Genomic DNA, 55,254 nt, shown 5'->3' with positions numbered 1-55,254 from the left:
GTGTCAGCACGTCGACGATCAGGCTCGTTTCCCGATACGGATAGCTGTGCAGCACGAACGCCGGCTGCTCGGCGACGCGGAAATCGGACGTGCGAGACGTCGCGCGCCGCGCCTTGCGCGGCGGTTCGGGCGGTGCCGGCAACGGCGCGTCGTTCGCGCCGGCCGCCACCGCGTCTTCGGTCGACGTCAGCGCGTCATTCGTACCCATAGGCACGCAGCCCCGCCTCGTTGTCGGCCCAGCCGCTCTTCACCTTCACGAAGGTCTCGAGGTATACGGGGCCGTCGAACAGCTTTTCCATGTCCATCCGCGCCTCGGTGCTGATCTGCTTGAGCTTCTCGCCCTTCTTGCCGATCACCATCGCCTTGTGCGAATCGCGCTCGACGAGGATCGTCGCGAAGATGCGCTTCAGGCGCCCCTCCTCCTCGAACTTGTCGATCAGCACGGTGCTCGTGTACGGCAGCTCGTCGCCGGTCCAGCGGAACACCTTCTCGCGCAGGATTTCGGCCGCGAGAAAACGCGAGCTGCGGTCGGTCAGCTCGTCCTCGCCGTAGATCGGCTCGCCTTCCGGCAGGTACGGCTTGATCGTGTCCAGCAGGCGCTTGATGTCTTCCGGCTTCTGCGCCGACAGCGGCACGAGCTCGGTGAATTCGCGCAGTTCGCTCACCTTCTGCATGAACGGGAACAGCGACGCCTTGTCGTTCACGCGATCGATCTTGTTCGCGATCAGCAGCGTCGGCATGCCGGGCGGGATCAGGTCGAGCACCTTCTGGTCGTCGGGGCCGAAGCGGCCGGCCTCGATCACGAACAGGATCACGTCGACCGACGTCAGCGTCGACGTGACCGCGCGGTTCAGCGAACGGTTCAGCGCGGTGCTGTGACGGGTCTGAAAGCCCGGCGTGTCGACGAATACGAATTGCGCGTCGTCGAACGTGTTGATGCCGGTGATGCGGTGGCGGGTCGTCTGCGCCTTGCGCGACGTGATGCTGATCTTCTGGCCGACGAGTGCGTTCATCAACGTCGACTTGCCGACGTTCGGGCGGCCCACGATCGCGATCATGCCGCAACGGAAACCGGTAGGAGCGGGAGTGTTCATATCGTTTGGGAGACAGGTTCGGAAACGGCCGCGCGGCGCGCGGCACGATCGCTGGGCAATTCAGTGGTCGGCATCGGCCACGCGCGCCTGCGCGGCAGCAAGACTCGCGCCGCCGGGCGGCGTATCGGCGTCGGGCGCCGCGGCATCGCGTGCGCGCGCGGGCGTGCGCGCGGCGGAATCGGCACTCGCGGAGGGCTTGTCGGCCGACGAGGGCGCCGGATCGGTTGCCTGGCCGGCCGGCTTGTCGGCTGCGCGCGGCGCGGCCTCGGCGGACTTTTCCGCGGCCTTGTCGGGCCGCTCGGCCGGTTTGTCGGCCACCTTGTCGGTCGCCGGCTTCGCCGCCCGTTCGCCCTTGTCCGCCGCCGGCTCGACGTGCGCGGCCCGGATCGCGGCCATCGGCGCGACGGCCGGCTCAGCGCCCGCCGCTGCAGCCGCCGCGGCGGCCCCCGGCGCCGCGCCGGCCGCCCTGGCCTCGCGCGCCGCCGCACGTTCCTTCCGCTCGGGCGAGCGCAGGTCGAGCGCTTCCTGCACGCCCTTCACGCCCGGCACGATCTCGGGTTCGACATGCTTGGAGCCGCGCGCGTTTTTCGAGCGCTTCGGCTTCGCGGCCAGCATCGGTGCGGCCGCCATCACCTCGTCGAGCGCCTTCTTCGCGGCGGCCTGCTCGGCCGCGCGCCGGCTCGCGCCGGAGCCCGATACCTTCACGTCGAGCTTCGGCACCGTGCACTCGACCTCGAACTGCTGATTGTGCGCCGCACCATGGGTCGCGACGACCGTATAGGTCGGCAGCGCGATCTTGTGCCCCTGCAGGTATTCCTGCAGCAGCGTCTTCGCGTCCTTGCCGAGCGTGCGCGGATCGATGTGGTCGAGAATCGGGATATAGAGCCGCTTGATGACCCCTTGGGCGGCTTCGAAGCCCCCATCGAGGAACACGGCCCCGATGATGGCTTCGAACGCGTCCGCGAGGATCGACGGGCGACGGAACCCGCCGCTGCGCAGTTCGCCCTCGCCGAGCCGCAGGCCGTCCGAGATATTCAGGGCCTGAGCAATTTCGTACAGCGACTGCTGTTTGACGAGGTTGGCGCGTACGCGCGACAGGTCACCTTCGTCCAGCTTGCCGAAACGCTGGAACAAAAGAGCGGCCACCGCGCAATTCAGAACGGAATCGCCGAGAAACTCGAGCCGTTCGTTGTGCGTGGCACTGTGACTGCGATGGGTCAAAGCCTGGCGCAGCAATTCCGCATTGCGAAATTCGTAGCGCAGCCGGCTTTCCAACTGGGATAGGGGCATGTGCAGGAGTATAACGCGGGCGCCGGTCGGGCCGAAACGGCACGGCCGGACCCGAAAAGGCGTGACGAGGCGGTGTTACCGCCGGTTCTTAAAGTAGTTCGGCAATACGCGACGCGGCCCGTGCGTCGCGTATTGCGTGTGAGTCGAATGCGATCAGTTGAAGGAACCGATGCGCTTCAGGTCGCTGAAGTTCATCCAGATGAAGAACGCGCGGCCGACGATGTTCTGGTCCGGCACGAAACCCCAGTAGCGGCTGTCCGCGCTGTTGTCGCGGTTGTCGCCCATCATGAAGTAGTGGCCGGGCGGCACCTTGCAGATCACGCCGCGGCTGTTGTACGTGCAGTTGTCGCGATACGGATAGTCGTATGCGCCCATCACGAACGGCGGCACGGCCGGGTTGTTGAGGATCGCGTTCTTCTTGTTGCCGATCGTTTCCTCGAACTGCTTCGCGTAATTCTGGCGCTCGTCGTCGAAGAAATCGGGCAGCGGCGTTTCGGGCACCGGCTGGCCGTTGATCGTGAGCTGCTTGTCCTGGTACGCGACCGTGTCGCCCGGCAGGCCGATCACGCGCTTGATGTAGTCGACCGACTCGTCCTTCGGATAGCGGAACACGACGACGTCGCCGCGCGACAGCGGGCTGCCCTGCGTGATCTTCGTGTTGGTGACCGGCAGGCGCAGCCCGTACTCGAACTTGTTGACGAGGATGAAGTCGCCGACGAGCAGCGTCGGCACCATCGAGCCCGACGGAATCTTGAACGGCTCGACGACGAACGAACGCACGACGAACACGGCCAGGATCACCGGGAAGAAGCTCGCGGTGTACTCGAGCCACCACGGCTGGCGCAGCTTTTCGTCACGCAGCTTCGAACGCGTCTGCGCGGCGTTTTCGTCCGCGAAACGCTTGTCGATGCGCGACTGCTGGCGATCGAACTCCTCGATCGCCGAGTCGGCCGCCTTGCGACGCCGCGGCAGGAACACCAGTTTGTCCAGCACCCACGCTACGCCCGTCACGACGACGAGCACAAAAAGAATCAGCGCAAAATTCATAAAAGGATCAGTCCTGTTATTTGTCTTCGACGCGCAAGATCGCGAGGAACGCCTCCTGCGGGATCTCGACCGAACCCACCTGCTTCATGCGTTTCTTACCTTCTTTCTGCTTCTCGAGCAGCTTCTTCTTTCGCGTGATGTCGCCGCCGTAGCACTTCGCGAGCACGTTCTTGCGCAGCGCCTTGATGTTCTCGCGCGCGACGATGTGCGCGCCGATCGCGGCCTGGATCGCCACGTCGTACATCTGGCGCGGAATGATCTCGCGCATCTTCGCGGCGACTTCGCGGCCGCGGTATTGCGACTGCGACCGGTGCACGATGATCGACAGCGCATCGACCTTGTCGCCGTTGATCAGCATGTCGACCTTCACGACGTCCGACGAACGGTATTCCTTGAACTCGTAGTCCATCGACGCATAGCCGCGCGACACCGACTTCAGGCGATCGAAGAAGTCGAGCACGATCTCGGCCATCGGGATCTCGTACGTGAGCTGCACCTGGCGGCCGTGATACTGCATGTTGATCTGCGAGCCGCGCTTCTGCTCGCACAGCGTGATCACCGAGCCGACGTAATCCTGCGGCATGTACAGGTTCACGGTGACGATCGGTTCGCGGACTTCGGCGATGCGGCCGGGCTCCGGCATCTTCGCCGGGTTCTCGACCATGATCGTCGAGCCGTCGCTCTGCACGACCTCGTAGACGACCGTCGGCGCGGTCGTGATGAGATCCATGTCGAATTCGCGCTCGAGCCGCTCCTGCACGATTTCCATGTGCAGCAGCCCGAGGAAGCCGCAGCGGAAACCGAAGCCGAGCGCCTGCGACACTTCCGGCTCGTACTGCAGCGATGCGTCGTTCAGCTTCAGCTTCTCGAGCGATTCGCGCAGCGCGTCGTACTGGTTCGCCTCGACCGGATACAGCCCCGCGAACACCTGCGGCTTCACTTCCTTGAAGCCCGGCAGCGGCTCGGCAGCGGCCTTGGCCGCGTGCGTGACGGTATCGCCGACCTTCGCGGCCGTCAGTTCCTTGATGCCGGCGATGATGAAGCCCACCTGCCCGGCCGACAGCGACTCGAGATTGCGCGACTTCGGCGTGAACACGCCGACGTGCTCGACCGGATACTGCGCGCCGGTCGCCATCATCTTGATCTTGTCCTTCGGGCGCAGCGTGCCGTTGACGATACGCACGAGCATCACGACGCCGACGTAGTTGTCGAACCACGAATCGATGATCAGCGCCTGCAGCGGCGCGGTCGGATCGCCCTTCGGCGGCGGCACCTTCGCGATCAGCGACTCGAGCACGTCTTCGACGCCGAGGCCGGTCTTCGCGCTGCAGCGCGTCGCGTCGGTCGCGTCGATGCCGATCACGTCCTCGATCTCCTCGATCGCGTTCTCGGGGTTCGCGGCCGGCAGGTCGATCTTGTTCAGCACGGGCACGACCTCGACGCCGAGCTCGATCGCCGTGTAGCAGTTCGCGACCGTCTGCGCCTCGACGCCCTGGCTGGCGTCGACGACCAGCAGCGCGCCTTCGCACGCGGACAGCGAACGGCTGACCTCGTACGAGAAGTCGACGTGCCCCGGCGTGTCGATCAGGTTCAGGTTGTAGACCTTGCCGTCGCGTGCGCGATAGGTCAGCGCGGCTGTTTGCGCCTTGATCGTGATGCCGCGCTCGCGCTCGATGTCCATCGAGTCGAGCACCTGCGCTTCCATTTCACGGTCGGCGAGGCCGCCGCATACCTGGATGATGCGATCCGCGAGTGTCGACTTGCCATGGTCGATGTGGGCGATGATCGAGAAATTGCGAATATGATCCATTCAGTGCCGATCAAGCGAAAAAGGCGCGCTCACGACTGCGGAGCACGCCTTGTAAGTCGGTGAAAAAACGGCTTATTTTAGCCGAAAAGGCTTTTGCCGGGCGGGATTTCGGACGCCCTGCCACGCGGGGCGGGCGCCCGCCGGATCGAACCCCGTGCGAAAACGGCGTCGGCCGGCGGCGGGCCGGATTCAGCGCCGGGCCGCCAGCGCGTCGCGCACCCGCGCGTCGTCGAACCGGTGGCGGCACACTTCCGCGCCGTCCAGCAGCAGCACGGGCACGTCCTCGTCGTAACGCGCGACCAGCGCTGCATCGGTGTCGATGTCGATGTAGTCGACCGCGACACCGAATTCGGCCGCCACCGGCGCCAGTGCGTCGCGCATGTCGTCGCACAGGTGGCACCAGCCGCGGCCGTAGAGCGTGAACATCGACGCGTTACTTCTGGCGCGGCCGCACGGGCACGAACTGCGTGTTGTCGCCACGCCGCACGAGCACCGCGACCGCCTTCTGCGGATCGAGCTGCGCGGTCACGTCGGCGAACTGCTTCGCGCTCGTGATGTCGGTGTCGCCGACACGCAGCACGATGTCGCCGCGCTGCAGGCCCGCCCGGGCGGCCGGGCCGTCGACGCCGTCGATCTGCACGCCGTTCTTCAGCTTCAGCGTCTTCATCTGCTCCGCCGTCAGGTCGCTGACCGTCAGCCCGAGCGAATTGGTCTGGCGCGGCTTCTGCGGCGCGTTCTTGCGCTGCTCGGCCTTCGCCGTCGACTCGGCCGGCGTCTCGGCGATCGTGATCGGCAGATCGCGTGCCTGACCCTTGCGCCATACGCTGACCGTCGCCTTCGTGCCGGGCTTCGTGTCGCCGACCATGCGCGGCAGGTCCGACGCCGCATCGACCGGACGGCCATTGAACTTCAGGATAATGTCGCCCGGCTGGATGCCTGCCTTGTCGGCCGGGCCGCCCGGCTCGACGCTGCTGACGAGCGCGCCTTCGGCCTTCGGCAGCCCGATCGAATCGGCCACGTCCTTCGTCACCTCGCCGATCGCCACCGCGATCCGGCCGCGCGTGACCTTGCCGGTCGCCTTCAGCTGGTCGGCCACGCGCATCGCCTCGTCGATCGGAATCGCGAACGAAATGCCCATGAAGCCGCCGGTGCGGCTGTAGATCTGCGAGTTGATGCCGATCACCTCGCCCTGCATGTTGATCAGCGGGCCGCCCGAGTTGCCAGGGTTCACGGCCACGTCGGTCTGGATGAACGGCAGGTAGTCGCCCGTGTTGCGGCTCTTCGAGCTGACGATGCCGGCCGTGACCGTGTTGTCGAGGCCGAACGGCGAACCGATCGCGACGACCCACTCGCCGACGCGCACCTTGTTCGAATCGCCGATCGCGACGACCGGCAGGTTCGATGCCTGGATCTTGACGACCGCGACGTCCGTGCGGTCGTCGACGCCGATCAGCTTCGCCTTGAATTCACGCTTGTCGGTCAGCGTCACGTAGATGGTGTCCGCATCGTCGACGACGTGCGCATTGGTCATCACGTAACCGTCGGCCGACACGATGAAGCCCGAGCCGACGCCGCGGTTCTGCTCGGTATCGGGCGGATTGTCCGGCGCCGGCGCGTTCTTCGGGTTGCTGCCGTTGCCGGGCGCCTGCGGCAGCGGGATGCCGAAGAAGCGCCGGAAGAATTCCGACATGTCGCCGTTGTCGAAGCCGGGCGGGAGCATGCCGCGCGGGCCGCTCGTCGGCACGTTGGCGGTGGTCCGGATGTTCACGACGGCCGGCCCGACCTTTTCGACCAGATCGGCAAAGTCGGGCAGGCTTGCGGCGGGAGGCGTGACCGCGACCGCGGTTTGCGGGACGAGCGGCAGGCAGGCACACAGCGCCGCCGCCGCGAGCACTTTGCGCAGCGTGAGTTTCGTCATGTCGGAAGCCGTAGCGTTACTTGGAAGCCTTGTATTCTATGGCAGACGCGAACTGCTGCAACGTCGCCGGCGGCACTTCGCCGAGCACGGTGATCCAGTAGTCGCCGCGGCGCTTCACGAGAACGTGCGTCGCCCCGGTGCTGCCCGCGCCTTCCTTGCGCGTATTCTTTTCGGCCGGCTCGATGAAAACCGAGATCGTCGCGAGGCCGTCCGTGAAGACCGCCTGATCGACCGGGATCGGCGGATCGCCGGCATCGCGCGCGGCCATCGGCCGGCGCACTTCACGAATCTTCTGGAAGCCGGCGACGCTCGGCGCGAGCTGCCAGCCCTGCGCTTCCATGTCGACCGTCGCGACCGGCGGGCGCACGACCGTCCAGCCGCTCAGGTTGCGCATGCCGGCTGCGATCGCGGCCTTGTCGCCGCTTGCGCCGCCCGTCTGCAATTGCGAGAACGCGATCTGCTCGAGCACGTGATCGTTCGCGTCGAGCGTCTGCGAACGCAGCAGCAGCCCGGTGCGCGCGTCGGCCCACAGCTTGTACGTGAAACGGTACGCATCCTTCGGCACGAGCTCGACGACCTGCGCGTCGATCCCGGCCACGCGGTCCTTGCCGAGCGACTTCGCATCGTAGACGGACATCACGTGTTCGCCGCTCGCGCCGAGCAGCGCGGGAAACGAGTCGCGCGTCTGACGGCGCTCGACCACGCACAGCTTGCGCTCGGGCACGAACGTGTACAGCTCGTCGTTGTGCCGCAGCAGCTTGCGCGGCTTGCCGTCGAGCGTCTCGATCCGTTCGAACTCGCCGTCGCGCGACGCGACGTGCGCGATGCGCGACGACTGCACGTACCCGCCGCGCTGGTAGACGAACGTACCTTCGTAGCTCTGCTGCTGCGCCGCCTGCTGGACGCGGTCGAGCCAGTCCGCGGCGCCCTTGCGGGTCGCGACGGGATCGTCCGGTTGCTGGGCGCTGGCGGGAAGGGATTGAACGGACAACAGGGCGGCTGCGCAAAGCAGGAGGGCCGGCAGCCGCTTCCATCCGGAGATGGCGTGATTCAACTGCAATGTCCGCATCGGGTTTATTGGCCTGGCGTGGTGGTCACGGCAGCGCGGATCAGCGGCATCGAACCCGTGACGACGGGCTGCTGGGCGAATTGCTGGTGCGCTTCAAGGTATTGGTCGAGGCTGGCGTCGCGAATGATGTTGACGTCCTGCAGGCCGGGCTGGGCCGATGCCTGCGCAACCGTCACGCGCTGCAGGTTGCCGCCCTGCTGCGCGCCGATCGAGGCGACCTGGACGGCGCCCGGCGTACCGGCCGTCTGCATTTGCGGGACGACGACCCAGGTCAGCGTGGCCGCCGCGGCGGCCACCGCGAACGCGGGCACGACGCGCCGACGCAGCGACAGCAGCTTGCGCGCGGCCGGCGCGGCCGCCGGAGCCAGCAGGTGCGGCTCGCTTTCGAGCGCGGCCGACATGCGTGCGGTAAACGCGACGCTCAGCGCGGGCGGCAGCGCGAGCTCGTCCGAGCGCAGCGCATCGCCGATCAGGTGGTAATGGGCCCACGCAGCGCGATCCGCGCGGTCGAGCTCAGCCAGAAACTGCCCGTGATCCGGGCCATCGAACATTTCGCCGTCGACCAGCGCGGAAAGGCGCTCGCCGCGCGAGCACGCTTGCGATTGCGTATTGACCGACCCCATGATGCTCCCCATCTTGCACACCCCGTCGTGACTTCACGACTCTATCCGTAACTAGACCCCGACCCGCGTCGTTCCGCCCGTCGCGCTTACCAGCGCTTGCCTTCGGGCGTATCGAGCAGCGGACGCAATTTGGCAGCGATTGCCTCGCGCGCACGGAAGATCCGCGAGCGGACCGTCCCGATCGGACAGCCCATCATTTCCGCGATCTCTTCGTAGCTCAGGCCCTCGATCTCGCGCAGTGTGATTGCCTGGCGCAGTTCTTCGGGCAGCAGAGCCATCGCAGCGTTGACCGTCTCGGCAATCTGCTTGCTCATCAACATCGACTCAGGCGTGTTGATATCCCTTAGTTGGTCTGCGTCCGAGAAAGTTTCCGCTTCCTCCGCATCGGCCTCGGTCGAGGTCGGCGCCCGGCGGCCTTGCGTCGCAAGGTAGTTCTTCGCCGTGTTGACGGCAATTCGGTACAACCACGTATAGAACGCCGATTCGCCGCGGAATTGCGGCAGCGCACGATACGCCTTGATGAACGCGTCCTGGGCCACATCCTCGACCTCGGCGGGATCCCGCACGAGGCGCGAGATCAGCCGGATGATCTTGCGGTGGTATTTGGAGACCAGGAGTTCGAACGCCGCCTTGTCGCCCTTCTGTACGCGCTCGACCAGAGCCTGATCGATTTCTTTTTCACTCACCTGACAAATCCGTTAACTAGGGATGCAACGCGGAGCGTTATTGTAGCGTTCCGGCGCCGGCCGCTGGTTACGGTCGGTAACCGCGCCGCCGTCATGCCTGCCCCGCCGCCCCGGCCGTTCTCGCCAGCACCGACAGCGCGCTGAACGACGCGGCGTCGAGCGCGTCGGCCGGAATCAGCAGCGGCCGCGCGCGCCGGGCGCCCTGCCCGATCGACAGCACCAGCAGCAGGCTGCTCCAGTGCGCATGGCCGGTCACGCGACCGCGGGCCAGCAATCGCCCGGTGCGGCCAAACGCCGCAATCTCCCCGAACGCATCGATCCGCAGCTCGGCCGGCAGCCGGCGGGCGCAGGCCCGCGCCGCCCATACGGCCAGCAGTGCCGCCGTCGCGGCCGACACGCCGGCGCCGGCGACAGCGCCCGCGCGCGGCGCGCAGAACAGGTACGCCGACGCGGCAGCCGATGCGACGAACGCGGCCAGCACGAGATACGACACGGCCGAGGCCCGCAACGCAAAGCGCTGCGGACGCCCGGCCGGAGCATCGAATGGACTCGTCAAGCGATTCGACGTCAGACGCGCTTGAACACCAGCGTGCCGTTGGTCCCGCCGAAGCCGAAGTTGTTCTTCACGGCAACGTCGATCTTCATGTCACGCGCGGTGTTCGCGCAGTAATCGAGATCGCACTCGGGGTCCTGGTTGAAGATGTTGATGGTCGGCGGCGACACGTTGTTGTGCAGCGCCAGCACCGTGAACACCGATTCGAGGCCGCCCGCGCCACCCAGCAGGTGGCCCGTCATCGACTTCGTCGAGTTGACCACCATCTTGTACGCGTGCTCGCCGAAGGCCGCCTTCACCGCGTCGGACTCGTTCTTGTCGCCCAGCGGCGTCGACGTGCCATGCGCGTTCAGGTACTGCACCTCGTCGGCATTCAGGCCGGCGTCGCGCAGCGCCGCGACCATGCAGCGGCGCGGACCGTCCATGTTCGGCGCGGTCATGTGGTACGCGTCACCCGTCATGCCGAAGCCCACGACTTCCGCGTAGATCTTCGCGCCGCGCGCCTTCGCCGCCTCGTACTCCTCGAGCACCATCACGCCCGAGCCCTCGCCCAGCACGAAGCCGTCGCGGTCCTTGTCCCACGGACGCGACGCGGTGGCCGGATCGTCGTTGCGGGTCGACAGCGCGCGCGCGGCGGCGAACCCGCCGATGCCGAGCGGCGACACCGTCGATTCGGCGCCGCCCGCGACCATCACGTCGGCGTCGCCGGCCTGGATCAGGCGCGCGGCGAGGCCGATGCTGTGCAGGCCGGTCGTGCAGGCCGTGACGGCCGCGAGGTTCGGGCCCTTCAGGCCGAACATGATGCTCAGGTGACCCGAGATCATGTTGATGATCGAGCCCGGCACGAAGAACGGCGAAATCCGGCGCGCGCCACGATCGACGTAGGTCTGGTGCGTGTCTTCGATCATCGGCAGGCCGCCGATGCCGGAACCGACCAGCACGCCGATGCGTTCCGCGTTGGCTTCGGTCACTTCCAGCCCGCTGTCCTTGATGGCCTGGACGCCGGCGGCGATGCCGTAATGGATGAACGTATCCATGTTCCGGGCTTCCTTCGCCGGGATGTACTCCTCGGCGCTGAAGCCCTTCACTTCGCCCGCGAAATGGCAGGCGAGGTTCGACGCATCGAACTTCGTGACGGTGGCGATACCGGACTTGCCGGCGACGAGATTGGCCCAGCCGTCGGCAACATTATTGCCAACAGGCGAAATCAGCCCCAGGCCTGTAACGACAACACGACGGCGGCTCACGGTAACCTCTTTTCCATTATTGGATGACAAAAACAAAAGCCACAGTGGCCACAGGAACCAGCCCTGCGAGCCCTGTGGCTGTTAGTCCGTCCGGCGCGAAGCCGGCAGGATGGCGCGTCAATCGCGAAGATCGCGGCGACGTGGCGGACAAGCGCGAAAGGCGCTTACGCCTTGACGTTTGCGCGAGCGTAGTCGATCGCTTGCTGAACGGTCGTGATCTTCTCTGCTTCTTCGTCCGGGATTTCCATGCCGAACTCGTCTTCGAGAGCCATCACCAGTTCGACCGTGTCGAGCGAGTCCGCGCCCAGGTCGTTCACGAACGAAGCTTCGTTCTTGATCTCGGCTTCCGCGACGCCCAGTTGTTCAGCGACGATCTTCTTGACACGTTGTTCGATGTTGTCCATTACCCCTCCGAGGGAAAGTTCAGATTTACAAGTGCGCGCATTTTATCAGGTTTGCTGACGCCAAAACGCGCGTTGGCTTGATGGTCGATCAAGCGCCGATCCGCCTGAAAAACGGGATACGGCGCGGATGGTAAACGAAAACCGTTACGACATGTACATGCCGCCGTTCACGTGCAGCGTCGTGCCGGTGATGTAACCGGCCTGCGGCGATGCGAGGAACGCGACGGCATGGGCGATGTCCTCCGGGCTGCCGAGGCGGCCGAGCGGAATCTGGGTCTTGAGCGCGGCCTGCTGTTCTTCCGGCAGCGTCTTCGTCATGTCGGTGTCGATGAAGCCCGGCGCCACGCAGTTCACCGTGATGCCGCGGCTGCCGATTTCGCGCGCGAGCGCACGCGTCATGCCCGCGACGCCGGCCTTCGCGGCCGCGTAGTTGACCTGACCCGGATTGCCGGCCGAGCCGACCACCGACGTGATGTTGATGATACGGCCGCCGCGCGCCTTCATCATCGGGCGCAGCACCGCGCGCGACAGGCGGAACACCGACTTCAGATTGGTGTCGATCACCGCGTCCCAGTCCTCGTCCTTCATCCGCATCGCGAGCTGATCCTGCGTGATGCCTGCGTTGTTGACGAGCACGTTCAGCGCGCCGAATTCCTTCACGGTCGCATCGATCAGTGCCTCGGCGGCTGCCGCGTCGTTGACGTTCAGCACCGCGCCGCGGCCCGTGACGCCCGCTTCCGCGAACGCCGCGGTGATCGCGGTGGCGCCCGATTCGCTCGTCGCCGTGCCGATCACCGTCGCGCCCAGGCGCGCGAGTTCGAGCGCGATCGAACGGCCGATGCCGCGCGACGCGCCGGTCACGATCGCAACCTGTTTATCGAGAGTCTTGTCCATGAATCGAATGTCCGTTGCTTGGGAAAAGGCGCCGCGTCAGGCGGTCGCGAGCTTGAGCGCTTCGTCGAGCGAAGCCGGATCGAACACCGACGCACCCGTCAGGTTGCCATCGATGCGCTTCGTCAGGCCGGCCAGCACCTTGCCCGGACCGCATTCGATCACGTGCGTGACGCCCGTGCCGGCGATATGCCGCACGCACTCGACCCAGCGCACCGGGCCCGCGGCCTGGCGCACCAGCGCATCCTTGATCGCGGCCGGATCGCTGACCACGGCAACGTCGATGTTGTTGACGACCGGAATCTGCGGCGCCTTCACGTCGACGTTCGCGAGGTAGTCGCGCAGCTGGTCCGACGCCGGCTTGAGCAGCGACGAATGGAACGGCGCCGACACCGGCAGCGGCAGCGCGCGCTTCGCGCCCTTCGCCTTCGCGATCTCGCATGCCTTTTCGACCGCGGCCTTGCTGCCCGCGATCACGACCTGCGCCGGAGCATTGAAGTTCACCGCTTCGACGACGCCCGCCTCCGCGGCTTCCGCGCATACCGCGCGCACCGTGTCGTCGTCGAGGCCCAGGATCGCGGCCATGCCGCCCTGGCCGACCGGCACGGCCGTCTGCATCGCCTGTGCACGAAAGCGCACGAGCGGCACCGCATCCTTGAACGCAAGTGCGCCGGCCGCGACGAGCGCCGTGTATTCACCGAGGCTGTGGCCGGCGACGATCGACGGCGCCGGGCCGCCTGCCTGCTGCCACGCGCGGTAGCACGCATACGCCGCGGTCAGCATCACGGGCTGCGTGTTGGTGGTCAGGTTCAGCTCTTCGGCCGGGCCTTCGGCGATCAGCTTGCCGAGATCCTGATTGAGTGCATCGGATGCTTCCTGGAGCGTCTCGCGCACGACGGCCAGATCGGCGAATGCGTTGAGCATGCCGATCGCCTGCGAGCCCTGCCCCGGAAAAACGAATGCAAATTTCATATCGTCCCCAATTGAATCGATTCGGACGGCGCGCACGAACGGCGCGCCGATGGGATCCGCGCGCGGCTTGTCGCGCGCCGCGGATCAGAAGCGGAAGACCGACGCGCCCCAGGTGAAGCCGCCGCCGACGCCTTCGATCAGCACGTGCTGGCCACGCTGGATGCGACCGTCGCGCACCGCGGCGTCGAGCGCCAGCGGGATCGACGCGGCCGACGTATTGCCGTGCTGGTCGACCGTCACGACCATGCGCTCCTGCGGCAGGCCGAGCTTGCGGCAGGTGCTGGTCATGATGCGGATGTTGGCCTGGTGCGGAATCAGCCAGTCGATTTGCTCGGGCGCGAGATTCGCCTTCGCGAGCGCTTCGATCGCGACCTTTTCGAGCACGTTGACCGCGAGCTTGAACACGGCTTGTCCGTCCATGTGCAGGAACGCGCTGCCGTCGATCACGCCGCGGTTGACGTTGCCCGGCGTACACAGGATGTTCGAGTAGCTGCCGTCCGCATGCAGCGCGCTGCCGAGCACGCCCGGCTCTTCCGACGCGGACAGGATCACCGCGCCGGCACCGTCGCCGAACAGCACGCAGGTCGTGCGGTCCTTGAAGTCGAGAATGCGCGAGAACGTCTCCGCGCCGACCACGAGCGCCGTACGATGCTGGCCGCTGCGGATGAAGCTGTCGGCCGTCGCCATCGCGTACGCGAAGCCCGAACACACGGCCTGTACGTCGAATGCCGCGCCGCCGTTCTTGATGCCGAGCTTGTTCTGCAGCAGGCACGCGGTGCTCGGGAACACGAAATCGGGGGTCGAAGTCGCGACGATGATCAGGTCGATCGACTGCGGATCGACACCGGCCGCTTCGATCGCACGACGCGACGCCTCGAGCGCGAGATCGCTCGTCGTGACGTCCGGTGCGGCGAAATGGCGCGCATGGATGCCCGTGCGCGCCACGATCCATTCATCGCTCGTCTCGATGCCTTCCTTCGCAAGACGATCGGTCAACTGCTGGTTCGTGACGCGGTCGGGCGGCAGGTAGCTGCCCGTGCCGAGCACGCGGGAATAGAGAGTCGATTGGGCCATTTATGCTTTAGAGGATTGCGCAGCGGAAGGTTCGGCGTGATGGCCTGCGGCCGGGCTTGCATGGCCCGCGCCGCCCGCGTCGTGTTCGCCGTCGCCGAGCGACACTGAATTATCCGCCATCGCGCGCGCGAGGCGCTCCAGCACCCCGTTTTTGACGGCATCATACCCGCGTTTGATCGCCCACTCAAACGCGTAGGCGTCGGCCGAACCGTGGCTCTTGATCACGAGGCTCTTCAGCCCCAGCAGCGCCGCGCCGTTGTACTGGCGGTGGTCGACGCGCTTCTTGAAGCGCATCAGCACAGGCAGCGCGAGCAGCGCCATCAGCTTCGACATCAGCGAGCGGCCGAACTCCTCGCGGATGATGTCCGACAGCATCTGCGCGAGCCCCTCGGACGTCTTCAGCGCGACGTTGCCGACGAAGCCGTCGCACACGATCACGTCGACGGTGCCCTTGTAGATGTCGTTGCCTTCCACGTTGCCGCGGAAATTGAGCGTGCTGGCACGCAGCAGCTCGCCTGCGCGCTTGATCGTCTCGTTGCCCTTGATGACCTCTTCGCCGATGTTCAGCAGGCCGATCGTCGGGCGCTCCTTGCCTTCGAGCGCGGCCACGAGCGCGTGCCCCATCTCCGCGAACTGCAGCAGGTGCTGCGGTTCGCAGTCGACGTTCGCGCCGAGGTCCAGCATCATCGTGTAGCCGGTCGGGTTCGGCAGCGCGAACGCGATCGCGGGCCGCTCGATGCCGGGCAGCGTCTTGAGTACGTAACGGGAAACGGCCATCAGCGCGCCGGTATTGCCGGCGGAGATGCAGGCCTGCGCCGCGCCGTCCTTGACGTGGTTGAGCGCGACGCGCATCGAAGAATCCTTCTTCTTGCGCAGCGCCACTTCGACAGGATCGTCCATCGCCACGACTTCGGTGGCGGGCACGATGGTCAACGCGGGATCGTCGAGGGCTTTCAGCTTCTTCAGCTGAGCGCGAATCGCGCTTTCGATGCCGACGAGCATCAGGTGCGCATCGGGATGCGCGCGGACGAACTTGACTGCCGCGGGAACGGTCACGGACGGGCCGTGGTCGCCTCCCATGCAATCGATTGTGAGCTTTACGGTCATGGAATGCGACGAATTTCAGGCACAAAAAAGCGGCAGTTGAATGCCGCCTTTTTGTTGAGCCAGGAAAGTGTCAAGCGAACCAGTTGTCACGCGAACGGCGAGCGTAGCGCGCAACGCGTGACTTGACGCTTAGTCGTTCTTCGTCTTGACGACTTTCTTGCCGCGATAGTAGCCGTTCGGGCTGACGTGGTGACGCAGGTGCACTTCACCCGTGCTCGGCTCGACTGCCAGCGGCGCTGCCGTCAGGAAATCGTGCGAACGATGCATGCCGCGCTTCGACGGCGACTTCTTGTTTTGCTGGACTGCCATGACTAACTCCTAAATAATTTTCCGGATTCTAACACAGCCCGATCCGGCGCTTAACTACCCTGGCCCAAAGCCCTTACGCCTTCCCGCGCCACAACTGCTTAGTGTTTCTTGGTGCCGTCACCGTCCTTCTTCAACGCTTCCAGCGCTGCGAACGGATTCGGCCGTTTGCCTTCGTCCCCGGCTTCGTCGGACGCCTCGTCCGTCTCTTCCGTGGGACCGCTCGCGCCCGACACGAGGCTTTCGTGAACTGCCGGGCAAACCTCGTGCTTGGGCACGAGCGGCAACGAAAGCAGCAATTCCTCTTCGATCAAGTCGACGAGATCGAACTGGCGTGAGCCCACGATCACATCGGCTTCATCGTCGTCGAGCGGAAATTCTTCAGCTTCTTCTTCGGTCGCGACGATCCGGTACGTCATGTCGACGTCGAACGTCTGGTCGTACGGCGTCATGCAGCGCTGGCACGTGAGCCACGCATGGCCGTGCACCGCGAGGCGCAGATACGGCTGCTGCCCGTCGGTGCCGTCGTCCTGCAACTCCTTTTGCGTGAACCCTTCCGCCTGCCACGTGAAGACCGTGTCGCGATCTGGCGCGTCCGTCGGCACTTCGTTTAACATGCGCGGCAGTTGCGAGAGGTGCACCGCGCCGGCTGCCTGCCGCCCGCTGCGGGCAAACTCGAACAGGTCGACCGCGTGCGGATCGAGCGCCGCCGCAGGTTTGCCAGAAGAAGTGTTCATGTGCGCTCCTGCCTACAGGCTGACTTGCGGGATCCGGCTTGGCACCGCTCGCGTACGGCTCATCGAAGGATGACGTACTTTACTTCCGAAGACCCGGCAGGCGCCACCACACGAAAGCCTGCCGACGAAAAGCGGGAAAGCATACCTGTTTTACCTTTTGCGGTCAATCACTTAAGCTTGCGTCCGCGCAACGCCGCGCCACACCTGACGACTCACCGATCCAACCGACCATGCCGGATACCGTTTGCCGCCCGCCGCGGCTGATTCTTGCTTCCAGTTCCCGTTACCGCCGAGCGCTCCTCGAGCGCCTCGGCGTGCCGTTCGACGTCGTGTCGCCCGACCTCGACGAAACCCCGCTCGCCGGCGAAACGCCGGCCGCGACCGCGCTGCGCCTCGCCGCCGCGAAAGCACGCGCGGTGGCCGCGACGATCGACGCGCCGGACGGCGTGCTCGTGATCGGGTCGGATCAGGTCGCGACCTTCGACGGCCACCAGATCGGCAAGCCCGGTACGCACGAGCGCGCGCTCGCGCAACTCGTGTCGATGCAGGGCCGCGAAGTCGAATTCCACAGCGCGCTCTGCCTGTACGACAGCCGTACGGACGAAGCGCAGGTCGAGGACATCGTCACGCACGTGCGCTTTCGCTCGCTGCCCGAGGCCGAACTCGACGCCTACCTGCACGCGGAAACGCCGTACGACGTGGCCGGCAGCGCGAAATCCGAAGGGCTCGGCATCGCCCTGCTCGACGCGATCGACTCGGACGACCCCACCGCACTCGTCGGCCTGCCGCTGATCGCCCTCACGCGGATGCTGCGCGCCGCCGGCTACCCGTTGTTTGCAACCACTCGTGGAGACCGCGCATGACCGCCGGCACGCTTTATCTCGTTCCGAACACGCTCGGCGAAGGCGACGAATCGATGCTCGCCGCCGTGCTGCCCGCCGCCGTGCAGGCGCGCGCCGGCACGCTCGGCTATTACATCGGCGAGAACGCGAAAACGACCCGCGCGTTTCTGAAGAAGATCGGTACGACGCGGCCGATCCAGGAAATCGAGATCAGCGAGCTGAACGTCAATACGCCGGCCGGCGCGATCGACCGGCTGCTCGCACCGGTGCTGGCCGGCGCGGATGCCGGCCTCGTGTCGGAGGCCGGCTGCCCGGCCGTCGCCGATCCCGGCGCGTTGCTGGTGCGCCGCGCGCACGAGCGCGGCGTGAAGGTCGTGCCGCTCGTCGGACCGAGTTCGATCCTGCTCGCGCTGATGGCGTCGGGCCTGAACGGCCAGAGCTTCGCGTTCAACGGCTATCTGCCGGTCGATGCGGCCGCGCGCGCGAAACGCCTGCGCGAACTCGAGCAACTGTCGCGCAAGGCGCGCCAGACGCAGATCTTCATCGAAACGCCGTACCGGAATCACGCGATGCTCGACACGCTGGTCGCGACCTGCGCGCCGTCGACGCAGATCTGCGTCGCGGCCGATCTGACCCTCGCGACCGAGACGATCGCGAGCCGCACGGCGGCGGACTGGAAAAAGGCGCCGGCGCCGAATCTGCACAAGCGCCCCGCGATCTTCCTGCTGCTCGCGAACTGATTGATGCCGCGACCGGCGATCCACCGATGAATGAAAGGCGGGCCATCGCGGCCCGCCGATCGCCGCCGTCAGCGCAGGCTGACTGACGCGCCGCCAGCCGTCAGCGCCTTCATCGCAGCGCCGCCGACGGCCGCGCCGAACTTGCGCGCGACACGGTTCGTCAGGCTTTCCTTCACCGTATAGTCGACCAGATCCGGCGCCTTCAGCACGTCGCGCGCGACCGTGTCGGTGGTGCCGTAGCCGTCGGCGAGCCCGAGCTCGACGCTCTTCTCGCCGGTCCAGAACAGGCCGGAGAACATGTCCGGCGTCTCGTGCAGCCGCTTGCCGCGGCCATCCTTCACGGCCTTGATGAACTGCGCATGCACCTGGTCGAGCAGCTCCTGCGCGTGCGCGTCCATCTTCGGCGTTTCCGGCGAGAACGGATCGTAGAAGCCCTTGTTTTCGCCCGACGTATGCAGGCGCCGCTCGACCCCGAGCTTGCCCATCAGCCCGGTGAAGCCGAAGCCGTCCATCAGCACGCCGATCGAGCCGACGATGCTCGCCTTGTCGACGAAGATCTTGTCGGCCGCGGACGCGATGTAATAGCCGCCCGATGCGCACATGTCGGTCACGACGACGTACAGCGGCTTGTCCGGATACTTCTTGCGCAGCCGCCGGATCTCGTCGTAGACCATGCCGGCCTGCACCGGGCTGCCGCCCGGGCTGTTGATCCGCAGCACGACGCCGACCGTGCCGTCGTCGTCGAACGCAGCGTCGAGCGCGGTGTTGATGTCGTCGGCGTTCGCGTTGACGCCTGCCGCGATCTCGCCGTCGATCGTCACGAGCGCCGTATGCCGCCCGCTCGACGAGAACTTCGAATCGCTCGAGAAATCGATCAGCGCGAACGCGAGCAGCACGAACACGGCGAGAAACGCGAAGCGGAAGAAGATCTTCCAGCGCCGTGCGGCACGCTGCTCCTTGACGGCCGCGAGCGCGATCCGCTCGAGCGCTGCGCGCTCCCAGGCCGGTTCACGGCTGTCGGGACGGGAGGAGGAATCCGGGGAATTCGGTTGGTCGGCCATGCAGTGGTGTCGTCAGTCGGTCGTGGCGGGCGTGGCGGGATGCAGGTCCGCATCGGGCACCCAGAATACCGCACGGCCGTCGGGCGTGTCGCGCTCGTCGACCTCGACCGGCCGCAGGCGGCCGCCGCGGCACGGGCCACCGACGCACTTGCCGGTATCCGGCGCGTAGATCGCGCCGTGCGTCGCGCACATCAGATAGAGGCCCGACGACTCGAAGAATTGCCCTTCGGCCCAGTCGAGCTCCATCGGCACATGCGCGCAGCGGTTCAGGTAGCCGTAGGCGCGGCCGTCGTAGCGCACGAAGAACACGACCGCCTGCTCGCCGCGCAGCGTCGCGTCGACGCGCACCCCGGCGCCGCCGTCGGTCAGCGCGTCCGACGCGCACACGCGCACGGCGTCCGGCGCCGCGCTCATGCGTGCTCCCGCAGCCATGCGGCCAGCGCACCGACGTCCGGCGCGACGAAGCGCGGCGTGAGCGCCGCCAGCGCATCGGCCGTGTGCGCGCCATACGCGACGCCGACGCCGGCCGCGCCGGCGCTGGCCGCCATCTGCAGGTCGTGCGTCGTATCGCCGATCATCACGGTGCGCGACAGGTCCTGCCCCAATTCCCGCGACAACTCGTGCAGCATCGCCGGATGCGGTTTCGAGAACGTTTCGTCCGCGCAGCGCGTCGCGTCGAACCAGCTCGTCAGTTTCGACTGGTCGAGCACGCGATTCAGCCCGACCCGACCCTTGCCGGTCGCGACGGCGAGCAGATAGCCCGTATCGCGCAGTTCGGCGAGCAGCTCGCGCACGCCGGCGAACAGCTCGATGCGCTGGTCGTCGAGCAGGTAGTGATAGCGGTAGCGCTCGGCCAGCCGTGCGTAGTCGGACGGATCGAGGGTCGGCGCCGTGATCTGCAGCGCGTCCCGCAGGCCGAGGCCGATCACGTAGCGGGAAGCTTCGTCGGACGGCGTGGGCAAGCCGAGATCGCGGCATGCCGCCTGGATGCTGTGCGCGATGTGCGCAGTCGAATCCATCAGCGTGCCGTCCCAGTCGAAGACGATCAGGTCAAATTGCTGTCGGGCCATGCGGTTCAGGCGGTATCGCGCAATGCGCTGAGTTGATCGAGGAAGCGCCGGCACTCGGCCGGCAGCGGCGCATCGAACTGCAGCGCCTCGCCGGTCAGCGGATGAGCGAGCTTGAGGCGGTGCGCATGCAGGAACATCCGTTTCAGCGACGGCTGCGCGTTCGCGCGCGCCAGCGCCTTGTTCAATGCGAAATCGCCATACTTGGCGTCGCCGGCGATCGGCAGGCCGAGATGCGCGAGGTGCACCCGGATCTGATGGGTCCGACCCGTTTTGAGTTCCGCTTCGACGAGCACGTAGTTCGGCCAGCGGTCGACGAGATTGAACACCGTATGCGACGCGAGCCCGTCCTCCTGCACCCGTACGCGGCGCTCCCCTTCCGGGGTCGAATACTTGAACAGCGGCGCCTTCACCGCGCGGCGCCGGCCCCAGTCGGGCTGCCATTCGCCGTGCGCGCACGCGAAGTAGCGCTTGTCCATCCGGTTCTCGCGGATCTGCTCGTGCAGGCCGACGAGCGCCGTGCGCTTCTTCGCGAGCATCAGGATCCCGGACGTCTCGCGGTCGAGCCGGTGCACCAGTTCGAGGAATTTCGCGCGCGGACGCGCCTGGCGCATCTGCTCGATCACGCCGAACGCGACGCCGCTGCCGCCGTGGACCGCGACCCCGGCCGGCTTGTCGATGACGAGCATCGCGTCGTCCTCGTACAGCACGTCGAAATTCGCGGGCGGCACGACGGGCGTGTCGGCGCGCGCGAGGTCGGCCGCCGCCACGCGCACCGGCGGCACGCGGACGAGGTCGCCGAGCTCCAGGCGGTACTGCGCGTCGATCCGGCCCTTGTTCACGCGCACTTCGCCGCTGCGGAGGATCCGGTAAATATGGCTTTTCGGCACGCCTTTACAGACGCGCAACAGGAAGTTGTCGATGCGCTGACCGGCCGAGTTTTCGTCGATCTCGATCATCGATACCTGGCCGCTTGCGACCGAATTCTGGGATATTTTGCCTAACTCATTCATACTGAATATAATTTTGCCCAGCCTGACGTTGTGGGTGGCCTGACCGGCCGGCCCCGGCTGAATCGGGCAAGGCGCAAGCGCAAACTGCTATTTTACTTGCGCCGGGGGTCCGCTGCTCGCCCCTAATCAAAGAGAAGCAGCAAGTTGCACGCACGGCGCCGCCCGTCGGCAAGGATCGCGCCCACAGGCGGATTCGGTCGGCAAGGCGCCGCGGTAACGGAAAGTTGGTTGAAAAGAATTTGATCGGCAGCCGACGGCGCGCAGTGCGTCCGCAGGCTGCCGGTTGCGAAAATTACGGCGTTGCGCCCGATTTGGCCCCGCGAAGCGTGCGGGGCTTGGCGACGTCAAACCAGGGAAGTACACCCCAAGCGGGAAAGTCGGGCTGGATTCGATACTCCCCGCTGCGGCCCAAGCCGCAGCATCTGCCGCCCGTCGGCGCGCGCGACGCATTGCGCGCGCCCGTGGCAATGCCCGGACAGGCTTAGCGCGCTTTTGCAGCGTGCGGTGTGTGAACGCCGTGCTTTGAAGCCGTATTCGCAGGTGCCCTATGGCCGCCGGCCCCGTCTTTCGGGCCCAAGCGCCTCTTCAGGCAATTCTCCCCGCCAGCATTCCCGCTCCAGCGTGCTCGTGACAACACAACAAGGTGCGGCCTGTCGTCGTTCCCGCCCTCGCGCCTGACAACCGCGAGGCGCCGGCAGCGGAGCCGCCTGGAGTCGTTCATGAAACGCATGCTGTTCAATGCGACGCAGCAGGAGGAGCTGCGCGTCGCCATCGTCGATGGGCAAAAGCTCATCGACATCGACATCGAAACCGCCGGGCGCGAACAGCGCAAAGGCAATATCTACAAAGGTGTCATCACCCGTATCGAGCCGTCGCTCGAAGCGTGCTTCGTCAACTACGGCGAAGACCGCCACGGCTTCCTGCCGTTCAAGGAAGTCGCCCGCCAGTACTTCAAGGAAGGCATCGACATGCGCTCCGCGCGCATTCAGGATGCGCTGCGCGAAGGCCAGGAGCTGATCGTCCAGGTCGAGAAGGAAGAGCGTGGCAACAAGGGCGCCGCCCTCACCACCTTCATCTCGCTCGCCGGCCGCTATCTCGTGCTGATGCCGAACAACCCGCGCGGCGGCGGCGTATCGCGCCGAATCGAAGGCGACGAGCGCCAGGAACTGCGCGAAACGATGGCGCAGCTGCAGATTCCGGACGGCATGAGCATGATCGCCCGTACCGCGGGCATCGGCCGCAGCGCCGAGGAACTGCAGTGGGACCTGAACTACCTGCTGCAACTGTGGCGCGCGATCGAGGCTGCCTCGCAAAGCGGCAACGCCGGCCAGCCGATGCTGATCTATCTGGAATCGAGCCTCGTGATCCGCGCGATCCGGGACTATTTCCAGCCGGATATCGGCGAAATCCTGATCGATACGAACGAAATCCATGATCAGGCCCGTGCCTTCATGGACATCGTGATGCCGGACAACGTCGCGAAGGTGAAGCGCTATCACGACGACGTGCCGCTGTTCTCCCGCTTCCAGATCGAGCACCAGATCGAAACCGCGTACTCGCGCACGGTCCCGCTGCCGTCGGGCGGCGCGATCGTGATCGACCACACCGAAGCGCTCGTCGCGATCGACGTGAACTCCGCACGCGCGACCAAGGGCGCGGACATCGAGGAAACGGCCACCCGCACGAACCTCGAAGCGGCCGACGAAGTCGCCCGCCAGCTGCGCCTGCGCGACCTCGGCGGCCTGATCGTGATCGATTTCATCGACATGGAATCGGCGAAGAGCCAGCGTGAAGTCGAGCAGCGCCTGAAGGACGCGCTCAAGCACGACCGTGCGCGCGTGCAGATGGGCAAGATCTCGCGCTTCGGCCTGATGGAACTGTCGCGCCAGCGCCTGCGCCCGGCGCTGTCGGAAGGCAGCCACGTGACGTGCCCGCGCTGCAACGGCACCGGCCACATCCGCGATACCGAATCGTCCGCGCTGCAGGTCCTGCGGATCATTCAGGAAGAAGCGATGAAGGAAAACACCGCGGCGATCCACTGCCAGGTGCCGGTCGAGGTGACAGCCTTCCTGCTGAACGAAAAGCGTCAGGAAATCAACAAGATCGAGTCGCGCTTCAAGGTCGGCATCGTGCTGATCCCGAACAAGCACCTCGATACGCCGCACTACAAGCTCGAGCGCCTGCGTCACGACGATGCGCGCCTCGACGATCCGCGCGCATCCTGGAAGATGGCCGAGGAAGCGGCCCGCGAGCTCGAGTCGGAAACCGGCTACAGCAAGCGGGCGGCCGAAGTGAAGCCGAAGCAGGAAGCCGCGGTCAAGGGCATCACGCCCGAGCGTCCGGCACCGAGCCCGGCTCCGCAGCGTCCGGTCGAGCCCGTTGCCGCCCCCGCCCCGGCGCCCGTCGCCGCGGCAAGCGGCGGCTTCATCGGCTGGCTGAAGGGCCTGTTCGGCGTGTCGCCGGCACCGGCGCCCGCACCGGTCGCGCCGGCACCGGCGAAGGAGCAGGCAGCCCGTCCGGCGCGTGAGCGCACGGAAAAGACCGAGCAGCGCGGCGGCGATCGCAATCGCAACCGTCGCGGCGGCGCCCAGCAGGCGCAAGGCGGCCGCGACCCGGCAGCCGCAGGCCGTGGCCAGCCGCAACGCCAGGAACGCGAAGGCAAGGAAGTGCGCGAATCGCGTGAAGGCCGTGAGCCGCGCGAGGGTCGTGAGCTGCGTGAAGGTCGCGAGGGCCGCGAAAACCGCGAAGGTCGTGAAAACCGTGAGGGTCGCGAAGGTCGCGAGGGCCGTGGCCCGCGTGAAGGTCGCGAGCCGCGTGAAGGCCGTGAGCCGCGCGAACCGCGCGAGAACCGCGAACCGCGCGAGCGTGCCGAACAGCCGGAAGGCGTCGAAGCAACCGGCCGTGGCGAGCGTCAGGAACGCGGCGAGCGTCGCGAGCGCGGCGAACGCCGCAAGCCGACCCAGCACGCAGCCACGCTCGAAACCGTCACCCGCGGTGAAAACCATCCGGAACCGGAAACCGACAAGGTGGCGGCAGAAGCCCTGCCCGGCGCGGAACTGGCAGCCGATGCGGAAGCCGGCGCACGTGACGGCGAAGAACGCCGCCGTCGCCGTCGCGGCCGCCGCGGCGGTCGTCGCGAGCGCGAGGAAGACGGCGCAGTCGAGCAGGCCGAACAAGGCGCCGAAGGCGAAGTCGCCGCGCAAGCGGTGACGCCGGCCGCCCCGGTCGCTGCCGAACCGGCTCACACGGCCGCGCCGGCAGTCGTCGCGGCCGTGGCAAGCGCGGTCGCCGTGGAAGCCGTCGCCGAGCAGCATGCCGCACCGGCCGCTGTCGAAGCGCAGCCGGCACCGGCCCTCGCCGAAGTGGCTCCGGCCGCCTCGGTCGAGCCCGTCGCCGCCCAGGCAGCCGAACCGGCACCGGTCGCACCGGCCGTCGCGGAAGCAGGCCCGACGCCGGTCGCGGTGTCGCCGACCGATGCGTTCGAAGTGCCGGCCGCCGCTCCGGTCGCTGCCGAGGCGCCGCAAGCCGCACCGGTCGAGCAGGCCGCACCGGCTGCCGTGGCGATCGAGACCGCTCCGGTGGTGGTCGAAGCCGCGCCTGCGGTGGCCGAGGCACCGGTCGCAGCCGCGCCGGTCGAGGCCGTCGCCGCACCGGCACCGGCTCCCGCCCCCGCACAACCGGCAGCCGCGCCCGCTTCGGCGAGCCTGGACGTCGTGCTGGAGCAGGCCGGTCTCGTCTGGGTGAACACGGACGCCGACAAGTTCGCGGCCGCGCAGGAAGCCGCATCGCGACTCCCGCGCCCGGCCCGCGTGCCGCGCGAACGCAAGGTGCTGCCGCCGGCCGATACGGCGCCGATGCAGCAGGTCGAAACGACGCACCACTAACGGCGCATCGCCCGACCAGGAAAAGCCCGCCTCCGGCGGGCTTTTTCATGTCCGCGCTGCGGGTTTCCGCCCACCGGACCCACCGGCCGGTTGCGGCTAAAATAGAGGTCTGGTCCGCACTTCTTCCAACATGTCCCGACGCATCATTCCTCTCGCCGACGTCAGCGGGATGCCGGACGTCTCCGGCGTCGCGCATGCCCCCGACGGCACGCTGGCCGACACGTTCGCCAGGCCGCTGCGCGACCTGCGCATTTCGGTGACGGACCGCTGCAATTTCCGTTGCGTGTACTGCATGCCGCGCGCGGTCTTCGACAAGGACTACCCGTTCCTGCCGCACAGCGCGCTGCTCACGCACGAGGAAATCGAGCGCGTGGCGCGACTCTTCGTCGCACACGGCGTCGAGAAGATCCGTATCACGGGCGGCGAACCGTTGCTGCGCAAGAACCTCGAATTCCTGATCGAGCGCCTCGCGCGCCTGACGACGCATGCCGGCCGCCCGCTCGACCTGACGCTGACGACCAACGGCTCGCTGCTCGCACGCAAGGCGCGCGCGCTGAAGGACGCCGGGCTCACGCGCGTCACGGTCAGCCTCGATGCGCTCGACGACACGCTGTTCAAGCGCATGAACGATGCGGAGTTCGCGAGCGCCGACGTGCTCGACGGCATCTTCGCCGCGCAGGCCGCGGGCCTCGCGCCGGTCAAGGTCAACATGGTCGTGAAGCGCGGCACCAACGACAGCGAGATCCTGCCGATGGCCGAGCGGTTCCGCGGCACCGGCGTGATCCTGCGTTTCATCGAATACATGGACGTCGGCACGTCGAACGGCTGGAACATGACCGAGGTGCTGCCGTCGGCGGACGTCGTCGCGCGCATCGCCGAACATTTCCCGCTGGTGCCGCTCGAGCCGCACACAGCGGCCGAAACCGCGCAGCGCTGGGGCTATGCGGACGGCAGCGGCGAGATCGGCGTGATCTCGAGCGTCACGCAGGCCTTCTGCGGCGATTGCACGCGTGCCCGGCTGTCGACCGAAGGCAAGCTGTACCTGTGCCTGTTCGCGTCGGCCGGCCACGACCTGCGTGCGCTCGTGCGGGGCGGCGCAAGCGATGCAGAGATCGCGACTGCGATCGCGCGCATCTGGCAGGCGCGCACCGATCGCTATTCGCAGCTGCGCGGCAGCGCCTCGGCCGACGCCACGCCCGACGGCGCCGGCAAGCGCGTCGAAATGTCGTATATCGGCGGCTGACGCCTCTTTCCGCCTTCACACGATGCCCGCTCCCGCTTCTCCGTCGATCGCCGGCCTGCTGCTCGCAGGCGGCCGAGCGACCCGCATGGACGGCGTCGACAAGGGCCTGCAACTGCTCGACGGTACGCCGCTCGCGCTGCACGTGCTGCGCCGGCTGTCGCCGCAGGTCGACGAGACGCTGATCAGCGCGAACCGCCATGCCGATCGCTATGCCGAGCTCGGTGCGCCGTTCGACGCGCGCATCGTCGCAGACGAAACGCCCGACTTCCCCGGGCCGCTCGCGGGCCTGCTCGCCGGCATGCGCGCGGCGCGCGCGCCGCTGGTCGCGTGCTCGCCGTGCGATACGCCGTATCTGCCCGCCGACCTCGTCGCGCAACTGCATACGGCGCTGGACGCACAGCAGGCCGACATTGCGATGGCGGTCACCGTCGACGCGCAGCAACTGCGCTCGCCGCAGCCGACGTTCGCGCTGCTGCGCACGTCGCTGGCCGACGATCTGGCCGCGCGCCTCGCGGCCGGCGACCGCAAGGTGCGTGCGTGGTACGCACGCCACAAGACGGTCGAAGTCGAGTTTCGCGACGAGCGTGCGTTTTACAATGCCAACTCCTGGCAGGAACTCGCCGCGCTGGCCCGCCGCTGACGGCCCCGTGCCGTTCCCGCCCGGCGCCCGCCACACGCGAAACCCGCGCCCAGGCACCCTCCTCGCGCCACCGGCCACGAACCCGATACGCCTTGCGGCGCAGTCCGACTGATGATCACGCAATCCTCGCCCGCCTCCCGAACCGCACCCGACCCCGACGTCCCGCTGTCGCTCGCCGACGCGCAGGCGCTCGCGTGCCGCTTCGCGGTGCCCGTCGACGCGTGCGACACGGTGACGCTGCGCGATGCGCTCGACCGCGTGCTCGCGGTCGACGTGAGCGCGCCGTTCGACATTCCCGCGTACGACAATTCGGCCATGGACGGCTATGCGTTCGACGGCGGCAGCGCGGCACTCGCGTCGCCGCAGGGCGAGGTCGCGATGCCGGTCGCCGGCACCGCATTCGCCGGCCATCCGTTCGACGGCGCCGTGGCAGCCGGTGCATGCGTGCGGATCATGACCGGCGCGCCGATGCCGGCCGGATGCGACACCGTGATCCCGCAGGAACGCGTGCGCGTCGAGGGCGACACGATCCGCTTCGCCACGCGCGACGTCGCGCGCGGCGCGAACTGCCGCAAGGCCGGCGAGGATCTCGCGCGCGGCGCCTGTGCGCTCGCCGCGGGCCGCGTCCTGCGGCCGTCTGATCTCGGTCTGCTCGCGTCGTTCGGCGTCACCGACGTCATGGTGCGCCGGCGCGTGCGCGTCGCCGTGTTCTCGACCGGCGACGAGCTGCGCGAGCCCGGCGAACCGCTCGGCCGCGGCGCGCTGTACGACAGCAATCGCGGGATGCTGATCGCGATGCTCGAACGCCTGCACGTGGATGCGATCGATCTCGGCATCGTCCGCGACGACCCGGCCGCGCAGGCCGATGCGGTCGTCACGTCGGGCGGCGTGTCGGTCGGCGAAGCCGACTTCACGCGCGACGTGATGGCGCGGCTCGGCGACGTGACGTTCGCGAGCCTTGCGCTGCGGCCCGGCCGGCCGCTCGCGTGCGGCACGCTCGCACGCGCGGCCGACGGCGCCGGCCACGCGCTGTTCTTCGGGCTGCCCGGCAATCCGGTCGCGTCCGCCGTGACGTTCTACGCCATCGTGCGCCCCGCGCTGCTGACGCTGGCCGGCGCGCAGACGCCGCCACCGGCGATGTACACGGCGCGCAGTACGCAGCCGTTGAAGACGCGCCCCGGTCGCACCGAATACCTGCGCGGCATCGCGACGCGCGCCGCCGACGGCCAATGGCACGTCGTACCGGCCGGATCGCAAAGCTCCGCGTCGCTGAGCGGCCTCGCAGACGCCAACTGTTTCATCGTCCTGGGCCACGATACCGCGGCAGTCGACGCGGGCGCCCCAGTCGACATCCTGCCGCTCGACGGCCTGATCTGAATTCCACTATCGGTATATCTCTACGGGGGCAATCCGCACATGAAGAAACAAATCTCGTCGATCGCCGCGGGACAGACCGCGAAGGCGCTGATTCTCGTCTACCTGACGTTCAGCGTGCCGATCGTGCTGCTCGGCATTCTCGTCGCGTACATCCGCTACGGGATGGTCGAACTGAGCACGATCCTGAGCGCGCTGCTGCTGAACGCGATCCTCGGTTTCGTGCTGCTGTGGATTGCGTGCCACGCGTACAACTGGGTCGCGTCGCGCTTCGGCGGCATCGAAATCGTGCTGTCCGATCCGCCGGAGGAAGCGTGAGCGGCACGCCGCTGATCCGCGCGGCCGCCCCGCGCGACGTCGGCGCGATCCTCGCGCTGATGCGCAAGCTGGCCGAGTTCGAGAAGCTCACGGATCTGTTCGTCGCGACCGAAGCCGATCTCGCCGACGCGCTGTTCGGCGAGCACCCCGCGGCCGAAGCGCTGGTGGCCGAGCGTGACGGCGCGATCGTCGCGTACGCGCTGTTCTTCCACAACTATTCGACGTTCCTCGGCCGCCGCGGGCTCTATCTCGAGGATCTGTACGTGCAGCCGTCGCAGCGCGGTACGGGCCTCGGCACCGCGATGCTGCGTCATCTCGCGGCACTCGCCGTCGAGCGCCGTTGCGCGCGCTTCGAGTGGTCGGTCCTCGACTGGAACCAGCCGGCAATCGATTTCTACGAGAAGATGGGCGCGACCGTGCTGCCGGAGTGGCGCATCGTACGCGTGACGGGTGGCGCGCTGGACACGCTCGCCGCGCATTGAGCGCGGGCCGGCCACGCCGGCGATCGCTGCAAAGGAAAACGGGCGCCGCGGCGCCCGTTTTTTCTGTCCGGCGGCGGCCGGCAACGCGTGTCATGCATCGTCCGCATCGGCGCCTTCGGCCCCTTCCGCGCCGAGCAGCCCGGCCGCCGTATCGCCCGGCAACGCCTCGACCTGCTTGAGCTTGCGGTTCATCACGCGCGTGCGCTGCTCGGCCGCCTCGATCGAACGCGTGACCGTTTCGAGCTGCGACTTCGTGCGCGCGAGCACGTCGCCGAACTTGCCGAACTCGGTCTTGACCGCGCCGAGCACCTGCCACACCTCGCTCGAGCGCTGCTCGATCGCGAGCGTGCGGAACCCCATCTGCAGGCTGTTCAGCAGCGCGGTGAGCGTGGTCGGCCCGGCGACCGTCACGCGATAGTCGCGCTGCAGCAGGTCGGTCAGCCCCGGGCGGCGCAGGATCTCCGCATAGAGCCCCTCGGTCGGCAGGAACAGCAGCGCGAAATCGGTCGTGTGCGGCGGCGCGACGTACTTCTCGGCGATCGTGCGCGCTTCCATCCGCACCCGCGCCTCGAGCGCACGCGCCGCCTCCTCGACCGCCACCGCATCGGCGCGCTCCTGCGCGTCGATCAACCGCTCGTAGTCTTCGCGCGGAAATTTCGCGTCGATCGGTAGCCACACCGGCGGCGCGTCGCGCGTGCCGGCATCGCGGCCCGGCAGCCGGATCGCGAATTCGACGCGCTCGGTACTCTTCGGCACCGTCGCGACGTTCTTCGCGTACTGCTCGGGTGTGAGCATCTGTTCGAGCAGCGCTTCGAGCTGCACCTCGCCCCAGGTGCCGCGCGTCTTCACGTTGGTCAGCACCTTCTTCAGGTCGCCGACGCCGGCCGCGAGGGTCTGCATCTCGCCGAGCCCGCGATGCACCTGCTCGAGCCGGTCCGACACGAGCTTGAACGATTCGCCGAGCCGCTGCTCGAGCGTCGCGTGCAGTTTCTCGTCGACGGTGCGGCGCATCTCCTCGAGCTTCGCCGCGTTGTTCGTCTCGATTTCCTTCAGCCGCTGTTCGAGCGTCGCACGCACTTCACCGATCCGGCGATCGTTCGCCTCGGTCAGTTGCGTGAGCTGCCGGTGCAACGTGTCGCCGAACAGCCGCAGCGCGCCCGTCTGCTCCTCGCGCGCCTGCTGGGCTTGGCGCTGCACGCTCTCGCGCATCGCGTCGAACTGCTGCGCGTTGCCGGCGACGAGCTTGCCGAGCTGCTGCGCGAACCCCTCGATCTGGTTGTTCTGCACGGTCGCCACGCTCGTCAGTTGCGCGGCGAGCGTCTGCTGCAACTGCGCGAAGCTGCCGGCCAGCTCGGTACGCGAGCCGCGCGCATTTTCGACGATCTCGCCGCGCAGTTCGCGCTCGAGCCGCTCGACCGCGCGCGCCTGCGCATGCGCGGCGTCCTCGATCTGGTCGCCGAGCACGGCCGCATCGTCGTGGCGGCCGCCGCGCACGAGCGCGACGATCGCCACCGCGAGCGCGACAGCGAGCACGACGACCGCCGCAAGCAACAACGTCATCGTCATGCGCGCGGCTTCCCGATCACGTCAGGGTTGATCGGATTCGGCGGCCGCCCCGCCCGCGGCCCCTCGCCCAGCGCGGCGATCAGGTTGTCGGCGGCGAGATCCGCCATCGCGCGGCGGGTCTTTTCGGTGGCGCTTGCGATATGCGGCGTCAGCACGACGTTCGGCACCTCGAGCAGCGCCGGATGCACGCTCGGCTCGCCCTCGTACACGTCGAGGCCGGCCGCGGCGATCGTCCCGTCGCGCAGTGCGACGGCCAGCGCCGCATCGTCGACGATCCCGCCGCGCGCGATGTTGGTCAGCGTCGCCGTCGGCTTCATCTTCGCGAGCTCGGCCGCGCCGATCGTGTGATGGTTCTCTTTCGTGTACGGCAGCACGAGCACGACATGATCGGCGCGCGCGAGCAGCGCATCCTTCGACACGTATTCGGCATTCAGCTCGGCTTCGATCTCGGGCGCGACCCGCGACCGGTTGTGGTAGATCACCTGCATCCCGAAGCCGCGCGCGCGGCGCGCGAGCGCCTGGCCGATGCGACCCATCCCGATCACGCCGAGCGTCGAGCCATGGATGTCGGCGCCGAGAAAGCCGTCGTACGCCCACTTCTGCCAGTGGCCGGCGCGCAGCCAGTGTTCGGATTCGGCGATCCGGCGCGCCGCGGCCATCATCAGCGCCCAGCCGAAATCGGCGGTCGATTCGTTCAGCACGTCGGGCGTATTGGTGCCGAGCACGTTCGCCGCGTTGAATGCGGCCATGTCGAAGTTGTTGTAGCCGACCGCCATGTTCGCCACGACGCGCAGACGCGGTGCCGCCGCGAGCGTGGCCGCGCCGACCGGGTCGCCGGCCGTCAGCGCGCCGTCCTTGTCGGCCAGACGCGCGGCGAGCGCGTCGGGCGCGAGCGCGTCGCCGTCGTTCCAGTCGACTTCGAAATACTGCTTGAGCCGTTCGATCACGTCCGGAAAGATCGGACGCGCGACCAGAATCTTCTGCATCGCCATCTCCGCATGCCGCGGACGGATGGCGGCGCACCATGCGCCGCCGGGACCGCCCGCTCGGGGTTGAAAATCGTCAGCTTACGCCGTGAAGAAAAGCCACGACGTCAGCAGGAATACCGGTATCAGCACGACGAGCGCCCAGCCGAGGTACGCGAAGAAGCTCGGCATCTTCACGCCGCGCGATTCGGCGATCGCCTTCACCATGAAGTTCGGCGCGTTGCCGATGTAGCTGTTCGCGCCCATGAACACCGCGCCGGCGGAAATCGCGGCGAGTGTCGACGCGCCGGTCGTCATCAGCGTCTGCGCATCGCCACCCGCGAGGTTGAAGAACACGAGATAGGTCGGCGCGTTGTCGAGGAACGACGACAGGATGCCGGTCGCCCAGAAGTACATCGCGTCGATCGGCTTGCCGTCGGGGCCCGTGACGAGATGGACGATCTGCGCGAACGCGCCATCCGCGCCGGCGCGCAGGATCACGATCACCGGCGCGATCGTCACGAAGATGCCCGCGAACAGCTTCGCGACTTCCTCGATCGGCGCCCAGTTGAACGCGTTGCCCTCGCGCGCGGAACGCGGCGTCAGCGCGAGCGACACGAGCGTCACGACCACGAGCGCGACGTCGCGCACGAGATTCTGCAGCGCGACGTGCGTGCCCCACACGTCGAACGAGATGCCCGGCTTCCACACGCCGCTCATCAGCACGAGCGCGATCACGGCCGCCAGCAGCACGAAGTTGACCTTGCCGTCGATCGACAGCGCCGCACCGTCGGGCGTCGGATCGAGCGCGGCCGGCCGCTCCTCGCCGCCCTTCCGGTAGAAGTACGTATCGAGCGCGAAGAACAGCGTCAGCAGCACCACGCAGATGAACAGCATCGGCAGCGCGAGATGCGTGGTCGTCCAGAAGAAGCTCACGCCGTTCAGGAAGCCGAGGAACAGCGGCGGATCGCCGAGCGGCGACAGCGAGCCGCCCGCGTTCGCGACGAGGAAGATGAAGAAGATCACGACGTGCACGACATGCTTGCGGTTGTCGTTGGCGCGCAGGAGCGGCCGGATCAGCAGCATCGCGGCGCCCGTCGTGCCCATCACGCTCGCGAGCAGCGTACCGAGCGCGAGGATCGCGGTATTCAGTTTCGGCGACCCATGCAGGTTGCCGTTCACGCAGATGCCGCCCGCGACCGTATAGAGCGCGGTGAGCAGCACGATGAACGGAATGTATTCCTCGAGCAGCGCATGCACGAGCGTGCCGAACGCGGTGCCGATGCCGAACGCGACCGCGAACGGCGCGAGGAACACGATCGCCCAGCCGGCGGCGATCTTGCCGAAGTGGTGATGCCAGAACACGGGGGCGACGAGCGGGAACAGCGCGATGGACAGCAGGATCCCGGCGAACGGGATGCCCCAGAGCGCGGACAGCGTGGCACCGTCGAGCGTGGCGGCCGATGCAAGCGCGGGAGCGGCGCCAAGCGCGATTCCCGACGCCATGCCCGCCCAGGCGGCATGTCGTTTCATGCAGAACTTCCTTGTTCGAGTAGGGGTGAATGCAGCGGGCGCGTCATGCGCCCCGTACGACGATCGCGTGCACGCGGTACGGGCCGTGTGCGCCCAGGATGATCGTTTGTTCGATGTCGCCCGTGCGCGACGGGCCGGACACGAAATTGACCGCGCGCGGCAGCTCGCCGCGCTCCGCGCGAATCAGCGCGAACGCGTCTTCATGACCGGCGACGATGCGCGATGCCGGCACGATCGCGATGTGGGTTTCCGGCAGCAGGCCGGCCGATGCGTAAGTGTCGGGGCCGGACAGCAATACCAGCGACCCCGTTTCGGCGGTCGCGCAAAAGCAGCCGGTCAGGCCGACCAGATCGCCGTCGCGCGGCTTGCGGCACTCGACCGACAGGCCGGCGCCGGCCCAGTCGAGATCGGCGAGCGTGCGCCAAGCGATGGCCTGCGTCGGCAGGCCGTGAGCGGCAAGATAGCGGGCGGCGGCGGCAGGCACGTCGGCCAGCGTCGCGACTTCGTCGACCGTGGTCGACAGGCGCGCCGCTTCGTCGACGAAAGCGGCGACGAGGTCGGCCGGCGCCGGCGGGCGCGGCCCCTCCGGATGACGGGCGAGATAGTCGGCGACGCCGTCGCGCTCCGCTGCATCGGGTTCGGCCGCGCGCCCCTGCGCTGCGCGAATGCGCGCGAGGATCTGGCGACGGGCAGCGGAAGTGTCCATGAACGGTCCTCGTGACGGTGGCGGGCAATACGTCGGATTATACCGACCGCCCCTGCCGCGACGCACCTTCGGCCCAACGGCCGGCGCCTACTTCGACGCGTCTTCCTCGACCGGCTGCGCGATGCCGAACACCTGCCGCAGGTACGCGAGATACGCCTTGTCGTCGCACATGCTCTTGCCCGGCGAATCGGACAGCTTCGCGACCGGCTGCCCGTTGCAGCGAACCATCTTGATCACGATCTGCAGCGGCACGTAGCCAAGATCGTTGGTGAGGTTGGTGCCGACGCCGAACGCGAGCTTGCAGCGGCCGCGGAACCGTTCGTACAGCTGCATGACCTTCGGAATGTCGAGCGCGTCCGAGAACACCAGCACCTTGGTGCGCGGGTCGCACCGGTTCGCTTCGTAGTGGCGCAGCATCCGCTCGCCCCACTCGAACGGATCGCCCGAATCGTGGCGCGCGCCGTCGAACAGCTTGCAGAAGTACATGTCGAAGTCGTTCAGGAACGCGTCCATGCCGTAGACGTCCGACAGCGCGATCCCGAGGTCGCCGCGATATTCCTTCGCCCACATCTCGAAGCCGTAGATCTGCGAATCGCGCAGCCGCGGGCCGAGCGCCTGGCACGCCTGCAGATACTCGTGCGCCATCGTGCCGAGCGGCGTGATGTCGTGCTTCATCGCGTACAGCACGTTGCTCGTGCCCGCGAACTGCGGGCCGAGCCCGTCACGCAGCGTGAGCGCGACTTCCTCGTGCCAGACCTTCGAGAAGCGCCGGCGCGTGCCGTAATCGGCGATCTTGCAGTCGGCGAACTCGGGCTTCGCGCCGAGCAGCTTGATCTTCTCGCGCAGCCGTTCGCGGCCTTCGCGATAGTCGGGCTCGCGCTGCGTGTTGCGGAAATAGACTTCGTTGACGATCGCGAGCACCGGGATCTCGAACAGGATCGTATGCAGCCACGGCCCCTCGATCACGATGTCGATCTCGCCGTTGCCCTTCGGCGACGGCGTGACCGAGATGTACTTCTCGTTCAGGTGGAACAGCGCGAGGAAATCGACGAAGTCGCTCTTGATGAAGCGCATCCGCCGCAGGTAATCGAGTTCGACGTCGGAAAAGCGCAGCGAGCACAGGCCGCGCACCTCGTCGCGAATCTCGTCGATGTACGGCACGAGATCGACGCCGGGCGTGCGGCACCGGAAGCGGTATTCGACGTTTGCAGCGGGAAAGTGATGCAGGACGACCTGCATCATCGTGAACTTGTAGAGATCCGTGTCCAGCAGCGAAGTGATGATCATGATGACGGCACCGCCAATATCATGACCGGGCCCCGGCGCACCGCGCGCCGCCCGGTCTGTCGGTCATGTTACCCGAATGCGGGCCGGACCATCGTGAAACCGCCCTCGCCGCCGGGTGCGCGGGTATCCGCGTTGCGCCTGCCATAAACTAATCACGAAACGATATAAGCCGGATAGCCGACCACGTCATGCGGGTTTTGCGCTTCAGTTACAATGCCGCTTTTGGCGCAAACGCCACCCCATATATACCGCCAAGCAGGAGCGTTTTAATGACTCACGTTGTGACCGAAGGCTGCATCAAGTGCAAATACACGGATTGCGTGGATGTGTGCCCGGTGGATTGCTTCCGTGAAGGTCCCAACTTTCTCGCCATCGATCCGGACGAGTGCATCGACTGCGCCGTGTGCGTCGCCGAATGCCCGACCAATGCGATCTATGCCGAAGAAGACGTTCCGACCGACCAGCAGCAGTTCACCGAGCTGAATGCCGAGCTGGCGAAGAATTGGCCGTCGATCACGAAGACCAAGCCGGCGCCGGCCGACGCGGACGAGTGGAAGGACGTGCAGGAGAAGCTGCACCTGCTCGAGCGCTGATCGCGCGGCGGCCGCAAAAAATTTCATGCGGCGCGGCTCCAAGGTGTTGACAGGTTAGCGAACACTCCATACAATCTCGTTTCTCTGCTGTTGCTTGTTTGTTCCCCGATAGCTCAGTCGGTAGAGCGCCGGACTGTTAATCCGTAGGTCCCTGGTTCGAGCCCAGGTCGGGGAGCCAAAAACGCAAAGGCCACGTTGAAAGTGGACGGGTTTTTTGTTGGAACACACAACACGCAGATGTACCGATTTATTCCCCGATAGCTCAGTCGGTAGAGCGCCGGACTGTTAATCCGTAGGTCCCTGGTTCGAGCCCAGGTCGGGGAGCCAAACAGCGAAAGGCCCGTCATTCGACGGGCCTTTTGTTTTTCCGGCCGCCGTTCCCTCTTCCCGCTTTTCGTGGTCCGGTCATGCGCATGCTAGAGTTTCTGTCCCGCATTCGCATCCGGTTCCGTCGATGAAGCATCGCCTCTTCCGTTTCGCCCCCGTCGCCCTCCTGTTCTCCGCCGTCGCCGCCGCACCGTTCGCGCACGCGGAGGAAGTCGGCAGCGTCAATACCCATTTCCGCGTCACGGGCTCCGATCGCGTGGTCGTCGAGGCCTATGACGATCCGGTCGTGAATGGCGTGACCTGCTACGTGTCGCGCGCCCGCACCGGCGGGATCAAGGGCACGCTCGGCGTCGCCGAGGATCCGAGCGAAGCGTCGATCGCGTGCCGGCAGGTCGGCCCGATCAGCTTCAAGGAACCGCTCAAGCAGCAGACCGACGTGTTCAGCGAACGCATGTCGTTCATCTTCAAGACGCTGCACGTCGTGCGCGTGATCGACAAGAAGCGCAACACGATCGTCTACCTGACCTACAGCGACCGTATCGTCAGCGGCAGCCCGAAGAACGCCGTGACCGCGGTGCCGATGCCCGCCGGCACGACGATTCCGGTCAAGTAAGCCCGCTCCCGCGCCCGATCATGTCCGCCGCCCGCCTCCCCGATTCCGCACGCTACTGGCGCACGCCGCTCGTGCCGGACGCGGATCTGCTCACGGCCACCTATCGCGATCACGCGTTCGCGCCCCACTGGCACGACGCGTACACGATCCCCGTGATTCTCGAAGGCGCGGAACGCTTCACCTATCGCGGCACCGGCTACGTCGCCGAAACGGGCACCGTGCCCGTGATCAATCCCGGTGAAGTGCACACGGGCTCGCGTGCCGCCGACGAAGGCTGGTGCTATCGCGTCAGCTACATGCCGGTCGAATTCATCCACGAACTCGCGAGTACGATCGCGGGCCGCCCGCAGGATGCACCGTGGTTTGCCCCCGACGTGATCCGCGACGCCGATCTCGCGGCCCGGCTCACGCTCGCGCACCGGATGCTGGAAGCCGGCAGCGAGCGCGCGCTGTCGTCGCAGGCCGATGCGGCCGGACAGCCGGCCGGCGATCCGGCCACCGGCGCGCCGCGCATCTACGATCCGCTCGCCGCCGAAACCGCGATGCTCGACGCGCTGTCGACGCTGATCGTGCGCCACGCCGACGTACGGCCGCGACCCGCGCCGCTCGCGGCCGACGAGCCACGCGTCGACGCGATGCGCGAGCGGCTCGCCGCCGACCTGATGTCCACGGTGACGCTCGACGAGGTCGCGCAGGCGGCCGGCCTGTCGCCGTTTCACGCGGCGCGCCTGTTCACGCGTACGACCGGCATGCCGCCGCATGCGTGGCGCAACCAGTTGCGGCTGCAGCGTGCGCTGGCGCCGCTGCGCGCGGGCGTGCCGGTCGCCGATGTCGCGGCGGCCAGCGGCTTCGTCGACCAGAGCCACTTCACGCGGCATTTCAAACGGATGTTCGGCGTGCCGCCCGGGCGCTGGCAGGCAAGCTGACGCGCGGCTTCCCGCCGTCGTCGGCCGCACGGCCGCCCGCGCCGGCCGGCACGCGGGCACCGGCCCCGTTCCGGCGGGCGCAAGAACATACAAGCCGGCCCGCCACCGGCCCGCTATCCTCCCGCTCATGGAGGAGCGCTTCTTGAACAAGACACCCGCATCGCCCCCGCGCCGCCCGCTCAACGAATGGCTCGACGGCGCGCGCGACACGATTCCGATGATGATCGGCGCCGCACCGTTCGGCGTGATTTTCGGCACGCTCGTCGGCGGCGGCCCGCTCGCCGCCTGGCACGGCGCGTTGATGTCGCTCGCCGTGTTCGCGGGCTCCGCGCAGTTCATCGCACTCGGCCTGATCGCCGGCAGCGCGAGTTTCGTCGTCGTGCTCGCCACGACACTGATCGTGAACCTGCGCCACCTGCTGTACAGCGCGACCCTCGCGCCCTATGTCGCGCACCTGCCGCTGCGCTGGCGCGCGACGCTCGGCGCGTTGATGACCGACGAGGTGTTCGCGGTCGCGTACGGGCACTACCGGCACTACCCGCCCGGCACGATCGGCCCCCACTACTTTTTCGGCTCCGGGCTCGCGATGTACCTGAACTGGCAGGTCTGGACGCTCGCGGGCATCGGCTTCGGCGCGGCATTCCCGGGCCTGCAGTCGCTCGGCCTCGATTTCGCGATGGCGGCGACCTTCATCGCGATCGTCGTCCCGCAGCTCGGCACGCTGCGCTATTTCGCGGCGGCCGCCACGGCCGGCACGCTCGCGTACTTCTGGCAGGGCTGGCCGTACAAGCTCGGGCTGCTCGGCGCGGTCGCCGTCGGCGTCGCGATCGGCGTCCTGCTCACGCTGCTGCACGATCGCACGCGCGCCGGCTCGCGCTCGGAGGCCGCATCGTGAGCTACGCGCTGTTGATCCTCGGCATGGCCGTCATCACGTATGCGATCCGCTCGACGTTGTTCCTGTTCGGCGAGCGGCTGACGTTCCCGCCGCTCGTGCGGACCGCGCTCGGCTTCGTGCCGGTCACCGTGCTGACCGCGATCATCGTGCCGATGACCGTTTCCCCGCACGGCGGCACGGCCGAGCTGACCTGGCGCAATCCGCAACTCGTCGGCGCGCTCGCCGCCGTGCTGGTATCGGCCACGACCCGCCGCCCGCTCGTGACGATCGCCGCCGGACTCGTGGTGTTCTTCCTGTGGCAAGGGGTCGTCCTCCCGCACTGGCTGCCCGCCTGAGCGCACGCTCGATCGCGCCCGCTCAAGTTTCCGCCCGGTGCGCCGATATAGGAGATGAAGACCCGCCACCGGCCTCGGCGCGCACCGGTCAGTCGACGCTGCGCCCGCCCCGGTGCGCCGTGCCGGCGCCGGCCTGCGCGGGCCGCCATCGAGACGATTCATGGGCCAGATCACCCTTTCCCTCAAGGACGACACGCTCGAGTCCCTGCGCAAGGACTACGATGCGTTCGTTCGCGTGTCGCTGAAACTCGACCCGCAATTCGCGACGCCGTCGTTCGAGGATTTCCTGCGCGCCAAGCTGCTCGACAACATGGTGCCGCTGACCGAGCACGCCGTGCAGCGGATGCTGCAGGGCGGCCAGTACGCATGGGCGAAGCGCACGCTCGACAAGGAATTCCCGGACGTCGTCGCGATCCTGATGCGGCAGGCCGGCGAATTCGGCTTCGGCTTCGCGTCGCGCTCCGAGTGGACGCCCGACGAACTCGCGAAGGCCTGCCGCGACTGGGCGAAGGCGATCGTCGCCGAAGCGCAGGGCGACGCGTCGCTGATCGATCCGCTCGCGTCGCAGATCAAGGGCGCGGCGCAGGACATCCAGACGCTCGAGGAATCGATGCAGACGCCGGCGTGGCGGCTCGCGGAATCGCTGCGGCAACGGATCTACGAAGCCAAGCTCGCGTGCGAGATGAGCGTCGGCAGCACCGCGCGCGACAAGCTCGGCGAACTGCGCGGGCTGCTGCGGCTCGGGCTCGCGCACGGCTCGTTCCAGAAGCAGGAAGCCCAGCAGATCATGGAATACCTGCGGCTGCTGAAGCCGGAGATCTTCGTCGAGGAACCGTACGACGTCTTCGCGCGGCTCGCCGCGTGGCTGCGCAGCGTGTTCACACCGGCCGCCGTGCGGCCGGCCCAGGGGCAGGGACAAGGGCAAGGCCCGCGCCGGCCGTGACGGCTCGCCCGTCCCGCTGAACCTTTTACCTCATGAAAAAGGCCCGGCTCGCGTCAAGCGAACCGGGCCGCCGGACGATCGCCGGTCGCGACGCACCGCCCGAAGGCGAGCGTCGCGACAAGCGCCGGGCATCGCTTACTGCGTGGCGCCCTGGGCCGATGCACCGCCCTGCGCGCCGACCGATGCGCCGCCCTCGGTCGCCTCATCGGCCTTCGCCTTGGCCGAACCGGCATGGCTCTTGGCCGACTTCGCCGCATGCTTCGTGTGCTTCTTGGTCGAATGGACGGCCGACGACGTCGTATCCTTCGCGCCATCGGCTGCCGCGCCGACCGCATCGGTCGCAGCACCCGTCGCATTGCCCGACGCGTTCGCGCCGGCCCCGCCCTGCGCGCCTGCACCGACACCGGCCGCCGGCGTCTGCGCCTGCACGCCGGCACCGGCTGCGCCTTGCGCCGTCGTGCCCGTCTGGGCGAATGCGGCCGAAGTGGCGAACGCCGTCAGCGCGGCACCGATCAGCATCGTACGAATCTTGGACATGGCAATTCTCCTCAAGAAGTTGTCCGCCCGGGCCGCCGTTGCGGTCCGTCGCGTCCCCACCGCAACACGCAGCAGGTACGACAGAAGACCGGCGGCCCGCGCGGCCGGTTCGCCAATCTCTCAGACTGTTACCCACCGTTTCATTTGCTGACGAATCGCTCACAGTCCTTTACATCCGCCGGCAGCCGGCCGCGCTCGCGTGCCGGCCCGCGGTACCGTATGATGCGGGGCGTTTCCTCCCGCGCGTCGCGCACCTTCCTCGTCATGCCCAATCTGGATTTCACGCTGACCGGCGAATACGTCGAGCTGCACAACCTTCTCAAGATCACCGGCCTCGCGGACAGCGGCGGCACCGCGAAGCTGATCGTCGCGTCCGGCGCCGTGAAAGTCGACGGCGCGGTCGAGCTGCGCAAAACCTGCAAGATCCGCGCGGGCCAGGTCGTGCTGCTCGGCGACACGCGCATCGCGGTGCGCGAGGCCTAGCCCCGCCGCGTTCCCCCTGCCTGCGACATGGCCATCGATGCACGCGTTCGACACGGTACGAATAAAGCCGTAAGCTAACCGTCTCTCAAAATAAATACATATAGCGCGGGCCCGCACCCGCGCGAGCGCCCATTCCATGTCGCATTCCGGTTTCACGCGGACGGCCGCCGCGCCGCCGTCCCTGTCCAGTCATGCCGCCGATACCGCGCGCCTCGCCGCGCCGCTCGCGATCGCGCAACTTTCCCAGATGGCGATGAGCGTCACCGACACGGTGCTGCTCGGCTCGCTCGGCCCCGATTCGCTCGCGGCGGGCGGGCTCGGCGCAAACTTCTTCTTCGTGATCGTGACGATCCTGCAAGGGGTGCTGTCGTCGGTCAGCGTGAGCGTCGCGCATGCGCGCGGCGCGCAGGCCGAGGACCGCGTGCCGTACATCTACTGGACGGGCTTCGCGCTGTCCGTGCTGCTCGCGATTCCGGCGATCGTCGCGCTGTCGCTCGCCGAGCCGATCCTGCTGATGTTCCACGAGCCGCCGCTGCTCGCGCATCACGTCGGCGAATACACGGGCATCCTGCGCTACGCGGCGCTCGGCAGCCTGATCGGCGTCGGGCTGATGCGCGCGTTCCTGCCGGCGATCGGCGCCGCGCGGCGGCTCTTGTGGGTGTCGATCGGCGGCGTCGGCGTCAACGGCGTGCTGAACTACGGGCTGATCCACGGCGCATTCGGGTTGCCACGCCTCGGTTTTCTCGGTTCGGCCGTCGCGACGACGATCACGATCTGGCTCACCGCGCTCGCGCTGATCTGGCTGCTGCACGGCCGGCAGCGCTTCCGCCATTTCGTGACCGCGGCGCGCCCGAAGCTACCCGTGATGGGCGAGCTGATCGGCATCGGCTGGCCGGTCGCGATCACGTACGGGGTCGAATCGACGCTGTTCCTCGCCACCGGCCTCACGGTCGGCGTGCTGGGCGCGACGTCGCTCGCCGCGCACCAGATCGCGCTGAACGTCGCGTCGGTATCGTTCATGGTGCCGCTCGCGATCGGCCAGGCGGCCAACGTGCGCGTCGGCTACTGGGTCGGCGCGGGCTCGCCCGTCGCCGCGCGGCACGCGGGTTTCGTCGCGCTCGCGCTCGGCGTCGGCTTCATGTCGCTGTCGGGCCTCGTGATGATCGTCGCGCCGCACACGATCGTCGGCCTGTACCTGCACCTCGACGACCCGGCCAACGCGGCCACGGTGTCGCTCGCCGCGTCACTGCTCGGCATCGCCGCGGTATTCCAGATCGTCGACGGGATGCAGACCGTCGCGTCGGGTGCGCTACGCGGCCTGAAGGACACGCGCATCCCGATGCTCGCCGCGACCTTCGGCTACTGGGGCATCGGCTTCCCGACCGGCTACTGGTTCGCGTTCCACGCGGGCCTGGGGGCGCGCGGCCTGTGGTGGGGGCTCGCGGCCGGGCTCGCGAGCGTCGCCGCGCTGATGGCCTGGCGCTTTCACCGCAAGACCCTCTCGCTCATCGCGACGGCGCGCTAGGGCCGGTTCCCGCTCGTCGCGGGCTTGCGCCGGCCCCAGGCGCGACACGACGCAAAATCGCGGCCGGCGCTATGCTTGTCGGTTGAACACCTCGAGACGCCGCGCCAGCGGCGCGACTGCCTCACGATACGTCTGATTACGCCTGACGCCGCGCGACGACGCGCGGCCTTTCCCCTTTCCAGGAGGAGTGCATCATGAATGAAGCAGTTCGGATGGAACGCGACACGTTCGGCGAGATCGCCGTGCCGGCCGATCGGCTCTGGGGCGCGCAGACCGAGCGCTCGCTGCAGAATTTCCGGATCTCGACGGAGAAGCAGTCGCCCGAGCTGATCCACGCGCTCGCGATCGTCAAGCGCGCCGCGGCGGCCGTCAACCAGTCGCTCGGCGTGCTCGCCGACGACAAGGCGCACGCGATCATCGCAGCCGCCGACGAGATCATCGCCGGCAAGCATCCGCGCGAATTCCCGCTCGCAGTGTGGCAGACGGGCTCCGGCACGCAGACCAACATGAACCTCAACGAGGTGATCGCGAACCGTGCGAGCGAACTGATGGGCGGCGAGCGCGGCGAAGCGCGCAAGGTGCATCCGAACGACGACGTGAACCGCGGCCAGTCGTCGAACGACGTGTTCCCGACCGCGATGCACGTGGCGGCCGCGTATGCGATCGTCAATCACCTGCTGCCGGCGCTGCGCACGCTGCGCGCGACGCTCGACGCGAAGTCGAAGGCGTTCGCCGACATCGTGAAGATCGGCCGCACGCACCTGCAGGACGCCACGCCGCTCACGCTCGGCCAGGAATTCTCCGGCTATGTCGCGCAGCTCGACCAGGGCATCCGTCACGTCGAATCGGCGCTGCCGCATCTGTACGAGCTCGCGCTCGGCGGCACCGCGGTCGGCACGGGGCTGAACGCGCACCCGGAATTCGCGGTGCGCGTGGCCGACGAGATCGGCCGGCTCACGAAGCTGCCGTTCGTGACGGCGCCGAGCAAGTTCGAGGTGATGGCGGCCGCCGATGCGCTGGTCTTCGCGCACGGCGCGCTGAAGACGGTCGCGGCCAGCCTGATGAAGATCGCGAACGACGTGCGCTGGCTCGCGAGCGGGCCGCGCTGCGGGCTCGGCGAGCTGTCGATTCCGGAAAACGAGCCGGGCAGCTCGATCATGCCGGGCAAGGTGAACCCGACGCAGTCGGAAGCGGTGACGATGCTGTGCTGCCAGGTGTTCGGCAACGATGTCGCGGTCAACGTCGGCGGCGCGAGCGGCAATTTCGAGCTGAACGTGTTCCGGCCGATGATCGCGCACAACGTGCTGCAATCGGTGCGCCTGCTCGCCGACGGCGCGCAGAGCTTCAACGATCACTGCGCGGTGGGCATCGAGCCGAACCGCTCGCGGATCGACCTGTTGCTGAACGAATCGCTGATGCTCGTGACGGCGCTCAATCCGCACATCGGCTACGACAAGTCCGCGCAGATCGCGAAGAAGGCGCACAAGGAAGGCACGACACTGAAGGCGGCCGCGCTCGCGCTCGGCTACCTGACCGAGGCGGAATTCGATGCCTGGGTGCGCCCCGAGCAGATGATCGGGACGCGGTAACGGCAGGACGGCGGGCGCGGCGCGACGAGCGCGGCGCCCACGGCACTCAGACGGTGCCCTTCGCGACTTCTTCCGGCTTCATCTCGACGATCTTGTCGAGCGCGGCCCGCACGTCGGCCGCATATTTCGCGAGCACGCGCTGCTCGTCGGTTTCGGGCACGAACGGCGGCACCGGCACCGGGTTGCCGTTCTCGTCGACCGCGACGAACACGACGAGGCAATCGGTCGTCTGGCGCAGCACGCCGCCCTTCGGATCGCCGGCGTGCACCGACACGTGGATGTGCATGCTGGTACGCCCCGTCGCGACGACGCGCGCCTTCAGCTCGACCAGATTGCCGACCAGGATCGGACGCTGGAAACGGATGTTGCCGACGCTGACCGTCACGCAATAGCGGCTCGACCAGACCGCCGCGCACGCATACGCGACCTCGTCGATCCACTTCATCAGCGCGCCGCCATGCACCTTGCCGCCGAAGTTCACGGACGAAGGCTCGGCGAGGAAGCGGAATACGGTTTCGGTGCGGTCGAGGGCGGCCGGCACGGGGGACGGTTGGGACATTGTTCTGGCTCCAGGCGACAGGGGCGCTGTGATCGGCCATTATACGTTGCACTGCGGCAACGCGTCGCGGCAAGCCCCGCGTGGCGGGGCTGCGGCGGTCATGCCGACGCGCGCGGGGAGCGCCGCCGGTCAGCGGCGCACCGTGATGCCCTGGTCGATCGTCCCGTACATCTCGATACTGCCGCCGCGCTCGCCGGTCGCGCCCGCGCCGCCCTGCGCACACGCCGCGCATACGAGCGCGGCGGTCAACACACAGAAAATCGTCTTCATCGTTGCATCGCGTCACATGCGGCGGCCCGCTGCCGCCGCGTCCGGCCATTCTACGCGTGCCCTGCAACCGGCCGCAGCCCGTCCCCGCAGGGGCGTCGCGGCCGCATCCGACATTTCATCCGGAAGCGAAACATCGAATGCGCGCACCGACTACACTGCCTTCATCCCGCTCGACGAGGCACGACGATGACCGATCAAGACGACCACCATTTTCCGGGCCTGAGCCGCATCGGCGCACTGATCGCCGATCCCGGCCGCGCCGCGATGCTGTGGGTGCTGATGGACGGCAGCGCGCGGCCGGCCGGCGAACTGACGATGATCGCGGGGCTGTCGCCGTCCGCGGCCAGCGCGCACCTCGCCCGCCTGACCGAGGGCGGCCTGCTGGCGCTCGACGTGCGCGGCCGGCATCGCTACTACCGCATCGCGTCGGCCGACATCGCGGCCTCGCTCGAAGCGCTGGCGAACGTCGCCCGCGCGGCCGCGCCGCACCGTCCGGTTCCGCCGCCGTCGCGCGCGGTCCCGGCCGAACTGCGCTACGCCCGCACCTGCTACGACCACATGGCAGGCGAGCTCGCGGTGCGCATCTTCGACGGCCTCACCGCGCGCGGCTGGCTGCTCGCGAACGGCGACGCGATCGAGACCACCGAGCTCGGCACGCAGGCGCTCGCGCGATGGGGCATCGACGTCGCGCAACAGCGCGCGCGCCGACGCCGCTTCGCGTGCGGTTGCCTCGACTGGAGCGAGCGGCGCTCGCATCTCGGCGGCGCGCTCGGCGCGGCGCTGCTCGAAAGCTTCTGCGCACACGGCTGGATCGAGCGCGCTGCCCGGCCGCGCGTGCTGCGCGTCACGGCGTCCGGCCGGCAGGTTTTCGATGCGTGGCTTACGTCCGCTTGACGCCGGCATTGCAGCCGCACGACAACGGCGCGCGATGGACAGGTTTTGTTACATCGCATGCCATTCGACTTACAAAACACCGTGCCTTGAAACAGGCCAAGCGGATATTGTGAACTCGACGGCACGAATCGACGCGCCGCGATCACGACAATGACGCTCACCATGGCCACCCTGTTCACGCTCAAGCGCACCGCCCGCTACACGCTGCTCGCGTTCGTCGCGCTTGCGGCGCTGCCGCCCGCCTTCGCGCAATCGGCCGATGCGCCGCCGAATATGGCCGCGGCACGGCAACCGGGCGGCGATCCGCCCGGCCGCGTCGCGCGGCTCAATTACCTGTCGGGCGCCGTGACGACCGAACCGGCCGGCACCGATGCGTGGTCGTATGCGGCGGTGAACCGGCCGCTGACGACCGGCGACCAGCTCTGGAACGATGCCGGCGCGCGCTCGGAACTGCACATCGGCTCGACCGCGGTGCGGCTCGGCGAGTCGACGAGCCTGTCGGTGCTGAATCTCGACGACACGACGACGCAGTTGAAAGTGGGCCTCGGCACCGTGTCGACGCACGTGCGCGATTTGCCGGCCGGCGGATCGTATGAAATCGACACGCCGAACCTCGCGCTCGGCATCACGGGCCCCGGCGACTATCGCGTCGATGTCGCGCCGAACGGCGCGAGCACGACGGTGACGGTGCGCAGCGGCAGCGCGACGGTCTACGGCAGCAACGGGCAGTACCCGTTGTCGCCCGGGCAGCAGGTCGTGTTCACCGGCACCGACCTGCAGGTCGCGCAACAATCGGCCGCACCGGGCCCCGATGCGCTCGACCAGTGGGCGGCCAGCCGCGACGCGGCCGAAGCGCGCTCGGTGTCGGCCCGCTACGTGTCCCGCGACATCCCCGGCTACCAGGATCTCGATGCGAACGGCACGTGGCGCGAAACCCCGAACTACGGCGCGGTCTGGGTGCCGAACGACACGCCGGCCGACTGGGCGCCGTATCACGACGGCCACTGGATCTGGCAGGCGCCGTGGGGCTGGACCTGGGTCGACGACGCGCCGTGGGGCTTCGCGCCGTATCACTACGGCCGCTGGGCGTACGTGGACGACAGCTGGGCCTGGGTGCCCGGCCCGATGGTCGTCAGCCAGCCGCCCGTCTATGCGCCGGCGCTCGTCGCCTTCGTGGGCGGCGGCGGTGGCGGCGGTTCCGACTGGAATGTGGCGCTGACGGTCGGCGGCGTCGCCGCGGCCGGCTGCGCATGGTTCGCGCTCGGCCCGGGCGAGCCGTGGCATCCGGGCTGGGGCGGCTGGAGTCCGCACTACTACGAGCGCGTCAACCGCAACATCGTGGTGAACAACGTCAACGTGAACAAGACCGTGAACGTGACGAACATCACCAATATCACCAACATCAACAAGACGTACGTGAACTTCCGCGCGCCGCACGCGATCACGGCCGTACCGGCCTCCGCGTTCGTGCACGGCCAGCCGGTCGCGCACTTCTCGCAGCACGTCGATCCGCAGCAATGGCGCAACGCGCATGTCACGCCGGGCACGCCCGGCATCGCGCCCGTGCGCCAGAGCTTCACCGGCGGGTTGCGCAATGCCAGCTACCGTCCGCCGGCGGCGATCGCGCAGCACCCGTACGTCGCGACCCGCAATCCGGCCGTGCCGGCCGCATATCGCGACCAGGCCGCCGCCCACCTCGCGCAGCAAGGCGGGCGCGTACCGGGCGCCGGCGCACCGGTCGTGAAGACCAACGTGCCGGCCGACTATACGGCTCGTCCGGTCCGCGTGCCGGGCAAGCCGGGCGGCGGCGCCTGGGCGATGCACAACGTGCAGCTCGTGAATCCGCACGGCCCCGTCGTGCAGCCGGCCCGCGCGCCGCGCGAAGGCCAGCCGGCCGGCGTGCAGGCCGGACGGCCGGAGGCGCCGACGCCGGGCATGCCGAATGTCGCACGGCCTGCAAACGGCGAAATCCCGAACGCATCGCGTTTCGCCAATGGCGGCACGCCGCAGGCATCCGGCAACCCGATCCCGCATCAGGCATTCGCGACCGGCAACGGCGTCCCGCATCCGCCGGAAGCGAACAACGCTCGGTCGGGCATCGGTCAGGCGCGGGCAGCCGACGCGCCGTCATCGCCCACGTGGATGCAGCCGCACACGCCGATGGAACGTCAGCGCCCTGCTCCGCCCACCGCGCTGCACGCGGCCGGCCAGAACGCGCTGCCGCCCGTGCGCAGCGCCGCGGTGCCGCACCCGGACGGCGTGCCGGCCCCGCAGGGCATCCAGCCCGGCGGCCGCAACGAAGCGCCGCGCGCGCTGCCGCAACCGCAGCCCGACCATACCGCGCAGATTCCGCAGCCGCGTCCGCGCCCCGATTTCCCGACGCCGGCCCGGCATGCGCAGCCGCAGCCGCAACCGGAACGGGCCGCCCCCGCGCCGCAGCCGCGCCCGGACTTCGCTCAACCGGCGCCCCATCGCGAAGTCGCGCCGCCGCGCGTGAACGAGTACCGTCCGCCGGCGCCCGCCGTGCACGACGTGCCGCGTCCGCAGCCGCAGGCGCCGCGGATGGAGCCGCGCCCGGCGATGCCCGCTCCGCGGATGGAACCGCGGCCGCAGCCGGCGCCGCACGTCGAGGCGCCGCGCCCGAGCAACCCGCCGCCGCAAGGCGGCCACGAGGAGCGGCATCGCCAGTAAGTGCAGCAAACCTGAAACAAAAAGGCTCGACCGGTATCAGCCGGTCGAGCCTTTTTGCAGGGTGCGGAGCGATGGACCCGCGCGGCCCCGGCCGCGCGATCAGACCGCCATCGGCGCGGTCAGCGGCTCATGGTGCCGATAGCCGACGAGCGAGAAATCGGACGGCTCGACCTGCTCCAGCCATTCCGGCGCATAGACGCCCGTCTTCGCGTAGTCGGGCACGCGCTCGGCAATTTCCAGCCGCGGGCTTTCGTACGGCTCGCGGGTGAGTTGCTGCTGCAGCATGTCGAGCTGGTTCTCGTAGATGTGGGCGTCGCCGATGAAATACGTGAACCAGCGCGGCGTGTAGCCCGTCAGCCGGCCGACGAGCGACAGCAGCGCGGCCCCTTCCGTCAGGTTGAACGGCGTGCCGAGGCCGACGTCGTTGCTGCGGATGTACAGGCACAGCGAGATCTCTCGCTTCGTCGCGTTCGGCAGGAACTGGTACAGCAGATGGCACGCGGGCAGCGCGATCTGGTCGAGCACGGCCGGATTCCATGCGTGAAACAGGATGCGGCGATCGGACGGGTTCTCCATGATCGTGTCCAGGCACTGGCGCAACTGATCGATCGCCTTGTACAGCAGCACCTTCGGCGCGCCGTCTTCGTCGAAACGCGTGACGATCCGGAAGCCGCGGCGGGTCGCATCGGCGATCTGCGCGTCCGCGCCGGCATCCAGCACCTTGTAGCCCGGCCACTGGCGCCATTGCACGCCGTAGACGTCGCCGAGATCGTCCACGCCCTGGCGATACGGGTTCGCGAGCCACTGTGCGTTCTCGTTCGCGTTCGCATCCCACACCTTGCAGCCGAGCGCACGGAAATCGGCCGCGCTGCGCGACGCGCGCAGGAAACCAACCAGTTCGCCGATCGCGGACTTGAACGCGAGCTTCTTGGTCGTCACGGCCGGGAAGCCTTGCTGCAGGTCGAAGCGCAGCATCGCGCCCGGCATGCTGATGGTGCGGATTCCCGTCCGGTTCTCCTGCCAGCTGCCGGTATCGAGAATGGTACGAACGAGATCGAGATACTGTTTCATGCGGGTTCCTTCGGCCGCGAGGGCGGCCGTACCCGCCAATTTTAACAAGCGTGACGCGGAAGCTCCGGCAACGGCGCCGAAAACCCTCCGAGCGTGTCGCCGCGATCGCGCATCCCGTGTGCGCACATCAGCCGGTAGAGCGTGACGCGCGATACGCCGAGTTCGCGCGCGGCATCCGCGAAACGGCCGCGATGGCGCAGTAGCGCCTGCTCGATCGCCTGCCGTTCGGCCGCCTCGCGCGCCTCCAGCAGCGACACCGGCGCAAGCGCCGCATAGTCGTTCAGTTCGAGATCGGCCGACGTGATCATCCGGCCTTCCGACATCACGATCGCGCGGCGCACGCGGTTGATCAGCTCGCGCACGTTGCCCGGCCACGAATAGCCGTACAGCGACGCGACCGCATCCGGGGAAAAGCCGCGCAGACGGCGATGCGCATCGCCCTTGAAGCGCTCGAGCATGTGGCGCGCGAGCACCTCGATGTCCTTGCCGCGCGCGCGCAGCGGCGGCTCCTCGATCTTCAGCACGCACAACCGATGAAACAGGTCCTCGCGGAAGCGCCCTTCGCGCAGCGCCGCTTCCATGTCCACGTGCGTCGCGCAGATCACGCGCACATCGACCGGCACCGACACGTGCGCGCCGAGCCGCTCGATCTTGCCTTCCTGCAGGAAGCGCAACAGGCTCGCCTGGCTTTCGAGCGGCAGATCGCCGATCTCGTCGAGAAACAGCGTGCCGCCGTTGGCGGCCTCGACGCGACCGATCTTGCGCTGGTTCGCACCGGTGAACGCGCCGCGTTCATAGCCGAACAGTTCGGCCTGCAGCAGCGTCGACGGTATCGCGCCGCAATTGATCGCAATGAACGGCGCCTGCGCGCGCGACGAGCGCTCGTGAATCGCGACCGCCGTCAGCTCCTTGCCCGTACCCGATTCGCCGGAGATGAATACCGGTGCGTCGGTCGCCGCGACGCGGCGGATCGTCCTGAAGAGCCCGAGCATCGCATCGCAGGTGCCGACCATCTCGCCTTCGCTGCGTCCGGCGCCGACGGGCGGCGCAACGGGATCGGTCAGGGCGACCATGCCGTGCGCATGACCGACCGTCTCGACGATCCGCGCCGTTTCGTACGGCATCGTCACGTAGTCGAAGCAATAGTCGCGAATGAGGTGGCGCAGCGTCGCGTCCTGCAACTGGCCGCGCCGCGTCGCCGCGATCCAGCCGATGTGCTGGATGCTCAGGCAGGATTCGAGTTCACGCAGATCCGACGGCTTGAAGCCCGGCGAGAAATCGAGCAGGCCGGCGGTTGCGACGCCATGCTGCACGACGCGCCGCACATCGCGCACGGTCTCGGCCAGATCGACGCGCCAGCCGCATTCGTCGAAATGGCCGCGCAACGCGTCGTTCGGTTCGCGCGAATAGTAGATCACGTGCCGCTGATCGGCTCCCATATGCTCACCCCGTTCATCAACCGTCTAACGATTGCCGCACACGTCAAGGTCACGTGCAAAAGGATCGAATCGGGTCAGCCCAAGGTGGCTCGATTCGCCATGCCGATGCGCGGCAACGACACAGCCTCGCATGATGGCGCTTATCTCGCGTCCAGTTATTTTTGATCAAGACTGCTTGGTTATAGGCACCGAATACGACAAAGCCGTTTCAGTGCCGATGGCGATGCGGCCGAATCGCTCAGGAGGTCGATGCAGATCAATCATCTGCACATAGCCCATGCGCAGGAAGGGTTTCGTCATCAACACACGCGCCGATTTTCATCCTTGAAGCGTATCGATTGAATCAGCAGTATTCCCGAGCCCCCTCGTTTCAGGCCTGAAACATTTTCAGGCGTTTTTGGCCACAATTCGCAACGCTTGAGCAGGAATCGCAATGGCGGCAATGGTCCCGGTACCGTGGCATGTATTTCGCTGAATACGGGAACGACCGGAGACAGTCGCCATGCGAAAACATCTTTTACTTTCTTTCGTGCCGATGACGCTCGTGCTCTCGGCAGCCGGCCCGCCCGCACCGGCATGCGCGGACGAAGGCATGCGGCCGGATCGCGCCATGCTGGTTGCCGAGCCTGTGCCGAGCATGCAGCTCGGCGACGGCTTCAGTATCGTGACCGTGTCGGCGCCGCAACCGCTGCCGGCCGCCCAGGCCTCCGTGACGCTGTGGGACGAGATCCCGCCACCGCCCCAGTTGCCGATGCCGCTGCCGGCGCCGCAACCGTCGGACATGCGGCACGCGATGGGCGGCAACGCGCGAGGCAGTACGCATCCTTGATGCTCGCGTCGCTTCGATTCGATCAGGATTCCGTATTGAACTGACGATCCGGTCGAACGCGCTGCCCTCGATCGGAACCGGTATCGCCGATCTCGCGGCACAAAACGTTTTTTGTGCTCCGTCCCCCGGCGGGCACTCTTTTTATTCGAACGGTCGCCGCGACGCGGAGCATCACGCGTCGCGGCGCACGACACGGGAAACGCCGACGTCCCTACCGGCGTGCGGAATCCGGAGCGTGCCGCCGTTCCGGTAAAATCGGCCCATTCCGTTTTCCCTCTTCCCCGACCTTCATGACGACGTTGACCCTGATCGTCGCGCGTGCCCGCAACGGCATCATCGGCCGCGACAACCAGTTGCCCTGGAAACTTCCCGAGGATCTCGCGTTCTTCAAGCGCACGACGATGGGCGCGCCGATCGTGATGGGCCGCAAGACCCACGAGTCGATCGGGCGGCCGCTGCCGGGCCGCCGCAATATCGTCGTCACGCGCGACGCGACGCGCCGTTTCGAAGGCTGCGACACAGTCACGTCGCTGGCCGATGCGCTGGCGCTCGCCGCGCGCGACGGCGCACCCGAGGCATTCCTGCTCGGCGGCGCGCAACTCTATGCGGAAGGTCTCACGCTCGCCGACAAGCTGGTCGTCACCGAGATCGATGCGGACTTCGACGGCGACGCATCGTTCCCGGCGCCCGACGCCGCGCACTGGCAGGAAATCTCGCGCGACGCACATCAGGCAGCCGCGCCGAACACGTTCGGCTATGCGTTCGTCGTCTACGCACGCAAGCGCGGCTGACGCCTGCTTCCGCACGATGAAAAAAGCCCGACCGGTTTGCGCCGGTCGGGCTTTTTCGTTTCCAGGCGGCCGGTGCCGCGTGCGGCTTACTGCCCCGCGATCGTCATCTGCTCGATCAGCACCGAGCCGGTTTCCTTCGTCCCGCGCACGATCGAATCCGCACCGATCGCGACGATATGGCGGAACATCTCCTGCAGCGTGCTGGCGACGGTGATTTCCTCGACCGGATACTGGATCACGCCGTTCTCCACCCAGAAGCCCGCCGCGCCGCGCGAATAGTCGCCCGTCACGTAGTTCACGCCCTGCCCCATCAGTTCGGTCAGCAGCAGGCCCGTGCCGAGTTTCTTCAGCATCGCGTCGAAGTCGTCGCCCGCCTGCGTGTTCGAGCTGCGCAGCGCGAGGTTGTGCGAGCCGCCCGCGTTGCCGGTGGTTTGCGTGCCGAGCTTGCGTGCCGAATAGGTCGACAGGAAATAGCCTTCGACGACGCCGTCCTTCACGACGCTGCGCGCACGCGTGCGCACGCCTTCCTCGTCGAACGGTGCGCTGCCCATCGCGCGCGGCACGTGCGGATCCTCGACGACCTGGACGTGCGGCGCGAACACCGGCTTGCCGAGGCTGTCGACGAGGAACGACGTCTTGCGATACAGCGCGCCGCCGCTCACTGCCTGCACGAAGGCGCCGAGCAGGCCGGCCGCGAGCGGCGCCTCGAACAGCACGGGCACCTTGCGCGTGTCGAGACGGCGCGCGCCCATCCGCGCGAGCGCGCGTTCGGCCGCGTAACGGCCCACCGCTTCGGGCGCGGCGAGATCGATCGCGCTGCGCTTCGACGAATACCAGTCGTCGCGCTGCATGTGGCGGCCGCTGCCCGCGATCGGCGCGCACGCGATATAGTGGCGCGAGTACGGATAGCCGGCGAGGAAGCCGCGCGACGTCGCGAGCACGAATTGCGAATGCTGCGCCGACACGCTCGCGCCTTCCGAATTGCGGATCTGCGGGCTGACCGCGAACGCGGCGTCTTCCGCGCGGCGGGCGAGCTCGACGGCTTCGTCGGCGCTCAGCGCCCACGGGTGGTACAGATCGAGGTCGCGCGGGTCGGTTTCGAGCAGCTCGGTTTCGGCGAGACCGGCCGCTTCGTCCTCGGCCGTGAAGCGCGCGATGTTGTACGCGGCAGCGACGGTGTCCTTGATCGCGGCCGGCGAGAAGTCCGACGTGCTCGCGTTGCCGCGCTTCTTGCCGATGAACACGGTCACGCCGACCATCTTGTCGCGGTTGTGCTCGATCGTTTCGACTTCGCCGCGGCGCACCGACACCGACAGGCCGTCGCCCTCGGAGATTTCGGTCGCGGCGTCCGTCGCGCCGAGCGCCTTCGCATGGCGAAGGATGTCCGATGCGATTTCCTTGAGCTGGTCCTGCGTGTGCGGGAAATAGCGCGCTTGTACGTCGAGATTGGCTGCCATCGTCTTGGTATCCGGTGGCGGGCGGGCGCCCGCATGGTCAAAATGTTGCGTATCCCGCGATCATAGCAAGGTCCGGGGCCGGACACAGACAAGCTTGGGGTGTCCGCGCCGCGATACAATGCGGCCCATGACACGCAAAACCCGAATCCAGCCGATCGAACATGCCGTCGAGGACGACGACAATGGCTACGATCGCCCCAGCAAATCCCAGTTGAAGCGCGAAATGCACGCGCTGCAGGAACTCGGCCAGGCGCTCGTCGACCTGCCGAAGGACGCGCTCAAGCGCATGCCGATGCCCGAAGATCTCGCGGACGCCGTGCGCGAGGCGCGCCGGATCACCGATCACGAGGGCAAGCGCCGCCAGCTCCAGTACGTCGGCCGCGTGATGCGCTCGCTGACCGACGACGAAACGGCCGCGCTGCGTACCGCGCTCGACGCGCAACGCGGCGTGAACAAGGCCGCGACAGCCCGCCTGCACTGGATCGAGCGCACGCGCGAGCAGCTGCTCGCGAGCGACGACGCACTGACCGAATTCCTGCGCCAGCACCCCGACGCCGACATCCAGGAAGGCCGCACGCTGATCCGCAACGCGCGCAAGGAAGCGCAGCAAGGCAAGCCGCCGCGCTATTTCCGCGAGCTGTTCCAGTGGATCAAGGCCGCGGGCGGCGCATCCGACAGCGACGACGAAGCGGCCGGCGACGCCGGAGACGACCATGACGACGAAGCGTAACCACCCGGACGAACTCGTGGTCGGCCTCGTGTCGATCAGCGACCGCGCGAGTACGGGCGTCTACGAAGACAAGGGCATTCCGGCGCTGCAGGAATGGCTCGCCGGCGCGCTGGTTTCGCCGTGGCGCGCCGAAACGCGCCTGATCCAGGACGATGCGCCGACGATCTCGGCCACGCTGACCGAGCTCGTCGACGTCGCCGGCTGCGAC

The 55,254-nt window shown here is 67.7% G+C and carries 58 protein-coding genes and 2 tRNA genes (2 of these 60 cut by a window edge); 25 read left to right on the top strand and 35 right to left on the bottom strand.

The window, feature by feature from the left end:
• From recO to DTA15_RS21645, 19 genes are all read right to left on the bottom strand, one after another.
• Nucleotides 1-208, bottom strand: partial view of a DNA repair protein RecO gene (gene recO / locus DTA15_RS21735; RefSeq protein WP_006497720.1) — the 5' portion only. The gene continues 629 nt to the left of window position 1, outside the view; only the first 208 of its 837 coding nucleotides appear in the window; it begins with the start codon at nt 206-208; its stop codon lies beyond the left edge, outside the window.
• Nucleotides 195-1,094, bottom strand: coding sequence for a GTPase Era (gene era, locus DTA15_RS21730; RefSeq protein WP_006485602.1), 900 nt, complete (start codon nt 1,092-1,094; stop codon nt 195-197). The genes recO and era overlap by 14 nt, the downstream gene beginning before the upstream one ends.
• A 60-nt stretch (nt 1,095-1,154) precedes the next feature.
• A complete protein-coding gene (gene rnc / locus DTA15_RS21725; protein WP_012492435.1) occupies nt 1,155-2,384 on the bottom strand; it encodes a ribonuclease III in 1,230 nt (409 codons plus the stop codon).
• A gap of 153 nt (nt 2,385-2,537) precedes the next feature.
• The gene (gene lepB, locus DTA15_RS21720) at nt 2,538-3,431 is read right to left on the bottom strand and encodes a signal peptidase I (protein ID WP_006490870.1); all 894 of its coding nucleotides are present in this window, start codon (nt 3,429-3,431) and stop codon (nt 2,538-2,540) included.
• A 16-nt stretch (nt 3,432-3,447) separates the two neighbouring features.
• Nucleotides 3,448-5,241, bottom strand: coding sequence for a translation elongation factor 4 (gene lepA / locus DTA15_RS21715; protein ID WP_006490871.1), 1,794 nt, complete (start codon nt 5,239-5,241; stop codon nt 3,448-3,450).
• Between the two features lie 189 nt (nt 5,242-5,430).
• Nucleotides 5,431-5,667, bottom strand: coding sequence for a glutaredoxin family protein (locus tag DTA15_RS21710; RefSeq protein ID WP_006476497.1), 237 nt, complete (start codon nt 5,665-5,667; stop codon nt 5,431-5,433).
• A 7-nt stretch (nt 5,668-5,674) separates the two neighbouring features.
• Nucleotides 5,675-7,159: a DegQ family serine endoprotease gene (locus DTA15_RS21705; protein ID WP_006490869.1), complete on the bottom strand. Its 1,485-nt coding sequence runs from the start codon at nt 7,157-7,159 to the stop codon at nt 5,675-5,677.
• 16 nt (nt 7,160-7,175) lie between these two features.
• Nucleotides 7,176-8,228 carry a MucB/RseB C-terminal domain-containing protein gene (locus tag DTA15_RS21700; RefSeq protein WP_012492434.1) on the bottom strand — a complete coding sequence of 351 codons (1,053 nt, stop codon included), beginning with the start codon at nt 8,226-8,228 and terminating at the stop codon, nt 7,176-7,178.
• Between the two features lie 5 nt (nt 8,229-8,233).
• A complete protein-coding gene (locus DTA15_RS21695; RefSeq protein ID WP_006490874.1) occupies nt 8,234-8,851 on the bottom strand; it encodes a sigma-E factor negative regulatory protein in 618 nt (205 codons plus the stop codon).
• Between the two features lie 86 nt (nt 8,852-8,937).
• On the bottom strand, nt 8,938-9,537 hold the full coding sequence (gene rpoE / locus DTA15_RS21690) for an RNA polymerase sigma factor RpoE (protein WP_006490873.1): 600 nt from the start codon (nt 9,535-9,537) through the stop codon (nt 8,938-8,940).
• 91 nt (nt 9,538-9,628) lie between these two features.
• Nucleotides 9,629-10,093, bottom strand: a complete 465-nt coding sequence (locus tag DTA15_RS21685) for a hypothetical protein (protein WP_006496509.1) — start codon at nt 10,091-10,093, stop codon at nt 9,629-9,631.
• An 11-nt stretch (nt 10,094-10,104) separates the two neighbouring features.
• Nucleotides 10,105-11,337, bottom strand: coding sequence for a beta-ketoacyl-ACP synthase II (gene fabF, locus DTA15_RS21680; protein ID WP_006489692.1), 1,233 nt, complete (start codon nt 11,335-11,337; stop codon nt 10,105-10,107).
• 164 nt (nt 11,338-11,501) lie between these two features.
• Entirely contained in the window at nt 11,502-11,741 is a 240-nt protein-coding gene (acpP, locus tag DTA15_RS21675; RefSeq protein ID WP_004197638.1) for an acyl carrier protein, read from the bottom strand.
• A 144-nt stretch (nt 11,742-11,885) separates the two neighbouring features.
• On the bottom strand, nt 11,886-12,635 hold the full coding sequence (fabG, locus tag DTA15_RS21670) for a 3-oxoacyl-ACP reductase FabG (RefSeq protein ID WP_006489702.1): 750 nt from the start codon (nt 12,633-12,635) through the stop codon (nt 11,886-11,888).
• A gap of 36 nt (nt 12,636-12,671) precedes the next feature.
• The gene (gene fabD / locus DTA15_RS21665) at nt 12,672-13,604 is read right to left on the bottom strand and encodes an ACP S-malonyltransferase (RefSeq protein ID WP_012492432.1); all 933 of its coding nucleotides are present in this window, start codon (nt 13,602-13,604) and stop codon (nt 12,672-12,674) included.
• An 84-nt stretch (nt 13,605-13,688) separates the two neighbouring features.
• On the bottom strand, nt 13,689-14,678 hold the full coding sequence (locus DTA15_RS21660; protein ID WP_006489693.1) for a beta-ketoacyl-ACP synthase III: 990 nt from the start codon (nt 14,676-14,678) through the stop codon (nt 13,689-13,691).
• Nucleotides 14,679-15,785 (bottom strand): phosphate acyltransferase PlsX, encoded by a 1,107-nt coding sequence (gene plsX, locus DTA15_RS21655; RefSeq protein WP_006489700.1) that lies wholly within the window; start codon nt 15,783-15,785, stop codon nt 14,679-14,681. It lies immediately after the preceding gene.
• Between the two features lie 129 nt (nt 15,786-15,914).
• Nucleotides 15,915-16,094, bottom strand: a complete 180-nt coding sequence (gene rpmF, locus DTA15_RS21650) for a 50S ribosomal protein L32 (protein ID WP_006051932.1) — start codon at nt 16,092-16,094, stop codon at nt 15,915-15,917.
• Nucleotides 16,095-16,192: 98 nt separating this feature from the next.
• Nucleotides 16,193-16,828, bottom strand: a complete 636-nt coding sequence (locus DTA15_RS21645) for a DUF177 domain-containing protein (protein ID WP_006489698.1) — start codon at nt 16,826-16,828, stop codon at nt 16,193-16,195.
• A gap of 230 nt (nt 16,829-17,058) precedes the next feature.
• On the opposite strand from DTA15_RS21645, the gene DTA15_RS21640 reads away from it, so the two are divergent.
• Nucleotides 17,059-17,691, top strand: a complete 633-nt coding sequence (locus DTA15_RS21640; RefSeq protein WP_006489696.1) for a Maf-like protein — start codon at nt 17,059-17,061, stop codon at nt 17,689-17,691.
• Nucleotides 17,688-18,410: an SAM-dependent methyltransferase gene (locus DTA15_RS21635; RefSeq protein ID WP_006489699.1), complete on the top strand. Its 723-nt coding sequence runs from the start codon at nt 17,688-17,690 to the stop codon at nt 18,408-18,410. The genes DTA15_RS21640 and DTA15_RS21635 overlap by 4 nt, the downstream gene beginning before the upstream one ends.
• Nucleotides 18,411-18,478: 68 nt before the next feature.
• On the opposite strand, the gene DTA15_RS21630 is transcribed toward DTA15_RS21635, so the two are convergent.
• From DTA15_RS21630 to DTA15_RS21615, 4 genes are read right to left on the bottom strand one after another with little or no spacing between them, the layout of a single operon-like run.
• Entirely contained in the window at nt 18,479-19,471 is a 993-nt protein-coding gene (locus DTA15_RS21630; RefSeq protein ID WP_006489694.1) for a S49 family peptidase, read from the bottom strand.
• 12 nt (nt 19,472-19,483) lie between these two features.
• Complete coding sequence (locus DTA15_RS21625; protein WP_006493745.1) at nt 19,484-19,885, bottom strand: Rieske (2Fe-2S) protein; 402 nt, start codon at nt 19,883-19,885, stop codon at nt 19,484-19,486.
• Nucleotides 19,882-20,541: an HAD-IA family hydrolase gene (locus DTA15_RS21620; RefSeq protein WP_006493743.1), complete on the bottom strand. Its 660-nt coding sequence runs from the start codon at nt 20,539-20,541 to the stop codon at nt 19,882-19,884. Before DTA15_RS21620 ends, DTA15_RS21625 begins: the two co-directional genes overlap by 4 nt.
• Before the next feature lie 5 nt (nt 20,542-20,546).
• Nucleotides 20,547-21,551 carry an RluA family pseudouridine synthase gene (locus DTA15_RS21615; protein WP_006488632.1) on the bottom strand — a complete coding sequence of 335 codons (1,005 nt, stop codon included), beginning with the start codon at nt 21,549-21,551 and terminating at the stop codon, nt 20,547-20,549.
• A 719-nt stretch (nt 21,552-22,270) separates the two neighbouring features.
• Here DTA15_RS21615 and DTA15_RS21605 point away from each other — a divergent pair.
• From DTA15_RS21605 to DTA15_RS21580, 6 genes are all read left to right on the top strand, one after another.
• Nucleotides 22,271-25,435, top strand: a complete 3,165-nt coding sequence (locus DTA15_RS21605; protein ID WP_006488631.1) for an Rne/Rng family ribonuclease — start codon at nt 22,271-22,273, stop codon at nt 25,433-25,435.
• A gap of 130 nt (nt 25,436-25,565) precedes the next feature.
• Nucleotides 25,566-26,678 (top strand): GTP 3',8-cyclase MoaA, encoded by a 1,113-nt coding sequence (gene moaA / locus DTA15_RS21600; RefSeq protein WP_006488636.1) that lies wholly within the window; start codon nt 25,566-25,568, stop codon nt 26,676-26,678.
• A 22-nt stretch (nt 26,679-26,700) separates the two neighbouring features.
• Nucleotides 26,701-27,318: a molybdenum cofactor guanylyltransferase MobA gene (gene mobA / locus DTA15_RS21595; protein WP_006488635.1), complete on the top strand. Its 618-nt coding sequence runs from the start codon at nt 26,701-26,703 to the stop codon at nt 27,316-27,318.
• A gap of 111 nt (nt 27,319-27,429) precedes the next feature.
• Complete coding sequence (gene moeA / locus DTA15_RS21590; RefSeq protein ID WP_012492431.1) at nt 27,430-28,695, top strand: molybdopterin molybdotransferase MoeA; 1,266 nt, start codon at nt 27,430-27,432, stop codon at nt 28,693-28,695.
• A 39-nt stretch (nt 28,696-28,734) separates the two neighbouring features.
• Nucleotides 28,735-29,010 (top strand): hypothetical protein, encoded by a 276-nt coding sequence (locus DTA15_RS21585; RefSeq protein WP_006476519.1) that lies wholly within the window; start codon nt 28,735-28,737, stop codon nt 29,008-29,010.
• A complete protein-coding gene (locus tag DTA15_RS21580) occupies nt 29,007-29,492 on the top strand; it encodes a GNAT family N-acetyltransferase (RefSeq protein ID WP_006486211.1) in 486 nt (161 codons plus the stop codon). The genes DTA15_RS21585 and DTA15_RS21580 overlap by 4 nt, the downstream gene beginning before the upstream one ends.
• 90 nt (nt 29,493-29,582) lie before the next feature.
• Here DTA15_RS21580 and DTA15_RS21575 read toward each other — a convergent pair whose 3' ends face one another.
• The 5 genes from DTA15_RS21575 to pncB all read right to left on the bottom strand — a co-directional run bounded on the left by DTA15_RS21575 (nt 29,583) and on the right by pncB (nt 35,549).
• A complete protein-coding gene (locus DTA15_RS21575) occupies nt 29,583-31,058 on the bottom strand; it encodes a DNA recombination protein RmuC (RefSeq protein ID WP_006486198.1) in 1,476 nt (491 codons plus the stop codon).
• Complete coding sequence (locus DTA15_RS21570) at nt 31,055-32,044, bottom strand: 2-hydroxyacid dehydrogenase (protein WP_006486189.1); 990 nt, start codon at nt 32,042-32,044, stop codon at nt 31,055-31,057. The genes DTA15_RS21575 and DTA15_RS21570 overlap by 4 nt, the downstream gene beginning before the upstream one ends.
• A gap of 81 nt (nt 32,045-32,125) precedes the next feature.
• Nucleotides 32,126-33,556, bottom strand: coding sequence for a sodium:proton antiporter (locus tag DTA15_RS21565; protein WP_006486191.1), 1,431 nt, complete (start codon nt 33,554-33,556; stop codon nt 32,126-32,128).
• 43 nt (nt 33,557-33,599) lie between these two features.
• A complete protein-coding gene (locus tag DTA15_RS21560; protein WP_006486205.1) occupies nt 33,600-34,262 on the bottom strand; it encodes a LutC/YkgG family protein in 663 nt (220 codons plus the stop codon).
• A gap of 87 nt (nt 34,263-34,349) precedes the next feature.
• Nucleotides 34,350-35,549 carry a nicotinate phosphoribosyltransferase gene (gene pncB / locus DTA15_RS21555; protein ID WP_006486197.1) on the bottom strand — a complete coding sequence of 400 codons (1,200 nt, stop codon included), beginning with the start codon at nt 35,547-35,549 and terminating at the stop codon, nt 34,350-34,352.
• A gap of 269 nt (nt 35,550-35,818) precedes the next feature.
• Between pncB and fdxA the strand changes: the two genes are divergently transcribed.
• The 8 genes from fdxA (at nt 35,819) to DTA15_RS21515 (ending at nt 40,181) form a co-directional block, all read left to right on the top strand.
• Nucleotides 35,819-36,142, top strand: coding sequence for a ferredoxin FdxA (gene fdxA / locus DTA15_RS21550; protein WP_006496521.1), 324 nt, complete (start codon nt 35,819-35,821; stop codon nt 36,140-36,142).
• Nucleotides 36,143-36,244: 102 nt separating this feature from the next.
• A tRNA-Asn gene (locus DTA15_RS21545) sits at nt 36,245-36,320 on the top strand.
• Between the two features lie 73 nt (nt 36,321-36,393).
• A tRNA-Asn gene (locus DTA15_RS21540) sits at nt 36,394-36,469 on the top strand.
• A gap of 127 nt (nt 36,470-36,596) precedes the next feature.
• The gene (locus DTA15_RS21535) at nt 36,597-37,082 is read left to right on the top strand and encodes a CreA family protein (RefSeq protein ID WP_006486196.1); all 486 of its coding nucleotides are present in this window, start codon (nt 36,597-36,599) and stop codon (nt 37,080-37,082) included.
• Between the two features lie 20 nt (nt 37,083-37,102).
• Complete coding sequence (locus DTA15_RS21530; protein ID WP_006486200.1) at nt 37,103-38,008, top strand: AraC family transcriptional regulator; 906 nt, start codon at nt 37,103-37,105, stop codon at nt 38,006-38,008.
• 127 nt (nt 38,009-38,135) lie between these two features.
• On the top strand, nt 38,136-38,903 hold the full coding sequence (locus DTA15_RS21525) for an AzlC family ABC transporter permease (RefSeq protein WP_006496522.1): 768 nt from the start codon (nt 38,136-38,138) through the stop codon (nt 38,901-38,903).
• Nucleotides 38,900-39,238 carry an AzlD domain-containing protein gene (locus DTA15_RS21520; protein WP_006486204.1) on the top strand — a complete coding sequence of 113 codons (339 nt, stop codon included), beginning with the start codon at nt 38,900-38,902 and terminating at the stop codon, nt 39,236-39,238. The genes DTA15_RS21525 and DTA15_RS21520 overlap by 4 nt, the downstream gene beginning before the upstream one ends.
• Nucleotides 39,239-39,398: 160 nt before the next feature.
• Nucleotides 39,399-40,181, top strand: coding sequence for a DUF4088 family protein (locus tag DTA15_RS21515; protein WP_006493266.1), 783 nt, complete (start codon nt 39,399-39,401; stop codon nt 40,179-40,181).
• A gap of 135 nt (nt 40,182-40,316) precedes the next feature.
• Here DTA15_RS21515 and DTA15_RS21510 read toward each other — a convergent pair whose 3' ends face one another.
• A complete protein-coding gene (locus DTA15_RS21510) occupies nt 40,317-40,718 on the bottom strand; it encodes a hypothetical protein (RefSeq protein WP_006486212.1) in 402 nt (133 codons plus the stop codon).
• Nucleotides 40,719-40,982: 264 nt separating this feature from the next.
• On the opposite strand from DTA15_RS21510, the gene DTA15_RS21505 reads away from it, so the two are divergent.
• The 3 genes from DTA15_RS21505 to fumC all read left to right on the top strand — a co-directional run bounded on the left by DTA15_RS21505 (nt 40,983) and on the right by fumC (nt 44,315).
• Entirely contained in the window at nt 40,983-41,201 is a 219-nt protein-coding gene (locus tag DTA15_RS21505) for an RNA-binding S4 domain-containing protein (RefSeq protein ID WP_006486208.1), read from the top strand.
• Between the two features lie 136 nt (nt 41,202-41,337).
• Nucleotides 41,338-42,726 carry a multidrug efflux MATE transporter NorM gene (norM, locus tag DTA15_RS21500; protein WP_006486190.1) on the top strand — a complete coding sequence of 463 codons (1,389 nt, stop codon included), beginning with the start codon at nt 41,338-41,340 and terminating at the stop codon, nt 42,724-42,726.
• 194 nt (nt 42,727-42,920) lie between these two features.
• Nucleotides 42,921-44,315 (top strand): class II fumarate hydratase, encoded by a 1,395-nt coding sequence (gene fumC / locus DTA15_RS21495; RefSeq protein WP_006486188.1) that lies wholly within the window; start codon nt 42,921-42,923, stop codon nt 44,313-44,315.
• Between the two features lie 46 nt (nt 44,316-44,361).
• Here the strand turns inward: fumC and DTA15_RS21490 are convergent, their stop codons facing one another.
• Nucleotides 44,362-44,874, bottom strand: coding sequence for an acyl-CoA thioesterase (locus DTA15_RS21490; RefSeq protein ID WP_006493265.1), 513 nt, complete (start codon nt 44,872-44,874; stop codon nt 44,362-44,364).
• Between the two features lie 129 nt (nt 44,875-45,003).
• A complete protein-coding gene (locus tag DTA15_RS38645; RefSeq protein ID WP_006486199.1) occupies nt 45,004-45,144 on the bottom strand; it encodes a hypothetical protein in 141 nt (46 codons plus the stop codon).
• A 186-nt stretch (nt 45,145-45,330) separates the two neighbouring features.
• On the opposite strand from DTA15_RS38645, the gene DTA15_RS21485 reads away from it, so the two are divergent.
• Entirely contained in the window at nt 45,331-46,038 is a 708-nt protein-coding gene (locus DTA15_RS21485; RefSeq protein ID WP_006486207.1) for an ArsR/SmtB family transcription factor, read from the top strand.
• Between the two features lie 150 nt (nt 46,039-46,188).
• Nucleotides 46,189-48,729, top strand: a complete 2,541-nt coding sequence (locus tag DTA15_RS21480; protein ID WP_020979925.1) for a DUF6600 domain-containing protein — start codon at nt 46,189-46,191, stop codon at nt 48,727-48,729.
• A 99-nt stretch (nt 48,730-48,828) separates the two neighbouring features.
• On the opposite strand, the gene DTA15_RS21475 is transcribed toward DTA15_RS21480, so the two are convergent.
• From DTA15_RS21475 to DTA15_RS39160, 3 genes are all read right to left on the bottom strand, one after another.
• Nucleotides 48,829-49,800 (bottom strand): thymidylate synthase, encoded by a 972-nt coding sequence (locus tag DTA15_RS21475; RefSeq protein ID WP_006486933.1) that lies wholly within the window; start codon nt 49,798-49,800, stop codon nt 48,829-48,831.
• Between the two features lie 41 nt (nt 49,801-49,841).
• A complete protein-coding gene (locus tag DTA15_RS21470) occupies nt 49,842-51,239 on the bottom strand; it encodes a sigma-54 dependent transcriptional regulator (RefSeq protein ID WP_006486860.1) in 1,398 nt (465 codons plus the stop codon).
• 165 nt (nt 51,240-51,404) lie between these two features.
• Complete coding sequence (locus DTA15_RS39160) at nt 51,405-51,539, bottom strand: hypothetical protein (protein ID WP_256097531.1); 135 nt, start codon at nt 51,537-51,539, stop codon at nt 51,405-51,407.
• Between the two features lie 202 nt (nt 51,540-51,741).
• On the opposite strand from DTA15_RS39160, the gene DTA15_RS21465 reads away from it, so the two are divergent.
• Nucleotides 51,742-52,068, top strand: a complete 327-nt coding sequence (locus DTA15_RS21465; RefSeq protein ID WP_006486864.1) for a hypothetical protein — start codon at nt 51,742-51,744, stop codon at nt 52,066-52,068.
• Nucleotides 52,069-52,358: 290 nt separating this feature from the next.
• Complete coding sequence (locus DTA15_RS21460) at nt 52,359-52,859, top strand: dihydrofolate reductase (protein ID WP_006486858.1); 501 nt, start codon at nt 52,359-52,361, stop codon at nt 52,857-52,859.
• A gap of 86 nt (nt 52,860-52,945) precedes the next feature.
• On the opposite strand, the gene pmbA is transcribed toward DTA15_RS21460, so the two are convergent.
• On the bottom strand, nt 52,946-54,316 hold the full coding sequence (gene pmbA, locus DTA15_RS21455; protein WP_006493546.1) for a metalloprotease PmbA: 1,371 nt from the start codon (nt 54,314-54,316) through the stop codon (nt 52,946-52,948).
• A 127-nt stretch (nt 54,317-54,443) separates the two neighbouring features.
• On the opposite strand from pmbA, the gene yjgA reads away from it, so the two are divergent.
• Both yjgA and mog read left to right on the top strand, forming a co-directional pair.
• Complete coding sequence (yjgA, locus tag DTA15_RS21450; protein ID WP_006486826.1) at nt 54,444-55,046, top strand: ribosome biogenesis factor YjgA; 603 nt, start codon at nt 54,444-54,446, stop codon at nt 55,044-55,046.
• A protein-coding gene (gene mog / locus DTA15_RS21445) for a molybdopterin adenylyltransferase (RefSeq protein ID WP_006486883.1) crosses the window boundary here: on the top strand, nt 55,030-55,254 show its 5' end (the start). The gene runs 384 nt beyond the window's last position; the window shows 225 of its 609 coding nt (coding positions 1-225); the start codon lies at nt 55,030-55,032; the stop codon falls past the right edge of the window. The genes yjgA and mog overlap by 17 nt, the downstream gene beginning before the upstream one ends.

Origin of the sequence: Burkholderia cenocepacia, from assembly GCF_900446215.1 — a bacterium.
GTDB lineage: Bacteria > Pseudomonadota > Gammaproteobacteria > Burkholderiales > Burkholderiaceae > Burkholderia > Burkholderia cenocepacia.
The sequence above is the reverse complement of the archived record's forward strand: the minus strand, read 5'-3'. Positions and strand labels throughout refer to the sequence as shown.

Bases quoted from the DNA above. Each gene is read 5' to 3' on its own strand.
- era (WP_006485602.1), bottom strand. From the start codon at position 1,094: ATGAACACTCCCGCTCCTACCGGTTTCCGTTGCGGCATGATCGCGATC.
- rnc (WP_012492435.1), bottom strand. From the start codon at position 2,384: ATGCCCCTATCCCAGTTGGAAAGCCGGCTGCGCTACGAATTTCGCAAT.
- lepB (WP_006490870.1), bottom strand. From the start codon at position 3,431: ATGAATTTTGCGCTGATTCTTTTTGTGCTCGTCGTCGTGACGGGCGTA.
- lepA (WP_006490871.1), bottom strand. From the start codon at position 5,241: ATGGATCATATTCGCAATTTCTCGATCATCGCCCACATCGACCATGGC.
- DTA15_RS21710 (WP_006476497.1), bottom strand. From the start codon at position 5,667: ATGTTCACGCTCTACGGCCGCGGCTGGTGCCACCTGTGCGACGACATG.
- DTA15_RS21705 (WP_006490869.1), bottom strand. From the start codon at position 7,159: ATGACGAAACTCACGCTGCGCAAAGTGCTCGCGGCGGCGGCGCTGTGT.
- DTA15_RS21700 (WP_012492434.1), bottom strand. From the start codon at position 8,228: ATGCGGACATTGCAGTTGAATCACGCCATCTCCGGATGGAAGCGGCTG.
- DTA15_RS21695 (WP_006490874.1), bottom strand. From the start codon at position 8,851: ATGGGGTCGGTCAATACGCAATCGCAAGCGTGCTCGCGCGGCGAGCGC.
- acpP (WP_004197638.1), bottom strand. From the start codon at position 11,741: ATGGACAACATCGAACAACGTGTCAAGAAGATCGTCGCTGAACAACTG.
- fabG (WP_006489702.1), bottom strand. From the start codon at position 12,635: ATGGACAAGACTCTCGATAAACAGGTTGCGATCGTGACCGGCGCGTCG.
- fabD (WP_012492432.1), bottom strand. From the start codon at position 13,604: ATGAAATTTGCATTCGTTTTTCCGGGGCAGGGCTCGCAGGCGATCGGC.
- DTA15_RS21660 (WP_006489693.1), bottom strand. From the start codon at position 14,678: ATGGCCCAATCGACTCTCTATTCCCGCGTGCTCGGCACGGGCAGCTAC.
- plsX (WP_006489700.1), bottom strand. From the start codon at position 15,785: ATGACCGTAAAGCTCACAATCGATTGCATGGGAGGCGACCACGGCCCG.
- rpmF (WP_006051932.1), bottom strand. From the start codon at position 16,094: ATGGCAGTCCAGCAAAACAAGAAGTCGCCGTCGAAGCGCGGCATGCAT.
- DTA15_RS21645 (WP_006489698.1), bottom strand. From the start codon at position 16,828: ATGAACACTTCTTCTGGCAAACCTGCGGCGGCGCTCGATCCGCACGCG.
- DTA15_RS21640 (WP_006489696.1), top strand. From the start codon at position 17,059: ATGCCGGATACCGTTTGCCGCCCGCCGCGGCTGATTCTTGCTTCCAGT.
- DTA15_RS21635 (WP_006489699.1), top strand. From the start codon at position 17,688: ATGACCGCCGGCACGCTTTATCTCGTTCCGAACACGCTCGGCGAAGGC.
- DTA15_RS21630 (WP_006489694.1), bottom strand. From the start codon at position 19,471: ATGGCCGACCAACCGAATTCCCCGGATTCCTCCTCCCGTCCCGACAGC.
- DTA15_RS21625 (WP_006493745.1), bottom strand. From the start codon at position 19,885: ATGAGCGCGGCGCCGGACGCCGTGCGCGTGTGCGCGTCGGACGCGCTG.
- DTA15_RS21620 (WP_006493743.1), bottom strand. From the start codon at position 20,541: ATGGCCCGACAGCAATTTGACCTGATCGTCTTCGACTGGGACGGCACG.
- DTA15_RS21615 (WP_006488632.1), bottom strand. From the start codon at position 21,551: ATGAATGAGTTAGGCAAAATATCCCAGAATTCGGTCGCAAGCGGCCAG.
- DTA15_RS21605 (WP_006488631.1), top strand. From the start codon at position 22,271: ATGAAACGCATGCTGTTCAATGCGACGCAGCAGGAGGAGCTGCGCGTC.
- moaA (WP_006488636.1), top strand. From the start codon at position 25,566: ATGTCCCGACGCATCATTCCTCTCGCCGACGTCAGCGGGATGCCGGAC.
- mobA (WP_006488635.1), top strand. From the start codon at position 26,701: ATGCCCGCTCCCGCTTCTCCGTCGATCGCCGGCCTGCTGCTCGCAGGC.
- moeA (WP_012492431.1), top strand. From the start codon at position 27,430: ATGATCACGCAATCCTCGCCCGCCTCCCGAACCGCACCCGACCCCGAC.
- DTA15_RS21585 (WP_006476519.1), top strand. From the start codon at position 28,735: ATGAAGAAACAAATCTCGTCGATCGCCGCGGGACAGACCGCGAAGGCG.
- DTA15_RS21575 (WP_006486198.1), bottom strand. From the start codon at position 31,058: ATGACGATGACGTTGTTGCTTGCGGCGGTCGTCGTGCTCGCTGTCGCG.
- DTA15_RS21570 (WP_006486189.1), bottom strand. From the start codon at position 32,044: ATGCAGAAGATTCTGGTCGCGCGTCCGATCTTTCCGGACGTGATCGAA.
- DTA15_RS21565 (WP_006486191.1), bottom strand. From the start codon at position 33,556: ATGAAACGACATGCCGCCTGGGCGGGCATGGCGTCGGGAATCGCGCTT.
- DTA15_RS21560 (WP_006486205.1), bottom strand. From the start codon at position 34,262: ATGGACACTTCCGCTGCCCGTCGCCAGATCCTCGCGCGCATTCGCGCA.
- pncB (WP_006486197.1), bottom strand. From the start codon at position 35,549: ATGATCATCACTTCGCTGCTGGACACGGATCTCTACAAGTTCACGATG.
- fdxA (WP_006496521.1), top strand. From the start codon at position 35,819: ATGACTCACGTTGTGACCGAAGGCTGCATCAAGTGCAAATACACGGAT.
- DTA15_RS21535 (WP_006486196.1), top strand. From the start codon at position 36,597: ATGAAGCATCGCCTCTTCCGTTTCGCCCCCGTCGCCCTCCTGTTCTCC.
- DTA15_RS21530 (WP_006486200.1), top strand. From the start codon at position 37,103: ATGTCCGCCGCCCGCCTCCCCGATTCCGCACGCTACTGGCGCACGCCG.
- DTA15_RS21525 (WP_006496522.1), top strand. From the start codon at position 38,136: ATGGAGGAGCGCTTCTTGAACAAGACACCCGCATCGCCCCCGCGCCGC.
- DTA15_RS21515 (WP_006493266.1), top strand. From the start codon at position 39,399: ATGGGCCAGATCACCCTTTCCCTCAAGGACGACACGCTCGAGTCCCTG.
- DTA15_RS21510 (WP_006486212.1), bottom strand. From the start codon at position 40,718: ATGTCCAAGATTCGTACGATGCTGATCGGTGCCGCGCTGACGGCGTTC.
- DTA15_RS21505 (WP_006486208.1), top strand. From the start codon at position 40,983: ATGCCCAATCTGGATTTCACGCTGACCGGCGAATACGTCGAGCTGCAC.
- norM (WP_006486190.1), top strand. From the start codon at position 41,338: ATGTCGCATTCCGGTTTCACGCGGACGGCCGCCGCGCCGCCGTCCCTG.
- fumC (WP_006486188.1), top strand. From the start codon at position 42,921: ATGAATGAAGCAGTTCGGATGGAACGCGACACGTTCGGCGAGATCGCC.
- DTA15_RS21490 (WP_006493265.1), bottom strand. From the start codon at position 44,874: ATGTCCCAACCGTCCCCCGTGCCGGCCGCCCTCGACCGCACCGAAACC.
- DTA15_RS38645 (WP_006486199.1), bottom strand. From the start codon at position 45,144: ATGAAGACGATTTTCTGTGTGTTGACCGCCGCGCTCGTATGCGCGGCG.
- DTA15_RS21485 (WP_006486207.1), top strand. From the start codon at position 45,331: ATGACCGATCAAGACGACCACCATTTTCCGGGCCTGAGCCGCATCGGC.
- DTA15_RS21480 (WP_020979925.1), top strand. From the start codon at position 46,189: ATGACGCTCACCATGGCCACCCTGTTCACGCTCAAGCGCACCGCCCGC.
- DTA15_RS21475 (WP_006486933.1), bottom strand. From the start codon at position 49,800: ATGAAACAGTATCTCGATCTCGTTCGTACCATTCTCGATACCGGCAGC.
- DTA15_RS21470 (WP_006486860.1), bottom strand. From the start codon at position 51,239: ATGGGAGCCGATCAGCGGCACGTGATCTACTATTCGCGCGAACCGAAC.
- DTA15_RS39160 (WP_256097531.1), bottom strand. From the start codon at position 51,539: ATGACGAAACCCTTCCTGCGCATGGGCTATGTGCAGATGATTGATCTG.
- DTA15_RS21465 (WP_006486864.1), top strand. From the start codon at position 51,742: ATGCGAAAACATCTTTTACTTTCTTTCGTGCCGATGACGCTCGTGCTC.
- DTA15_RS21460 (WP_006486858.1), top strand. From the start codon at position 52,359: ATGACGACGTTGACCCTGATCGTCGCGCGTGCCCGCAACGGCATCATC.
- pmbA (WP_006493546.1), bottom strand. From the start codon at position 54,316: ATGGCAGCCAATCTCGACGTACAAGCGCGCTATTTCCCGCACACGCAG.
- yjgA (WP_006486826.1), top strand. From the start codon at position 54,444: ATGACACGCAAAACCCGAATCCAGCCGATCGAACATGCCGTCGAGGAC.